The organism is Acidipropionibacterium virtanenii (genome assembly GCF_003325455.1).
GTDB lineage: Bacteria > Actinomycetota > Actinomycetes > Propionibacteriales > Propionibacteriaceae > Acidipropionibacterium > Acidipropionibacterium virtanenii.
The window spans coordinates 2,524,789-2,579,676 of sequence record NZ_CP025198.1 but is presented as its reverse complement, the minus strand read 5'-3'; the positions used below and the strand labels follow the sequence as shown (position 1 = coordinate 2,579,676).

General features: G+C 69.7%; 57 protein-coding genes and 3 tRNA genes (2 of these 60 cut by a window edge). 38 read left to right on the top strand and 22 right to left on the bottom strand.

What is annotated here, in order from left to right:
- A protein-coding gene (iolG, locus tag JS278_RS11990) for an inositol 2-dehydrogenase (protein WP_114045390.1) crosses the window boundary here: on the top strand, positions 1-668 show its 3' portion. 319 nt of this gene lie to the left of the window's left edge; the window shows 668 of its 987 coding nt (coding positions 320-987); its start codon lies off the left edge, out of view; its stop codon occupies positions 666-668.
- 43 nt (positions 669-711) lie between these two features.
- On the opposite strand, the gene JS278_RS11985 is transcribed toward iolG, so the two are convergent.
- Positions 712-784 (bottom strand) — tRNA-Arg (locus JS278_RS11985).
- 146 nt (positions 785-930) lie between these two features.
- On the opposite strand from JS278_RS11985, the gene JS278_RS11980 reads away from it, so the two are divergent.
- Positions 931-2,328, top strand: coding sequence for a UTP--glucose-1-phosphate uridylyltransferase (locus JS278_RS11980; protein ID WP_114045389.1), 1,398 nt, complete (start codon positions 931-933; stop codon positions 2,326-2,328).
- A gap of 8 nt (positions 2,329-2,336) precedes the next feature.
- Complete coding sequence (locus JS278_RS11975; RefSeq protein ID WP_114046304.1) at positions 2,337-2,708, top strand: hypothetical protein; 372 nt, start codon at positions 2,337-2,339, stop codon at positions 2,706-2,708.
- Positions 2,709-2,781: 73 nt separating this feature from the next.
- Here JS278_RS11975 and mscL read toward each other — a convergent pair whose 3' ends face one another.
- From mscL to JS278_RS11955, 4 genes are all read right to left on the bottom strand, one after another.
- Positions 2,782-3,147 carry a large conductance mechanosensitive channel protein MscL gene (gene mscL, locus JS278_RS11970; protein ID WP_114045388.1) on the bottom strand — a complete coding sequence of 122 codons (366 nt, stop codon included), beginning with the start codon at positions 3,145-3,147 and terminating at the stop codon, positions 2,782-2,784.
- 157 nt (positions 3,148-3,304) lie between these two features.
- Positions 3,305-3,901, bottom strand: a complete 597-nt coding sequence (locus JS278_RS11965) for an SAF domain-containing protein (protein ID WP_114045387.1) — start codon at positions 3,899-3,901, stop codon at positions 3,305-3,307.
- A 174-nt stretch (positions 3,902-4,075) separates the two neighbouring features.
- A complete protein-coding gene (locus JS278_RS11960; protein WP_114046303.1) occupies positions 4,076-4,372 on the bottom strand; it encodes an FmdB family zinc ribbon protein in 297 nt (98 codons plus the stop codon).
- A gap of 145 nt (positions 4,373-4,517) precedes the next feature.
- Positions 4,518-5,144, bottom strand: a complete 627-nt coding sequence (locus tag JS278_RS11955) for a 5-formyltetrahydrofolate cyclo-ligase (RefSeq protein ID WP_114045386.1) — start codon at positions 5,142-5,144, stop codon at positions 4,518-4,520.
- 66 nt (positions 5,145-5,210) lie between these two features.
- On the opposite strand from JS278_RS11955, the gene JS278_RS11950 reads away from it, so the two are divergent.
- The 7 genes from JS278_RS11950 to JS278_RS11920 all read left to right on the top strand — a co-directional run bounded on the left by JS278_RS11950 (position 5,211) and on the right by JS278_RS11920 (position 10,424).
- Entirely contained in the window at positions 5,211-6,491 is a 1,281-nt protein-coding gene (locus JS278_RS11950) for a MoeA family protein (protein ID WP_114045385.1), read from the top strand.
- 88 nt (positions 6,492-6,579) lie between these two features.
- Complete coding sequence (locus tag JS278_RS11945) at positions 6,580-7,212, top strand: GNAT family N-acetyltransferase (RefSeq protein ID WP_114046302.1); 633 nt, start codon at positions 6,580-6,582, stop codon at positions 7,210-7,212.
- Positions 7,213-7,341: 129 nt separating this feature from the next.
- The gene (locus JS278_RS11940) at positions 7,342-8,130 is read left to right on the top strand and encodes a hypothetical protein (RefSeq protein WP_147243200.1); all 789 of its coding nucleotides are present in this window, start codon (positions 7,342-7,344) and stop codon (positions 8,128-8,130) included.
- A gap of 49 nt (positions 8,131-8,179) precedes the next feature.
- Positions 8,180-8,252, top strand: a tRNA-Ala gene (locus JS278_RS11935).
- 42 nt (positions 8,253-8,294) lie between these two features.
- Entirely contained in the window at positions 8,295-8,525 is a 231-nt protein-coding gene (locus tag JS278_RS11930) for a DUF433 domain-containing protein (protein ID WP_114045383.1), read from the top strand.
- The gene (locus tag JS278_RS11925; protein WP_114045382.1) at positions 8,522-8,890 is read left to right on the top strand and encodes a DUF5615 family PIN-like protein; all 369 of its coding nucleotides are present in this window, start codon (positions 8,522-8,524) and stop codon (positions 8,888-8,890) included. Before JS278_RS11930 ends, JS278_RS11925 begins: the two co-directional genes overlap by 4 nt.
- 199 nt (positions 8,891-9,089) lie before the next feature.
- Entirely contained in the window at positions 9,090-10,424 is a 1,335-nt protein-coding gene (locus JS278_RS11920; RefSeq protein ID WP_114045381.1) for a DUF222 domain-containing protein, read from the top strand.
- 1 nt (position 10,425) lies between these two features.
- On the opposite strand, the gene JS278_RS11915 is transcribed toward JS278_RS11920, so the two are convergent.
- Positions 10,426-11,604, bottom strand: coding sequence for an aminotransferase class I/II-fold pyridoxal phosphate-dependent enzyme (locus JS278_RS11915; RefSeq protein WP_114045380.1), 1,179 nt, complete (start codon positions 11,602-11,604; stop codon positions 10,426-10,428).
- A 111-nt stretch (positions 11,605-11,715) separates the two neighbouring features.
- Here JS278_RS11915 and JS278_RS11910 point away from each other — a divergent pair, with 111 nt between their 5' ends.
- Complete coding sequence (locus JS278_RS11910; RefSeq protein WP_114045379.1) at positions 11,716-14,280, top strand: hypothetical protein; 2,565 nt, start codon at positions 11,716-11,718, stop codon at positions 14,278-14,280.
- Here the strand turns inward: JS278_RS11910 and JS278_RS11905 are convergent.
- Together JS278_RS11905 and JS278_RS16600 are read right to left on the bottom strand one after the other, a co-directional pair.
- Positions 14,270-15,130: a DMT family transporter gene (locus tag JS278_RS11905; protein WP_114045378.1), complete on the bottom strand. Its 861-nt coding sequence runs from the start codon at positions 15,128-15,130 to the stop codon at positions 14,270-14,272. The genes JS278_RS11910 and JS278_RS11905 overlap by 11 nt on opposite strands.
- On the bottom strand, positions 15,131-15,253 hold the full coding sequence (locus JS278_RS16600) for a hypothetical protein (protein ID WP_281269173.1): 123 nt from the start codon (positions 15,251-15,253) through the stop codon (positions 15,131-15,133).
- Positions 15,254-15,329: 76 nt separating this feature from the next.
- Between JS278_RS16600 and JS278_RS11895 the strand changes: the two genes are divergently transcribed.
- On the top strand, positions 15,330-18,695 hold the full coding sequence (locus tag JS278_RS11895) for a DEAD/DEAH box helicase (protein ID WP_245935104.1): 3,366 nt from the start codon (positions 15,330-15,332) through the stop codon (positions 18,693-18,695).
- Between the two features lie 3 nt (positions 18,696-18,698).
- Here the strand turns inward: JS278_RS11895 and JS278_RS15860 are convergent, their stop codons facing one another.
- Both JS278_RS15860 and JS278_RS11885 read right to left on the bottom strand, forming a co-directional pair.
- Positions 18,699-19,433, bottom strand: a complete 735-nt coding sequence (locus JS278_RS15860; protein ID WP_147243199.1) for a hypothetical protein — start codon at positions 19,431-19,433, stop codon at positions 18,699-18,701.
- A gap of 49 nt (positions 19,434-19,482) precedes the next feature.
- Positions 19,483-20,013 (bottom strand): VOC family protein, encoded by a 531-nt coding sequence (locus tag JS278_RS11885; protein WP_220149965.1) that lies wholly within the window; start codon positions 20,011-20,013, stop codon positions 19,483-19,485.
- Between the two features lie 34 nt (positions 20,014-20,047).
- On the opposite strand from JS278_RS11885, the gene JS278_RS11880 reads away from it, so the two are divergent.
- Positions 20,048-20,881 (top strand): helix-turn-helix transcriptional regulator, encoded by an 834-nt coding sequence (locus JS278_RS11880; RefSeq protein ID WP_220149964.1) that lies wholly within the window; start codon positions 20,048-20,050, stop codon positions 20,879-20,881.
- A gap of 59 nt (positions 20,882-20,940) precedes the next feature.
- On the top strand, positions 20,941-21,972 hold the full coding sequence (locus tag JS278_RS11875; protein WP_114045373.1) for a Gfo/Idh/MocA family oxidoreductase: 1,032 nt from the start codon (positions 20,941-20,943) through the stop codon (positions 21,970-21,972).
- A 25-nt stretch (positions 21,973-21,997) separates the two neighbouring features.
- On the opposite strand, the gene JS278_RS11870 is transcribed toward JS278_RS11875, so the two are convergent.
- Positions 21,998-22,822 (bottom strand): endo alpha-1,4 polygalactosaminidase, encoded by an 825-nt coding sequence (locus JS278_RS11870; RefSeq protein WP_114045372.1) that lies wholly within the window; start codon positions 22,820-22,822, stop codon positions 21,998-22,000.
- A 63-nt stretch (positions 22,823-22,885) separates the two neighbouring features.
- Here JS278_RS11870 and JS278_RS11865 point away from each other — a divergent pair, with 63 nt between their 5' ends.
- Both JS278_RS11865 and JS278_RS11860 read left to right on the top strand, forming a co-directional pair.
- Positions 22,886-23,218, top strand: a complete 333-nt coding sequence (locus tag JS278_RS11865) for an ArsR/SmtB family transcription factor (RefSeq protein WP_114045371.1) — start codon at positions 22,886-22,888, stop codon at positions 23,216-23,218.
- 41 nt (positions 23,219-23,259) lie between these two features.
- Positions 23,260-24,249: an SRPBCC family protein gene (locus JS278_RS11860; RefSeq protein ID WP_114045370.1), complete on the top strand. Its 990-nt coding sequence runs from the start codon at positions 23,260-23,262 to the stop codon at positions 24,247-24,249.
- A gap of 9 nt (positions 24,250-24,258) precedes the next feature.
- Here the strand turns inward: JS278_RS11860 and JS278_RS11855 are convergent, their stop codons facing one another.
- Positions 24,259-25,902, bottom strand: a complete 1,644-nt coding sequence (locus JS278_RS11855; RefSeq protein WP_114045369.1) for an FAD-binding protein — start codon at positions 25,900-25,902, stop codon at positions 24,259-24,261.
- Positions 25,903-26,020: 118 nt separating this feature from the next.
- Between JS278_RS11855 and JS278_RS11850 the strand changes: the two genes are divergently transcribed.
- Complete coding sequence (locus JS278_RS11850; RefSeq protein WP_114045368.1) at positions 26,021-26,590, top strand: TetR/AcrR family transcriptional regulator; 570 nt, start codon at positions 26,021-26,023, stop codon at positions 26,588-26,590.
- On the opposite strand, the gene JS278_RS11845 is transcribed toward JS278_RS11850, so the two are convergent.
- A complete protein-coding gene (locus JS278_RS11845) occupies positions 26,591-27,154 on the bottom strand; it encodes a TetR/AcrR family transcriptional regulator (RefSeq protein WP_114045367.1) in 564 nt (187 codons plus the stop codon).
- 101 nt (positions 27,155-27,255) lie between these two features.
- Between JS278_RS11845 and JS278_RS11840 the strand changes: the two genes are divergently transcribed.
- Positions 27,256-27,690 (top strand): DUF6069 family protein, encoded by a 435-nt coding sequence (locus JS278_RS11840; protein WP_114045366.1) that lies wholly within the window; start codon positions 27,256-27,258, stop codon positions 27,688-27,690.
- Positions 27,691-27,694: 4 nt separating this feature from the next.
- Here JS278_RS11840 and JS278_RS11835 read toward each other — a convergent pair whose 3' ends face one another.
- Positions 27,695-28,519, bottom strand: coding sequence for a DUF1684 domain-containing protein (locus tag JS278_RS11835; RefSeq protein WP_114045365.1), 825 nt, complete (start codon positions 28,517-28,519; stop codon positions 27,695-27,697).
- 142 nt (positions 28,520-28,661) lie between these two features.
- On the opposite strand from JS278_RS11835, the gene JS278_RS11830 reads away from it, so the two are divergent.
- Positions 28,662-29,303 (top strand): HEAT repeat domain-containing protein, encoded by a 642-nt coding sequence (locus JS278_RS11830; protein ID WP_114045364.1) that lies wholly within the window; start codon positions 28,662-28,664, stop codon positions 29,301-29,303.
- Positions 29,290-30,315, top strand: a complete 1,026-nt coding sequence (locus JS278_RS11825) for a MerR family transcriptional regulator (RefSeq protein ID WP_114045363.1) — start codon at positions 29,290-29,292, stop codon at positions 30,313-30,315. The genes JS278_RS11830 and JS278_RS11825 overlap by 14 nt, the downstream gene beginning before the upstream one ends.
- Here JS278_RS11825 and JS278_RS11820 read toward each other — a convergent pair.
- Entirely contained in the window at positions 30,312-30,848 is a 537-nt protein-coding gene (locus JS278_RS11820; protein WP_114045362.1) for a hypothetical protein, read from the bottom strand. The genes JS278_RS11825 and JS278_RS11820 overlap by 4 nt on opposite strands.
- A gap of 85 nt (positions 30,849-30,933) precedes the next feature.
- Here JS278_RS11820 and JS278_RS11815 point away from each other — a divergent pair, with 85 nt between their 5' ends.
- The 5 genes from JS278_RS11815 (at position 30,934) to JS278_RS11795 (ending at position 35,936) form a co-directional block, all read left to right on the top strand.
- Positions 30,934-31,485: a type 1 glutamine amidotransferase domain-containing protein gene (locus JS278_RS11815; RefSeq protein WP_114045361.1), complete on the top strand. Its 552-nt coding sequence runs from the start codon at positions 30,934-30,936 to the stop codon at positions 31,483-31,485.
- A gap of 88 nt (positions 31,486-31,573) precedes the next feature.
- Positions 31,574-32,185: a TetR/AcrR family transcriptional regulator gene (locus tag JS278_RS11810; protein ID WP_245935103.1), complete on the top strand. Its 612-nt coding sequence runs from the start codon at positions 31,574-31,576 to the stop codon at positions 32,183-32,185.
- The gene (gap, locus tag JS278_RS11805) at positions 32,182-33,186 is read left to right on the top strand and encodes a type I glyceraldehyde-3-phosphate dehydrogenase (protein WP_114045359.1); all 1,005 of its coding nucleotides are present in this window, start codon (positions 32,182-32,184) and stop codon (positions 33,184-33,186) included. The genes JS278_RS11810 and gap overlap by 4 nt, the downstream gene beginning before the upstream one ends.
- Before the next feature lie 58 nt (positions 33,187-33,244).
- Positions 33,245-34,897, top strand: coding sequence for an HsdM family class I SAM-dependent methyltransferase (locus JS278_RS11800; RefSeq protein ID WP_114045358.1), 1,653 nt, complete (start codon positions 33,245-33,247; stop codon positions 34,895-34,897).
- Positions 34,887-35,936 carry a hypothetical protein gene (locus JS278_RS11795; RefSeq protein WP_114045357.1) on the top strand — a complete coding sequence of 350 codons (1,050 nt, stop codon included), beginning with the start codon at positions 34,887-34,889 and terminating at the stop codon, positions 35,934-35,936. The genes JS278_RS11800 and JS278_RS11795 overlap by 11 nt, the downstream gene beginning before the upstream one ends.
- On the opposite strand, the gene JS278_RS11790 is transcribed toward JS278_RS11795, so the two are convergent.
- Both JS278_RS11790 and JS278_RS11785 read right to left on the bottom strand, forming a co-directional pair.
- Positions 35,917-36,558, bottom strand: a complete 642-nt coding sequence (locus JS278_RS11790; protein ID WP_114045356.1) for a response regulator transcription factor — start codon at positions 36,556-36,558, stop codon at positions 35,917-35,919. The two genes, JS278_RS11795 and JS278_RS11790, sit on opposite strands and share 20 nt — an antisense overlap.
- Positions 36,546-37,862: a sensor histidine kinase gene (locus JS278_RS11785; protein ID WP_114045355.1), complete on the bottom strand. Its 1,317-nt coding sequence runs from the start codon at positions 37,860-37,862 to the stop codon at positions 36,546-36,548. The genes JS278_RS11790 and JS278_RS11785 overlap by 13 nt, the downstream gene beginning before the upstream one ends.
- Positions 37,863-37,969: 107 nt before the next feature.
- Between JS278_RS11785 and JS278_RS11780 the strand changes: the two genes are divergently transcribed.
- The 3 genes from JS278_RS11780 to JS278_RS11770 are packed head-to-tail and all read left to right on the top strand — an operon-like array spanning position 37,970 to position 40,916.
- Positions 37,970-38,944 carry an alpha/beta hydrolase gene (locus tag JS278_RS11780; protein ID WP_114045354.1) on the top strand — a complete coding sequence of 325 codons (975 nt, stop codon included), beginning with the start codon at positions 37,970-37,972 and terminating at the stop codon, positions 38,942-38,944.
- Positions 38,941-40,242, top strand: coding sequence for an alcohol acetyltransferase (locus JS278_RS11775; RefSeq protein ID WP_114045353.1), 1,302 nt, complete (start codon positions 38,941-38,943; stop codon positions 40,240-40,242). The genes JS278_RS11780 and JS278_RS11775 overlap by 4 nt, the downstream gene beginning before the upstream one ends.
- A complete protein-coding gene (locus JS278_RS11770) occupies positions 40,239-40,916 on the top strand; it encodes a DUF6320 domain-containing protein (RefSeq protein ID WP_245935102.1) in 678 nt (225 codons plus the stop codon). Before JS278_RS11775 ends, JS278_RS11770 begins: the two co-directional genes overlap by 4 nt.
- A 39-nt stretch (positions 40,917-40,955) precedes the next feature.
- Here JS278_RS11770 and JS278_RS11765 read toward each other — a convergent pair whose 3' ends face one another.
- Positions 40,956-41,165 carry a CsbD family protein gene (locus JS278_RS11765; RefSeq protein WP_114045351.1) on the bottom strand — a complete coding sequence of 70 codons (210 nt, stop codon included), beginning with the start codon at positions 41,163-41,165 and terminating at the stop codon, positions 40,956-40,958.
- A gap of 113 nt (positions 41,166-41,278) precedes the next feature.
- Positions 41,279-42,961 (bottom strand): ABC-ATPase domain-containing protein, encoded by a 1,683-nt coding sequence (locus JS278_RS11760; RefSeq protein WP_114045350.1) that lies wholly within the window; start codon positions 42,959-42,961, stop codon positions 41,279-41,281.
- Positions 42,962-43,033: 72 nt separating this feature from the next.
- Between JS278_RS11760 and JS278_RS11755 the strand changes: the two genes are divergently transcribed.
- Genes JS278_RS11755 through JS278_RS11745 form a run of 3 tightly spaced genes read left to right on the top strand, consistent with a single transcriptional unit; the run spans position 43,034 to position 46,678 of the window.
- On the top strand, positions 43,034-43,786 hold the full coding sequence (locus tag JS278_RS11755) for a LamB/YcsF family protein (protein WP_114045349.1): 753 nt from the start codon (positions 43,034-43,036) through the stop codon (positions 43,784-43,786).
- Complete coding sequence (locus JS278_RS11750; protein WP_245935101.1) at positions 43,783-45,336, top strand: 5-oxoprolinase subunit B/C family protein; 1,554 nt, start codon at positions 43,783-43,785, stop codon at positions 45,334-45,336. Before JS278_RS11755 ends, JS278_RS11750 begins: the two co-directional genes overlap by 4 nt.
- A 46-nt stretch (positions 45,337-45,382) precedes the next feature.
- Positions 45,383-46,678 carry a serine/threonine-protein kinase gene (locus tag JS278_RS11745; RefSeq protein WP_147243198.1) on the top strand — a complete coding sequence of 432 codons (1,296 nt, stop codon included), beginning with the start codon at positions 45,383-45,385 and terminating at the stop codon, positions 46,676-46,678.
- Positions 46,679-46,680: 2 nt separating this feature from the next.
- On the opposite strand, the gene JS278_RS11740 is transcribed toward JS278_RS11745, so the two are convergent.
- Together JS278_RS11740 and JS278_RS11735 are read right to left on the bottom strand one after the other, a co-directional pair.
- Positions 46,681-48,159 (bottom strand): uracil-xanthine permease family protein, encoded by a 1,479-nt coding sequence (locus JS278_RS11740; RefSeq protein ID WP_114045347.1) that lies wholly within the window; start codon positions 48,157-48,159, stop codon positions 46,681-46,683.
- Between the two features lie 37 nt (positions 48,160-48,196).
- Positions 48,197-49,726: a dolichyl-phosphate-mannose--protein mannosyltransferase gene (locus JS278_RS11735; RefSeq protein ID WP_114045346.1), complete on the bottom strand. Its 1,530-nt coding sequence runs from the start codon at positions 49,724-49,726 to the stop codon at positions 48,197-48,199.
- 92 nt (positions 49,727-49,818) lie between these two features.
- On the opposite strand from JS278_RS11735, the gene rsmI reads away from it, so the two are divergent.
- Genes rsmI through JS278_RS11710 form a run of 5 tightly spaced genes read left to right on the top strand, consistent with a single transcriptional unit; the run spans position 49,819 to position 53,908 of the window.
- Entirely contained in the window at positions 49,819-50,679 is an 861-nt protein-coding gene (gene rsmI, locus JS278_RS11730) for a 16S rRNA (cytidine(1402)-2'-O)-methyltransferase (RefSeq protein ID WP_114045345.1), read from the top strand.
- The gene (locus tag JS278_RS11725; protein WP_114045344.1) at positions 50,676-51,569 is read left to right on the top strand and encodes a TatD family hydrolase; all 894 of its coding nucleotides are present in this window, start codon (positions 50,676-50,678) and stop codon (positions 51,567-51,569) included. Before rsmI ends, JS278_RS11725 begins: the two co-directional genes overlap by 4 nt.
- Positions 51,566-52,429, top strand: a complete 864-nt coding sequence (rsmA, locus tag JS278_RS11720; RefSeq protein ID WP_114046300.1) for a 16S rRNA (adenine(1518)-N(6)/adenine(1519)-N(6))-dimethyltransferase RsmA — start codon at positions 51,566-51,568, stop codon at positions 52,427-52,429. The genes JS278_RS11725 and rsmA overlap by 4 nt, the downstream gene beginning before the upstream one ends.
- Entirely contained in the window at positions 52,426-53,382 is a 957-nt protein-coding gene (locus tag JS278_RS11715) for a 4-(cytidine 5'-diphospho)-2-C-methyl-D-erythritol kinase (protein ID WP_425451440.1), read from the top strand. The genes rsmA and JS278_RS11715 overlap by 4 nt, the downstream gene beginning before the upstream one ends.
- A gap of 4 nt (positions 53,383-53,386) precedes the next feature.
- Positions 53,387-53,908: a MarR family winged helix-turn-helix transcriptional regulator gene (locus JS278_RS11710; RefSeq protein WP_114045343.1), complete on the top strand. Its 522-nt coding sequence runs from the start codon at positions 53,387-53,389 to the stop codon at positions 53,906-53,908.
- Here the strand turns inward: JS278_RS11710 and JS278_RS11705 are convergent.
- Entirely contained in the window at positions 53,874-54,494 is a 621-nt protein-coding gene (locus tag JS278_RS11705; protein WP_114045342.1) for a TetR/AcrR family transcriptional regulator, read from the bottom strand. The genes JS278_RS11710 and JS278_RS11705 overlap by 35 nt on opposite strands.
- Positions 54,495-54,661: 167 nt before the next feature.
- Between JS278_RS11705 and JS278_RS11700 the strand changes: the two genes are divergently transcribed.
- Positions 54,662-54,740: transfer RNA gene (locus JS278_RS11700), tRNA-Gln, on the top strand.
- A 74-nt stretch (positions 54,741-54,814) separates the two neighbouring features.
- On the top strand, positions 54,815-54,888 hold the 5' end (the start) of the coding sequence (gene glmU / locus JS278_RS11695; protein ID WP_114045341.1) for a bifunctional UDP-N-acetylglucosamine diphosphorylase/glucosamine-1-phosphate N-acetyltransferase GlmU. Its footprint extends 1,429 nt past the window's final position; the window shows 74 of its 1,503 coding nt (coding positions 1-74); the start codon lies at positions 54,815-54,817; its stop codon lies off the right edge, out of view.

Sequence of the window (54,888 nt, the reverse complement as noted above, 5' to 3'; positions counted from 1 at the left end):
ACGAGCTCGGCGAGGCCGCCGACAACGTCATGATGGGCTTCAACCGGCGATTCGATCCGAGCTTCGCCGAGATCCACCAGCGGATCGACGACGGCGAGATCGGCCAGCTCCAGCAGCTCATCGTCGTCTCCCGCGACCCGGCGGCCCCGCCGGCCGAGTACGTCGCCGGATCCGGCGGCATCTTCAAGGACATGACGATCCACGACTTCGACACCGTCCGGTTCTTCCTGGGCGATATCGCCGAGGTGACGGCCGTGGGTACCAACGTCGACGAGGCGATCGCGGCGCAGGGCGACTTCGACCAGGTGCTGGTGACCCTGAAGTCGACCGAGGGGAGACTGGCCACGATCGTGAACTCGCGCAGCTGCGCCTTCGGCTACGACCAGCGCCTGGAGGCCTTCGGGGCCGACGGCATGCTGAGCGCCGACAATCTCACCCAGACCGCCGTCCGCAAGGCCACCAGCAGCCAGACCGAGGCGAAGTCCGCGGTGATGGACTTCTTCCTCGAGCGCTACGAGGACGCCTACCGGATCGAGCTGGGGCGCTTCATCGACACCGCCGACGCGGGCACCCCGGCCTCTCCCTCGGTGCGCGACGGCTACGCCGCGCTACTGCTGGCCCAGGCGACCGCCGACAGCGCCAGAACAGGTGCTGCCGTGAAGCTCTGAGATGGGATTGCGCATGCCGCCTTGCCGGGCGGGAATTCGGTTGCGGCCCCGAGAGGATTCGAACCTCCGACACATGGTTTAGGAAACCACTGCTCTATCCCCTGAGCTACGGGGCCATGCCGACAGACATCATCGGCCCGTCCAGACTAGTGTCCCGGCGCCGCGGGCGGCAATTCCAAGGAGCCGGCCACTCCTCCCGTCGTCTCCATCTCATAGGATCGGGGGCGAATCGCGAGCCATCACGATCGGAAGGGTCGATGGGATGAGTGAAGCCGGGTTGAGAGCCGCACAGCAGAAGATGAGGGACGCCGGGGTGGAGGCCACGGCGATCGACGTCTTCACCTCCTACTACCACCAGCTCGAGGAAGGCGGTACCGGACTGATCCGAGAAGACACCATCAGCCCGCTCACCGATCCTCCGATGCTCTCGGAGGTCGACGTCGACGATGAGGCGGCCTCGGCGGCTCTGGATCGCACGGTCATCATCAAGCTCAACGGTGGCCTGGGCACCTCGATGGGCCTGGACAAGGCGAAGTCGCTGCTCGAGGTCCGCGACGGTCGCACCTTCCTCGATCTCGTCGTCGGTCAGGTGCGTGCCGCCCGGAAGCGTCACGGCGCCCGGCTGCCGCTGCTGTTCATGGACTCCTTCAGCACTCGCGACGACACCCTCGCCGCCCTGTCGGCGTACCCGGATCTGGCTGTCGACGGGCTGCCGCTGGACTTCCTGCAGAATCAGGAGCCCAAGCTGCGCGCCGACGATCTCACTCCGGTCGAGTGGCCCGAGGATCCGGCCCTGGAGTGGTGCCCGCCGGGCCACGGCGATCTCTACACGGCCCTGCTGGGCTCGGGACTGCTCGACCAGCTCCTTGAGCAGGGATTCCGCTACGCCTCGGTCTCCAACGGCGACAATCTCGGCGCCGTCCCGGACGCCCGTCTGGCCGGCTGGTTCGCGGCCTCCGGAGCCCCCTACGCCGCCGAGCTGTGCCGGCGCACCGTCAACGACAAGAAGGGCGGGCATCTGGCCGTCCGCAAGGCCGACGGGCAGCTGATCCTGCGCGACACCGCCCAGACCGCGCCGGAGGAGATGGACTACTTCACCGACGAGTTCCGCCACCCCTTCTTCCACACCAACAACCTGTGGTTCGATCTGGCCGCGGTGAAGAAGGCCCTCGACGAGCGGCACGGCGTGATGGGGCTGCAACTCATCCGCAATGAGAAGACGGTCGATCCCCGCGACGCCGACTCGACGCCGGTGATCCAGATCGAGTCCGCGATGGGCGGGGCCATCGAGGTCTTCGAGGGTGCGACCTGCATCTGCGTCGACCGCTCCCGCTTCCTGCCTGTCAAGACCACCAATGAGCTGCTTCTGCTGCGCTCCGACGTCTACAGCCTTGACGCCGACTCCCATCTCGTCAAGGGCACCGACCGGACCTGCGAGATCGATCTCGACAAGCACTTCTACAAGAAGATCGCCGACTTCACCCGCAGGATTCCGCAGGCCCCCTCGCTGCGTGAGGCCGACCGCCTGGCCGTTGCGGGCGACTGGACCTTCGGCTCCGGAGTCGTCGTCGACGGCTCGGCCGAGCTGTCGGCCGACAGCCCCGCCACCGTCCCCGACGGCGCGCGGCTGTCCGGCGAGATCACCGACGGGTCGCTGTGACCGACGGGGTGGCGCCGGCGGCCCGTTGCTGGGCCGCCGTCGCCGTCGTGCTCACCGGGCAGCGGCTGGAACCCGCACCCGATGTCGACTGGGACGCCGGTCGGCTGGTCGCATGGCTGGCCGAGCAGGAATGGGACGCCGCGGCGCTTCAGGATCGGCGTCGACGATGCCAGGCCGCCGACCGGCCCTGGCCGGAGGCGCTGCCGACAGATCTGATCGACGGCCTGGAGTTCGCCAGGTACGCGGCCGTGCTCGCCCAGGTGCGCACGGCCACCGGCCTGGACGGATTGGCCGAACGGGTGCATCACGGACCTGCGGTCATCGGCCCCGACGAGACCCGGCTGCTGCGGGAGGTCCCTCCGCACAGCGTCCAGCGCTGACGCCGGCATGAGATGACGCCCCGGTCGATTCGGACCGGGGCGTCGTGCGGGTGAAACCGGGGTGCGCCGAGGTTCAGCTGTTCTTCTGCTGGGCGAGCAGATCGCGGATCTCGGTGAGCAGCTCCTCGCTGGTCGCCGGAGCCTCCTCCACTTCCTTCTTGACGAGCCTCGACTTGGCGAACTCATAGGGCTTGACAACACCGAAGTAGACGACGGCAGCCAGGATGAGGAAGGACACGACGGAGGTGAGGAAGGCACCGACGTGGATGCCGCCCGGGACGAAGGTCGAGAAGTTCGGGGTGCCCCCGAGCTTTCCGAGGAGGTCCATGACGATGGCCGTGAATGTCGTGACGACGGTGGCGAATGCGCCGCCGATGATGAAAGCGACGGCCAGCTCAACGAGGTTTCCGCGCATGATGAAGTCCTTGAAACCCTTCATCTGTTCCCCTTTCAGATCAGCTGTACCGCCATCCGGACGGCACCAAGACGGCTGAAAGTCTAGAGGGATCCATCGGAACAGACGTCCTCGAAATGCCATATTTCGCGTTCAGAGATGACGTCGGTTGACGCTGTATACGCTGACAACGGTCGATACGTCATTCCATAACGACTCCCACTCCCTGTCCCGAACTCTGGGTCGCGATTCGCGCCGCGCTCTGAGGATCGGTGGAGACCACGATGACGGGCTCCGTACCTGCGGCGAGAGACCCCTGGGAGGAGGTGTGCGAGATGGCCCGGATCACCGCCGAGCGCGCCAGCACCACGGCCTGCGAACCGTCGGAGACCGTTACTATCGTGACCACCATCCCCACCCGCAGCATCGGAAGCAGTGACGGATCGGACAGCCGCACCCCGGTCAGCGCCCGCCCCGGACCGGCTCTTGGCGCGCTGAGGAGATCGGCCTCGGTGAGAATGCTCCCTCGGGACCGATCGGCGACCAGGGTCTGGCCGGCGGCCTTGTCGACGGAGATGAGCGCCTGATCGGGTACCAGAGCTGCGGGGACCCGGACGACTGCGATCTCAGCGGATCCGATCTGGGATCCGCCCGACAGTGCCTTCCGGGCGACGATGACCGGTCTGGTTCCCTGCGGGTCGGTGTCCGGGGATGCGAGGAGAATGACGGCCGCCGCCGCCAGCAGCGCCGCGAGGAGTCGGCGGTGCCGAGTGAGCAGGATGTGCAGGCGCCGGTTCATGGGCCGACGCCGGACATGTCGTCCCGGGCGCGAGTCGGTGCTGAGTACTCGAGTGCGGAGCCGACCGGGCTGCGGCGCGGTCCTATCGGGCCTGCTGGGTCTGAAGATTCGTCTCACACCCCAGTTCTAGGGGCGCGAACTCGGAATCAGAGGTTTTCCACAGGTGAATTCGGATCAGTTCGCGGCGGCCGCGGCTGTGGAAGACTCGGAGCTGGTCGTCGAGTCCGAGCCGGTGGCGGCGTGCTCGGTGGAGCTGTGATCGGCGGCGGGGGCGGCTGCGGCCGTCGCACCGTGGGTGTGGTTGTCGGTGGAGTAGAACCCAGAACCCTTGAACACCACGCCGACCGCGTTGAACACCTTGCGCAGCGTGCCGGAGCAGGTGGGGCAGGTCGTGAGGGCGGCGTCACTGAAACGCTGGAAGACCTCGAGATCACGGCCGCAGTCGGTGCAACGGTACTGGTATGTGGGCATGCTCTCCTCGATCCGGTCCGATCCCACGATCGGGCGACGTCAAACATGATATGCGACGCGCGCGAGGAGCGGAAAACCGGGCACGGTATGACCACCCCGGGAACGCGCACATCTGAACGGCTGTGCAACGCAGCGCGGCGCGCTGCTATTCCACGGAGCCCTTCGGTCCCAACGGCACCAGGCCGCAGGGCGTCAGTGCGGCATCAACCGCGACGTCCCAGGGATCGCGAGGAAGTGCGGCGACCACCTCGCAGGTGTCGACCATCGCCCAGACGGGCGCATCGGGGCGCCGATGCAGCAGGGCCCGGTCGTACCAGCCTCCGCCGATCCCCACCCGGTAACCGGCCCGGTCTGCCCACAGGGCCGAGCAGATGATGACGTCGGCCGAGGCCAGCTCCGAGGCCGCCATGGCGACCCCGGAGGGTTCGGGGATGCCCCACAGTCCCTCGCGCAGCCGGTCATGGCGGTAGCGTCCCCAGCTCACCTCGTGGACGCCGTGGCCCCGACCGTCGGTGAGCACGGGAGCCAGGACCGCGACGCCGCGTCGTTCCAGCTCGGCGGCCAGCCCCAGCGTGTCCGGCTCCTGACCCCGGGAGAGGTACAGGGAGACCACCGCGGCTCCGGACGAGGTGACGGCGTCGACGCCGTGGCTCCGCCATCCTCGGCGCCGGGCGAGCTGCTCGGCCCTGCTCAGGGCCTGCCGTCGGGCCAGGCCCAGTCGCCGCCAGGCCGTCTTGTCGTCGGGGTCGGCGGGCGGATCGGGATCGTGCACAGGCCAAGGCTAGGCGGGCCGACGCGTCATCGGCCATCCTGCCTCCGGAACCCGTAGTCTGTCGCCATGGCGTTGTTCCGCAGGAAGAAGATCGAGCCGCCGACTGCCGAGGAGGAGGCGCCGTTACGGCTGCCCGGAGCGCCGGCCGACGATGTGAACGGCCGCCGTGGCCTGGAGGTCCACCGGGACTTCCTGGTGTCGGCGGTCAGACCATTGACGCCGTTCGGGCTGAGCATCGGTGACGCGCTGGGACTCGAGCTGTGCGAGGACGTTCCGGCCCCCACCGATGTACCCCATCTCACCACGGCCGCGATCGACGGATTCGCCTTCGACTCGGCGACCACCACCCGGGCGGGCAACCCGTATCCGGTCCACCTGCAGATCGACCGGCGTCCTCCGCGGCCCGTGCTGCAGGGCACGGCCGTGTCGGTGCGTGCCGGTGCGGAGCTGCCCGACGGTACCGACTGCGTCGTCGGCCCCGAGGTGCTCGACGAGGACGGGAAGGTGACCGTGACGGAACCGGTGCCGGCCTGGTCGGGATGCCGGCTCGCGGGATCGGACTTCGCCGGCGGGGAGGTGATCGCCCCTCAGGGCAGCCACCTCAATCCCGGGCGGATCGCGCTGCTGGCGGCCGCCGGAGTCGACAAGGTGTTCGCCCGGCCACGCCCGCGGGTGGTGGTGCTGGGCACCGGTGGGGGAGAGCACCCCGACGGCGAGGACGTCCCTCAGCTGGACGCCACTGCCCAGATCGTCGCCGCCGCGGCACGCAACACCGGGAGTCATGTGTGGCTCGTCGACGCCCGGGACAGCGAGCCGGACGAGTTGCGCGAGACCGTCACCGACCAGCTGATCCGCGCCGACCTGCTGCTGTCGACCAGCGACCGGATGGTCGCCACCGAGCCGGACCCCGTGGGCAGTCTGCTGCCCGAGCTCGGAGCGACCGATTTCTGCCAGGTGGCCATGACTCCCGGCTCCTACCAGGGTTTCGGGCTGATCGGGCCCGAGCTGGTTCCGGTGATGGTGCTTCCGCCCGGCCCCGGCGCGGCACTGGCCGCGTTCCACGCCTTCGCCAGGCCGGTGCTCAACAAGCTGGCCGGCGGCGCGCCGCGTTCCTGGGAGATCGCCGCCGAGGCCGGCTCCCTGGTGGCCGAGGCCTCGGACCTGGCCAGTTTCGTGCCGGTACGCCTCGAGGAGCGCAACGGAAGGGTCATCGCCTCCCGGGCGGGGCACGGTGATCCGGCGAGGCTGGCGGATCTTGCGATGTCGGATGCGCTTGCGGTCATCCCGACCGGGTCGAGGATCGACGTCGGTGATGATGTGACCTGCTGGTCACTGGGACGGAGTTGACCACGCCATGATTGCCGCCGGTCCGCAGCGCGGTTTCGAGATGCCCTGGGGGACCTCGCTTCCGGACCATCACCACTGGCCGGTCGTGCTGCGCGCCGGAGCGGTGGTGCTGCGGCCGATGCGCAAGGACGACTCGTCCGACTGGTTCAGCCTCAGGGAGGCCGACTCCGAGTGGTTGCGTCCCTGGGAGGCCACCAGGCCGCCCGTCTCTCTGGAGAGGCCGCCCGGCTTCGCGGCCATGGTGGTGCGCAATCGGCGCCTGGCCCGGATGCCCACGATCCTCCCGTGGCTGGTCGCCTGGGATGAGGGATGGCCCGAGAATCCGTCGCCGCGACCGGAACGACTGCCCCTGATAGGCCAACTGACGGTCTCGTGCATCACCTTCGGCTCAGCGATGAGCTGCTCGATGGGGTACTGGGTGGGCTCGAGGTATGCGGGTCGCGGGGTGATACCGACCGCCGTGGCGATCGCGGCTGACTACTGCTTCCAGGTGCTGCGCCTGCATCGGATCGAGATCTGCATCCGGCCGGAGAATCAGAAGAGCCTGCGGGTGGTGAGCAAACTGGGCCTGGCGGAGGAGGGGATGCGCCCGAGATTCCTTCACATAGACGGGCACTGGCGCGACCACCGGGTGTTCCGGCTTCTGAGCGACGACCGGCCCGCAGGGGTGCTCCGCGGCTACCTCGAAGATCGCGTGCTGCCAGGCTCTCCACTGGCCTGACTTCTCCGACCGGCGGATAGCGCCTTGTCCGAGCCTGTTTAGCTATGGGAATGACATGAATGTCATTCGATTCGCCGACACTCCGGCCCGATGCGGGACGCCGACGCCCTCCTCCCCTACGGTGGGGGCGTGGAAGCAGTCATCTTCGGTGTGCTAGTAGTGGCGTGGATCGCCTACCTCGTGCCGTGGTTCGTCATGCGACGCCACGACCACTCGGAGGACACCGAGGAGGTGGCGGAGTTCCCGGACTCGATGTCGATCGTGCGGGACGGGGGGCTGACGATCAGCTCTCAGATCCCCGAGGCCGAGCCGGACCTCGAGGTGGCGACTCCGTACACCCGCGCCCATGCCCGTCATGAGGTGCAGGCGGCGTGGGCCGATGCGGCGCTTCGCCGGCGCCGGACCATGGCCGTACTGCTGGGGCTGACGACGGTCTCGGCGGTGCTGGGCGTCACCTCGATCCTGTCGTGGTGGTTCGCCGCCGGATTCGGCGTGCTGGTCGTGGCCTTCCTGGTGGTGTCGAGATTCTCCGTGGTCGCCATGAGCAGGCGCCTCGATCGTCGGATGGAGCTCATCGATCGGGGGTGGGACGAGCGGACGGTGGCGATCAACCTCAACGATGCGTTTCCCGGATCCGACGATGCGCCCAAAAGTGAGGACGAGCCCACCCCGCCGACGGAGTACTCCGTCGAGCTGAACCGGCCGGTGTCGAAGTCCGACGGGTCGCTGTGGGAGGCGGTGCCGGTGACCGCCCCCACATACGTCTCCAAGCCGGTGGCCGCACGCACCGTGCGCACCATCGACCTCTCGGCCCCCGGGCCGGTGATCGGCCAGACGAATGATCCGGTGACTGCCGAGCATCCTCAGGGGGAGCGGGAGGAGTCGGCCACGGTCCTGGGTCGGGCCGAGTCGGCCTGAGCCGGAATTGTCCGTTCGGCGTCTGCGGTGGTAGCGTTACCGCGTCCTTGGGGCATTGGCGCAGTTGGTAGCGCGTCTCGTTCGCAATGAGAAGGTCAGGGGTTCGAATCCCCTATGCTCCACCCAGAAGGATCGTGCAGCGCTTACTCCGCAACGGAGGCAGGATGTTCGAGAGAATCACCGCTGATCCGGCCGTCATGGGTGGCCAGCCAACCGTCCGGGGCCTGCGATTTCCCGTCAAGACGATCGTCCGAATGGTCGCACAGGGGATGTCGAACGGCGAGATCCTTGCCGAGCATCCGGATCTTGAAGCCGCCGATATCCGAGCCGCGCTGGAGTATGCCGCTGCAGCGCTTGATGCGGAGACCTACCTTCCGCTGGCCCACACGGCATGAAGCTGCTGCTCGATCAGAACCTTTCGCCGACCATCTGCGTCCACCTGACTGAGGCGGGCATCGAGTCGGTTCACGTCCGCCAGATCGGGCTCCGGGATGCTCCCGACGAGGCGATCCTCGACCACGCGCGCCGGGAGGGCCTCGTCGTCGTGTCCCAGGACTCCGACTTCACGAACCTCCTCGCATACCAGGCAGCCAGCAAGCCATCGTTGATCCTGTTGCGGATTCCGGATGCGGTGACCGCCGCCGAGGTTGCCGCGGTGCTCATCGGTAACCTGAGCGCCATGGCTACGCTGTTGGAGGACGGAGCGATCGCTTCCTTGACCCAGGATCGGATCCGCGTGCGTCGCTTGCCGCTTCGCTGATTCCATCGGTCGCAAGCCTGCCCGCGCCCGGCGCTCGGTGCGAGAGCCTCGTAATGGTTCCAATCGATTCCGGCAGCTAGGGTGATCCGGTGGGCCGGATTGATGGGGAAAGCGACTTGTTGAAAAATGGTGTCCACATTCTGGGATCCTGCGGGTTGTGTCGGCAGAAACTGTCAGATCCTACTGGTTGGCTTGATCCATGGAGGCGATGACGCGGTTCAGGACGGCCGGCGACCGGCTGGTTGAGGCCGATGTCGCTGTGCGTCGCGCCGAGTCCGACCGGCTGGTCGCGGTGGCCGGGATGATCGACACCTACCCCGCACCTGAGCCTCTGGTGAACGGCCCCGCTGCCGAGCGGACTGTTTCTGCCGGGGCCGACGGCGCTGGATCGGTTGGGGAGTTCGTGGCCCTGGAGGTCGGTGCGCTGCTGGGCCTGAGCGAGCCGGCGGCCTGGAGCTTGGTCCATGACGTCGCCAACCTGCGAAGCCGCCACCCCTACCTGTGGGCGGCGCTGGCCGACCTGCGAGTCGAGGCCTGGCAGGCCCGCAAGGTGGCCCAGGCCTGCGACGAGCTGTCGGCCGAGGCGGCCCGGTGGGTCGACGAGAAACTCGCCGACGCCTGGGGCGTGGCTCCCTGGCCGAGGATCCGACGCCGCCTGCAGGGATTGATCATGCGCGCCGACGCCGACCTGGCGCGGCGGAAGGCCGAGATCGCCCGGCGTGACCGGTTCCTGTCGATCCGCCACCTGGGGGACGGCACCTCGGCCATCGGCGGACTCATCGACACCGGCGCCGCCCTGCAGCTGCAGGCCGCCATCACCCGGATCACGAGTCGGATGAGGAAGGCCGGGGCCGAGGAACCGCTGCCGGTCCTGGCGGCCCGGGCCCTGGAGGAACTCGTCACGCCCACCACCACCGATGAATCCACCGGCGACAGCACCGCGGCCCTGCCCCTGGCCGACGTCGTCGTCCACATCGCCGCCGAAGCCCTCGACACAGCGGCCAGCGACGGCGCGCATGTGGCCAGGGTCCTCGCCCGGGGCGGAGACGTCGGCCCGGTGCTGGTCGACCAGCTGGCCCACCTGCTGGGCCACCACCGCATCCGCGTACTGCCCGTACTCGACCTCAACGGTGACCCGTCGGTGGACGCCTACGAGATCCCAGACCGGCTCCGGCGTCAGCTGATGATCCGGGAGGACTGTTCGGTCTTCCCCTACTCCACTGCCAGATCCCGCACCGCCGACCTGGACCACACCATCGCCTACCGCAGATCCACTCCGGGGTCCCCGGCCCCGCCCGGCCAGACCCGCATCTCCAACCTCGGCCCGCTGGCCCGGCGGGAGCACCGCGCCAAGACCGCGGGCATCTGGAAACTCGACCAGCCGGCACCCGGCGTCTACGAGTGGACCAGCCGCACCGGCAGACGCTGGCGCGTGGTCCGGGGACGCACCACCAGGCTGCCCGGCAGACCCGACGGGGCTCGAATCGGTGACCGGCCGCGCCGGAATCCCAGGATCGACGTCATCTTCGGCTGATTCATGAGGCCAGCCCGGCCACGAATCTCCCCAGCCTTTCCAGCCCTTCCTCCAGCTGCGCCTGCGAGGCCGCGTAGGAGAGGCGGATGTGGGTGTCGGCGGTCGTGGCACCGAAGTCGCGGCCGGGCGTGAGCGCGACGTGGGCCCGCTCCAGCGCCTGCTCGCAGAACTGCCAGGCATTCAGGCCGGTGCCGCTGATGTCGACATAGACGTAGAAGGCGCCATCGGGCTGCACGGGTACCGGCAGTCCGATGCGTGCCAGCCCGTCGCACACCAGGCGACGTCGCCGCCCCAGCTCTGCGCGGCGTTCCTCGCAGACCGCCAGCGACTCGGGGGTGAAACACGCCAGGGCCGCCTGCTGAGCCGGGTTGGAGGCCGACAGGAAGAAGTTCATCGCCAGCCGCTCCACCGCCGCCACCAGCACATCGGGAATCACCATCCATCCCAGCCGCCAACCCGTCATCCCGAAGTACTTGGAGAAGCTCGAGACCACGATCGCGTCCCGATCGGTCTCCAACACCGTCCGCGCCGCACGCCCGTCGACGCCGCTGTCGGCCAGCTCCAGATAGATCTCGTCGACGATCCGCCAGGCATCGCGGGCACGGGCCAGCTCGCAGATGGCGCTCAACTGGTCGAAGGGAATGGATGTTCCGGTGGGATTCGACGGGGTGGCCACCATGACCGCCGTCGTGCGATCGCTCCAGGCCCGCTCGACGCTCGCGGCGTCGAGCTGATAGCGCGTGGCCGCGCTGGTGGGGACCGCCACGACCTTGCCACCGAAGGCGGTCACCAGCTCCCGGTTGCAGGGGTAGGAGGGGTCGGCCAGGATCACCTCGTCGCCGTTATCGACGGTGGCGGCGGTGGCCATCACGAGAGCGCAGGAGGCCCCCGAGGTGATCGCGATCCGGGCCGGATCGACGTCGATCCCGTGGCGATCGCGGTAGAAGCCCGAGATCGCCGATCTCAGCGCGGGCAGTCCGAGGGCCGATGTGTAAGGCAGCGGACGCCCGTCCATGGCGACGCGCATCGCCTCGCGGACCGCCGGCGGTGCGCCGAAATCCGGCTCCCCGATGGACAGCGCGACGACGTGCTGCCCGGCCGCCTCCATGGCGTCGGCCCGCTGCCCGAATGCCAGGGCGTGGAAGGGCTGCATATCGCGGACGTGGCCGGAGAGTTTCATGGAGTGGTCCTCGGATCGGGGTATGACGGGACAAGCATGACACTCCACGCTGCGAGGTCTCGCCATCGTTCCTGACCCGCAACCCTGGCCAGAAGGCGCTAGCGTCTGTCCATGAGCTCAGAGGGCGACGATCTGCCGATCTACCGTGCGCTGGAGTCCCCCGGGGACGTCCCAGGATTCCTGGAGAGGTCCCTCACCCATCTCCGCGGCCACGCGGATGACGAGGAGCTGACCTTCGAGGCGGTCGACTTCGAGAAGGTCGAGGGGATCTGGCTGTGCGGCCTCAGCGTCTACGACCCCGACATGGACGCCGCCGGCAAGCCGTGGGGAGTCGCCATGCTCGCCTGGGAGACCGAGGCCCGCGAGGCGATGTCCCGCCTCTGGGGACGGCCGATGATCCACTCCCCACGGCTCGTCGGCGATGCCCGGGAGCCCGAGGGGATCCTCGACCACGTCCTGATCAACCTGGGCTACGACCACGCCGAGATGTGGGACCGCCACGACGTCTTCCTGGCCCTGCTGACGAAATGGGACGGCGAGCCCGGCGTCGGTTCACTCCAACAGCTCGTGATGGTGGTGCCGCGGCGCCTCGTGATGGAGGGGAACTCGGCCCTCATCGACGACACCACCGACGATCTCCTCATGCACGGCGAACATCCGACCGAGCTGCACCGACGCGCCTGGTTGATGAGCACGGTCTTCGGCGATGGTGAGGCGAGACTGCACGAGGCTCCCCTCGACGGCACCCGGTGCAGCCTCCAGGCCCACGACGGCACCACCACCGTGTGGATCTTCGCCGATGACGGGCGGGTGCTGCTGCTCATCAACGACCCCGCCTGCACCTTCAACCGTCTCGTCGCACGGGCGGCCGGAGACGATCCCGACGCCGCCGACACGCGTCGTGACGAGAAGCTCATCCTGCTCGAGAGGCTGCTCGACGGGGTGCCGGACGACCTGCTCGGCGCCGTAGCCTCCCCGGCCGTCACGGTGCGCGGGGAGATCGCAGGGCACGACCTGGAGTTCGGACTGCTCGACGACCGACCTGTGCCGATCATCACGGGGGCCTTCTGGTTCGACGGCACGAGCTGGAACGTGCCGCGCGGGCTCACCGTGGCCGGGCGACGCAACGGACTCGGCACCGACGACTTCGGTTTCGCGGCCGCCGTGCGCCGGCCCTACCGTCTCGGCGGCAGCTTCACCCCCGACGCGTTCGGTTCCTCCGACGACGTCGAACGCCGGGCCCTCCTCGACGAGTTCTTCGCCGCATGCCCGTTCCCCGAACAGCCCCGTCCCGAGGGTCCGGTGCGGCTCGGAGACGGAATCCTGATCGATGCCGACCCTGCCGCGGTGACCGAGGACGTGGAGCGTGTGACACGGGCCTGGTGGTACCGGGATCCCGACGGACAGGCCCTCGACGACGAGACCTTCACCATCGGGGGTCGCCGGCTCCGGCACGACGGGTCCGGGGTCATGCACGAGCCCCTGCTGCTCGCCGATCCCTGGACCGACGACGTCTTCCAGTCCTGGGTCGACGACCTGGTCGACGCCATGACGGACCGGTGGGGCCCGCCCCTGGGACTGTCGGCCTTCGAGCGGACGTCCGGGCAGGAGCGCCACACCCCGCTCACCCGCCTGATGCGCGGCATGGGCCTCGAACAGGGGCCCCTCTGGTGGGTCAACGGCCACGCCGTGCTCCTGCTGGCCGGCACGATGCCCGATCCGTCGCACATCCTGCGTCCGCAGGCCATCCTGGAGATCGGCCGGGCCGACACGCTGATCGAACTGCTCGGCAGGACCAGCATCTGGGAGACGAGGATGCGCCTCCGTGCGATCGCCGAGTGCGGATCGGTGACGTGGGACGGTCCGGCGCTGCCCGGCTCCGACATCGTCCCTGACGCTCGGCGAGCCGTCCTGCGGACCGATGGGTTCACCTGGGAGGGGTACTTCACCCACGACGGGCGCGGCATGCTCATCACCTACCGCGCCGACGGCACGACTGCACCGGATCCGGATCTGGACGATCTGTTCGACGGGGTTCCCGAGGACCTCATGACACTGCTCGACGGCCCTGATCCGACCGGTGACGCCCCAATCGCCGTCTTCTGCCACGACGGTCTGGACTGGCGGGCGTCGCGCGGAATGCTGCGCGCGGCCTACCGGCGCAGTGACGACGACGGCCAGGACGGCCTTCTCGCCGGGCTCTACGCCCAGGACACCGGGGCCCCTCGGCTGGCGAGGTTGCTGCGCGAGGGCTCTGCGTCGCCCCAGGATCATGGCGCGGCCCTGGAGGAGTCTCTCATCGGCTCCCTCAACGATCTGCTCGACGTCATCGTCGGGGGTCCCGATCGGCGATTCCTGCTCGACGCGGCGCTCAGCAACCCTGATCCGCGCAGTCGCCGCGAGATCGCGTTGTGGCTGCTCGAGAGTCCCGGCGATGCGGCGGGTCAGTTGTCATCCGGAACGCCGATCAACGTCCTGCTGGCCAATCCGACCCTCGACGGCGCGGATGCGGTGATCCTTGAACGCATGTGTGAACTCGGCGCCGAGACCGGGCCCGGCCTGCTGGGGGAGCGCGGCCTGGATCCCACGGAGCAGCTGCGCGCCAGGGCCACGGGGCGCCAGGATCTGGATCGGCTGGTCGAGATCCTGGCGGACCCGCAGACGGTCACAGGCTGATCAGGGCGATGCCGGCCAGCACGATGGCGGCTCCTACCAGACGACGGGCCAGGTGCCCCTCGCCGAAGAGCCTCCACGCCAGCACGGATCCGATCACGATGGAGGATTCCCGCAGCGGTGCGACGATGGCCACCGGGGCGGTCCTCATGACGTGGAGTACGAGGATGTAGGCCAGCGGCGAGAAGACCGCGACGATGAGGACCGGTCTCCAGTTCGTCCTCAATGACCCGGTGATCGCCGTGCGCCGACGCAGTGCGCGCGGAGTGAGGACCAGGCTCTGGATGAGGTAGGTGCCGGTGAAGTAGGTGGTCGCCGCCAGATCCAGATGCCTGACCGACCAGGAGTCCCACAGGGTGTAGCACGCGATCGCCGCACCGGTCGCCGCGCCCCACATCACACCCCTGAGCGGATGGCTCTGCCCGCCGGAGAAGGGATTCCCGGCCACCACGCAGATCCCGGCGACCACCACGACCGCGCCCGCCAGCTCGACCGCGTGTGGCTGCTCTCCGAGCAGCGCGATGGCCACGATCATCGACAGCACCGGGCCGGTGCCCCGGGCGACCGGGTAGACCACCCCCATGTCGAACCTGTCGTAGCCGCCCTGAAGGGTCAGCGAGTAGACGATGTGCAGCCCGGCCGAGACCAGCGCGGCGGCGGCGAGCCCCCGGTCGAGCGGCTGCGAGCCGTCCAGCACCGGGGCGAGCCCCACCGGCAGGCACAGCAACGTCGCCGCACAGGTGTAGGCCCACACGAACAGCACCGGGTCGCCGCGCTGAAACTTGGCCGCGGTGTTCCATATCGCGTGGGCCACCGCCGCCACCAGGACGAGGGCGATCGATGCTGCTCCCATCTACTCGTCCAGGCCGACGAAGCGGCGGAACCACTCACCGCCGGTGACGGTGATCGGGCGCAGTGTGAGCGGACCCGCCTCGATGCGAAGACCGAAGGGCGGGAATGCGGTCTCGAGGTTCACGACACCCCAGTCTGCCCGATCGGAGGATGAGAGGCTGAAACATGGACTGTCAGCGGCCTCGCCTAGGCTGTGCCGGGTGAGACGGCCAGATTCCTTCCTCGGCCTGGCGACCCCCAGCACGTGGTCGCTGGGGCAGCAGTACGCCCGCGGGGGTCGCGCCCACGTCGTCGATTTCGACTCGAGGACGGGCCAGGTCCTCGGGCGCTGCCGAGGGTCACGGGGACGCAACTACACGATCCGCGTCTCCTACGACCTGGATCTCGACGACCAGCTCTGCGCCATCGACGGCACCTGCACCTGCCCGGTCGGATTCAACTGCAAGCACTGCGTGGCCGTGGTGCTCGCCGACCTTCGGGACCAGGGCCTCGACCCCGGCATCGGCGCGTCCCCCTCCCTGGTGCCCCGGGACCTGCCGGCCGCCCCGCCGAAGCCGCCCGCCTGGAGCCGGACCCTCGACCGCATCTTCAGCCCGTCGATGGCGCCGGGCTCCGGATCGGCCGTCCGGCCGCTCGGCCTGCTGGTCAGCTTCACCCCCGACCGCACCGTCGAGCAGTTCCGCGCGGCGCTGCTGGGCAGCAGGGTCCCCGTGCGCGGCTTCAACCAGGGCGGCTTCGTCTTCGGCAGCCCCGCCGGATCGGTGACGGTCCGGCCGGTCCGCCCGGGCAAGACGAAGAAATGGGTGAAGAGCGGGATCTCGTGGTGGACGGTCCAGGGCGGCGACGCCACCGTGTCACCGGTTCAGAGCGCGGCCGTCGACGCGCTGCACAAGCTCTACAGCGGTGCCGCCTATCTGGGTGGCCAGGATCCGCTGCCTCTGGAGGGCATCGACAGCCAGGCCCTGTGGGCGGTGCTGGAACGCATCAGGGACGTCGGAGTACCCCTGATCGAGGACGACGGACGGTTCAGCCCGGTCCATCTCGAGGAGACCCCGGCCCTCGCCGACATCCAGATCTCCCGCGACGGCGCGGGAGATCTCACGCTGAGCGCCGACCTGCGTCATCCCCAGATGCCGGCCGACAGCCCGACGGCCAAGCTCGGCGACCCTCCCCACGGCATCGCCTGGCGCGACAGCACGGGACTGCACCTGGCCGGCCTCGACCATGCCGCCGACCGGTCCTGGGCCCAGCTCGCCGCCGAGCCCCGGGCCCTGCGAATCCCCGCCGAGGGATACGACCATTTCATCACCGACGTCTTCCCCCGTATCGCGCAGTTGGACTGGGCGTCTCCCGACGGCTCCTTCACACCTCCGGATCCGCCCGCCCCCGGCCTCCACCTGGAACTCGGCGTCTCCGGGGCCACGGCTACCGACCCCACCCCGCACGCCCATCTGCGCTGGTCCTGGCACTACCGCGACGACCGGGGCCGGGGCCGCGGGCCGCTCGCCCTGCGCGCCGGCCGGTTCGACCCGGGTCGTGACGTCGACCGGGAGGAGGAGATCCTCGCCCCGGTCCTCGACGCGCTGTCGGGGCTGCCGGCCGTCCTGAGTGATGCCGACGGACCCGAGCTGCGCCCCGAGTCCCGGCTGGACGGCATGGACGTCATCACCCTGGTCGACGAGGTGAGACCGGGGCTCGAGGAACTCGGCGTCGTCATCGAGGCCGAGGATCTGCCGCAGTTCCGCCAGGTCGCCGACCCTCAGGTCCATGTCGGGCTGGGCGCCGATGCCGGCAACGACTGGCTGGATCTGGAGATCACCGTCGAGGTCGACGGCCACCGGCTGCCGATCTCCTCCCTCATCAGGGGACTCACCCTCAACGATGAGGCGATCTTCCTGGAGGACGGCACCTACTTCACACTCGACAACCCCGAGCTCGACCAGCTGCGGCAGCTGCTCGCCGAGGCCGCGGAACTGGGCGACCAGCGCCGCAAAGGCGTCCAGGTGCCCGCGGTGCGGATCTCCTGGTGGGAGGAACTCCTCTCGCTGGGGATCGTGCAGACCTCCCAGGACCAGTGGTTCGACGCCGTGCGTCGCGCCATCGCCGAACCGCCGGAGCCCGCCGAGGTGCCCGACGGTCTCACCGCCGACCTGAGGCCCTACCAGCTGGCCGGATTCCGATGGATGGCCGGGCTGAGACGCTCCGGTCTGGGCGGTGTGCTGGCCGACGACATGGGCCTGGGCAAGACGGTGCAGGCCCTGGCGATGATCCTCGACGAACGGGAGCACTCAGAGCAGGAGGCCGTCCGCCCGCCCTGGCTCGTCGTGGCGCCCACCTCGGTGGTGTCCAACTGGGCCGAGGAGGCCGGGAAATTCACCCCGGGCCTGCGGGTCGCCATGATCGAAGCCACGCAACGGCGCCGTGGCACACCGCTGTCCGAGATCGCAGCCGGGGCCGACGTCGTCGTCACCTCCTACGCGCTGCTGCGCCTGGAGTCCGACGATTACGCGGCCCAGCCCTGGGCCGGGATGCTGCTCGACGAGGCCCAGAACGCCAAGAACCGCGCATCCAAGGTCTTCGCCTGCATCAAGACCATCGGCGCACCGGTCGTCTACGCCGTCACAGGCACCCCGATGGAGAACAACCTCGACGAGCTGTGGGCCGTCTTCGCCCTCGCCGCTCCCGGTCTGCTGGGCGGCCACAAGCAGTTCCAGACAGCCTTCCGACGTCCGATCGAACGCGACGAGGACGACGCCGGCCAGAGGATGAACACGATGCGCCGGCGCATCGCCCCCTTCCTGCTGCGCCGCAGCAAGGACCAGATCGCCCTCGACCTTCCCGCCAAGCAGGAGCAGGTGCTCCACGTCGACCTGGCACCGGCCCACCGGCGGGCCTACGAGCGTCAGCTCCAGCACGAGCGTCAGCGCGTCCTCCAGCTCACCGAGGACATCGATCACAACCAGATCGAGGTGCTCTCGGCGCTGACCCGGCTTCGCCAGCTGGCCATCGACCCGTCGCTGGTCGACCAGGGGGAGGAGGCCAAGGCCCCCTCGTCCAAGCTCGACGCACTCGTGCCCCTGCTCGCCCAGGCCGCTGAAGAGGGCCACCGGGTGCTCGTCTTCAGCCAGTTCACCCGCTATCTCCGGCGGATCGCAGAGCGTCTCGACCACGAGCACATCGCCTACTCCTACCTCGACGGCACCACCGGGCACCGCAGAGCCGTCATCGACGGTTTCACCAAGGGAGACGATCCGGTCTTCCTCATCAGCCTCAAGGCCGGCGGCGTGGGCATCAATCTCACCCAGGCCGACTACGCCATTCTCGCCGACCCGTGGTGGAACCCGGCCGCGGAGAACCAGGCCGTCGACCGCGCACACCGGATCGGCCAGACGCGGCCCGTTCACGTCTACCGGATGGTGGCGCGCGACACCATCGAGGAGAAGGTGCTGGCCCTCCAGGACGCCAAGCGCGAACTCATCTCCGGGGTCCTCGATGCCGGGGAGGGCGCCGCAGCCACCGGCGGTTCGCGACTGAGCGCCGAGGACGTGCGGATGCTGCTGAGCTGATCCTCAGCGCTGAGCGGGCGGAGCGGGTGGGGTGGGGCCGAGCGGCCGTCTCGGCGTCGTGCGCCCGCCGCGCCTCATGGCCCAGCCGTACCAGGTCACCGGGGCGCCGACGATCAGGGCGGCGAGGGGAACCATGAAGTTCGAGACGCCCCGGCCCTCCTCGAGGACGGCGATCATGAAGAAGCTGAGGATCAGTGGGGGGATGCCGATCGCCCCGTTCATCTCGTCGCTGGCGAAGAAGGCCGCGGCGAGCATCACGAGACCCACGAGAAGGATTCCGATGCCGGCCTGGGACGCCCCGAAGGGGATGGACTCCAGGACGTCGACGGCGTAACCGCCAGTGGTGAGGGATCCGTCCTTGATGTCGGGATCCCATTCGTTGACGAGCGCCGAGTAGAAGACCGGGACCATCACCAGGACGGCTCCGGCGATCCCGGCCAGCGTGGCCGCAGCAGCGCCCAGGCCGCGCGCCGCGCCGCCGGAGCGGGCCAGGAGGGCCGCGACGGAGGCCAGGCCGGCGCAGGCGAGGCCGATCATCATGGCCCAGAAGACGATGAAGGTGTAGAAGGCCCGGTTGCCGTCCTCGTCGACTTTTCTGGCAACCGCGTCGAGGTCGTCGGCCAGCGCAATGTCGCTGTTGGCCGCCAGCAGGGCGGCTCCGAGCAGTCCCGCGATGAGAAGGACCGTCCCGGCGGGGAGGATGCCGGGCTGTCCGGGATGGTCGGCTGTGTCATCCATGCCGGGGCACTTTACGTGCAGCGGGTTCACCGCCCGGTTCCGGAGGCCTTCACCCCCGCGTCTGCTGGCTCGCCGCCCATTCGGCGACCCGTCGCCCGCTCTCGGCCTCCGAGAGGTCCTCCACACGCGTCATGATCGACCAGCGGACCCCGAATGGATCGCGGATCGATGCGAAACGGTCACCGGAGACGAAGGTGCTCAACGGCTCGCGGACCGTCGCCCCGGCCCGTTCGGCACGCGCGACGACGGCGTCCACGTCTGGGCAGTAGAACCCCATCGAGTAGCACGCCTGGTCGCCCTCGGGCGGCGGCACGGTGCCGAAGTCGGGGCTCGCCTCGCCCAGCTGGAGGTGGCCGTGCCCCAGATCGAGATCGGCGTGGACGACGACCCCGCCCATCTCGGTGACGTCGACCACCCGGGCGCCAAGGACCGTCCGGTAGAAGTCGAGGGCCCCGGCCGCGTCGCGGACAACCAGGAAGGGCGTCAGACTCGTGCAGCCGTGAGGGACGCCGTCGGTGGTGTACCTGCCGGTGACCCCGGCATGGGATGCAGTGTGTTCGGTCATCTGTTGTTCAGTCATGCGATCGACGGTACGGGCGGGAGGCACGGGAAGCTTGAACATTCGCGACAACCCCCCGGATCGGCGCGGCGTGCTCTACCCGGCGCGGCTGCCCACCTTCGACCGGTTCCCGGCGCCCCGACAGGTCGACCTCCTGGTCCGATGGATCTGGATTCCGCGCTGGGATCTGGAACCGGGCGTCACCTCGCGTCAGAGACTCCTGCCCTTCCCGGCCTCCAACCTCGTCGTGCAGACCGATGGGGTGACCCTGTCGGGCCCCGCCACCGGTGCCTCCCACCGCGACCTGACCGGACGGGGTTGGGCCGTCGGCGCGCTGCTGAGACCGGCGGCCGTCCCGTCGCTCGGTCTGGAACCGGCCGCCATCCGTGACGACGAGGTGCCCTTCAGCGCTCCCGGTCTTCATGCCGCGGTGGTCGATGCGATGGCGTCCCCGGACCCGCGGACCGGCGACGAGGAGGCGGTGCGCGCGGTCGCCGGCTGGGTGGCGACGCATCTGGGTGAACCCGACGAGGCGGGTCTGGTGGCCGACGAGATGGAACGGCTCATCGCCACCGACCGGAGGATCATCAGGGTCGAGCAGGTCGCCGATCGGCTGGGATACTCGATGCGAGCGGTGCAACGCCTGGCGCAGCGATACTTCGGGCTGCCGCCCCTGGCCGTGATCCGCCGCTACCGCCTCCAGGAGGCCGCGCAACGCCTGCGCACCGAACCCGGCCTGACGATCGCCCAGGTCGCGGCCGATCTCGGGTACGCCGATCAGGCCCACCTCAGCACCGACTTTCGGCGGGTTCTCGGCATCACGGCCCGCGACTACCGGGCCGGCGCCGACAGCTCCGGAACCGACCGACGCCCACCTACCGGGCTGTAATGTTCTGACATATCAATCGGCGGCGGTCATGGCCGCCATCAGACGTCGAAGGAGACCTCATGCGGATCGGACTCGTCGGATACGGAACCGGTGGACACCTCTTCCACCTGCCCTACATCCAGGCCGCCACCGAGTGGGAGATCGTCGGCGTCGTCACCCGCAGCCCCCGGCGACGCGAGACGCTGGCCGTCGAGGCGCCCGGGGTGCCCGCCTTCGACACGATGGACGCACTCATCGACGCCGGCGTCGACGCGGTCACCATCACCACCCCGCCGCAGACCCGACGCGAACTGGTGCTGCACGCCCTGGAGCGCGGCGTCCACGTCGTCGCCGACAAGCCCTTCGCCCCCGACCTGGCCGGGGCAAGGGAGCTCGTCGAGGCCGCCCGTGCGACAGGCAAGGTGCTCTGCGTCTTCCAGAACCGCCGCTTCGACACCGACCTGGTCACCGTGCGGAAGGTGCTCGGGTCCGGCATCCTCGGAGGTCTCCGCCGCTCCCGTCTGGTCTTCGATCTCGACGAGCCCGGCGGCCTGGAGGTCGGCCCCCAGCACGGACTGCTGCGCGATCTCGGCGCCCACCTGGTGGACCAGGCCGTCCAGCTCTTCGGGCCGGTCGCCCGGGTCGACGCCCATCTGGACCAGGTCGACCTGCCCGAGGGGCGCGTCGACGTCGGCTTCGCGCTGGGTCTGCACCACGTCTCCGGGGTGTTCAGCGACGTCTCCGCCTCCAAGCTGTCGCGTCGCGTGGCCAAGGAGTTCACCGTCTACGGCTCCGATGGCTACTACGAGTCGCACATGAGCGACCGCCAGACCGAGCAGCTCAGCGCCGGGATGCGCCCGGCCACCGCCCCGGCAGGTGCCTGGGGGGTCGAGGAGGAGGAGCGATGGGGCGTCCTTGTGACCGCTGACGGGTCCCGGAAGGTGCCGTCAGGGGCCGGCGACTACGCCGAGTTCTACCGCCGCTTCCACGCCGCGATCACAGGAACGGGTGAGGCACCGACCACCGCGGAGCAGGTGCTCCACACCATCGCGGTGCTGGACGCGGCCCGGCTCGGCGACGCACAGGGGCGTTCCGTGGTTCCGGAGGCCTGATCGACGGGCGGGTTGCGCAGACGGCTCAGTCGCACCAGCGCGAGACGTATCCCGGTTCGCCGCGGCGCACGACGTCGCGGTCGCGCAGCAGGACCGAGATCTCGCGTCCTCGCAGTCCGCAGGCCCGGGCGAACGCCTTGGCGCCGTTGTCGGTGTACTCGATCTCGATGACCCGGCGCCCGTACAGGCCGGTGTAGTGGTCGCACTCCCGGTAGACCTGGCACTCCTCGGCGATGGCGAAGTCCAGCCCGGCGGAGTCACGTCCGGCCCGGCCGATCTCGGGCGCGTTCTTCTGCGCCACCGCCAGCCCGCGGGCGTGCGCGCGGCGAGCCAGATCGGCGATCAGGGCCACGTTGTCGGCCGCTACCAGGCGGCCGCCGGAGCGCAGGTAGGAGTCCAGGTTGTCCGGCTCCACGGCGTCGAACCCCGATCGTTCGCACCTGGCGAGGTCGGCGTCGAGCAGCGCTGCCAGCTTGCGGCGTCCGGAATCGGTCGAGGTGTCCAGAAGCGCCTCGTCCGGCCAGTCGGGATCGGTGACGGGCCTGCCGCCACGGGAGAGGACGAGGTCGGGATGGCGCCTCAGCCAGGTGGTCAGCGTGCCCGGCTGGGTCTGGAAGGCGTTGACGTAACAGATGTTGTAGAGACCGGGAACCGGTCGGGCCGAGGAGTCGCGCACCGTGATCCGCGCCGTGGGGTGGGGAGGGTAGGGGCCGCCCAGCTGGTAGTCCACCCGTCCGGCCGCCGGGGGAGGGGTCGTGCGCGACGGTGGATTCCGGTCGGTCGCCGGGGAGCAGCCGAGGAGGACGGCCAGGACCAGCAGGACCGGGGTTCTGCGCCGCAGCGGTGGCATGGGTCCGAACCTATCCTCGCCGAGGACCTGAAGGTGACCCGAGCCCGAGTAATATACAACCAAATGGTTACACAAGTTGGGCTCAGCGAGGCCGAGAAGGACCGCCTGTTCCACGCCCTGGCGGCGTCGACCAGGCGCGATATCCTGCGCCGGACGATGACACGGGAGGTCAGCGTCTCGGAACTCGCCCGCTCCTATCAGATGTCCTTCGCGGCGGTCCAGAAACATGTGACCGTGCTGGAGGAGGCCGAGCTCATCGTCAAGCGTGCGCAGGGGCGCACCCGCCTGGTCAGAGCCGATCCCGAGCGGATCGCCCTGGCGAGAGCACTCCTGGCGCAGTACGAAGATCTGTGGAAAGGGCGCATCGAGCGACTCGACGCCCTCCTGGATGGCTGATCAAGCGACTCCACTCCACCCGACTCCACAAGGAGCCAGACATGCCAGTCACCGACATCATCACCGACGAGAAGAACCTCACCCTCACCGTCATCGCCGATTTCGCCCATCCCGTCTCGAGGGTCTGGCGGGCCTACGCCGATCCCCGCCAGTTGGAACGGTTCTGGGGTCCGCCCACCTATCCGGCCACCTTCACCGAGTGGGATCACAGAGTGGGTGGCCGGGCGCTCTACCACATGAACGGCCCCGCCGGGGAGAAGTCGTACGCCCGGTGGGACTTCGTCGAGATCGAACCGGAGCGCAGCTTCACCGTCGACGACCTGTTCACCGACGAGCACGGCGACCCGGCCCCCGGGATGCCGGTGATGCGGATGAGGTTCGCCTTCGAAGCCACCGATCAGGGCACCCGGATGACCACGACCTCGGACTTCGCCTCCCTGGAGGCGCTCCAGACCGTTCTCGAGATGGGCGTCGTCGAGGGCACCCGCCTGGCCATGGGGCAGATCGACGCCGTTCTGGCCGGGTTGCGCGAGTGGTTCGCCGGAAAGGGCACCCGCATGGAGGTGCTCACCGACACCCTGGTGCGCGTCACCCGGGCGATCGCCGCCCCCAGGTCGGTGATCTGGCGGGCCCAGACCGATCCCGTGCTCATCCGGCAGTGGATGCTCGGCCCCGACGGATGGTCGATGACCATCTGCGAGGTGACGACCGAGGTGGGCCGGTCCAGCCATTTCGGCTGGGCTCCCGATCCCGGCGTCGAGGGCGAACCGTTCGGCTTCGACGACCAGCTGCTGTTCCTCGATGAGCCCTTCCGGATCGTCACCGCAGGGAGGATGACGGGTGTCGAGGGCCCCACCGTGACCAACGACCTCACCCTGACCGAGGAGGACGGCGTCACCCTCCTCACGACCGTCATGGAGTTCCCCGACGCCGCCACCCGGGACATGATCCTCGGCACCGGGATGGTCGACGGCATGGAGATGTCCTACGCCAGGCTGGAGAACCTGCTGCTCACCCGCCCCGTCGTCTGATGCGCACGCCTACTGCTGGGAGGCCGCCATGTGGCGTGCTCCTCGCAGCCCGAACACCGAGGCCGGGGCGATCGTCGACCCCGGCCCCGGGTAGGTGTGACCCATCACCGAGGCCGTCGTGTTCCCGGCCGCGTAGAGGCCCTCGATGACCGACCCGTCGTCGCGCAGCACGCGGGAGTCGGCGTCGGTCACCAGGCCGCCCTTGGTGCCCAGATCCCCGGGCACCAACTTGTAGGCGGTGAAGGGCCCCTTCGTCAGCGGGCCGAGGCAGGGGTTCGGATGCACCGTCGGGTCGCCGTAGTAGCGGTCGTAGGCCGAGCCGCCCTTGCCGAAGTCCTGGTCGCGCCCGGTCCGGGCGAAGCCGTTGAACCGTTCCACGGTTCCTCGCAGATTCGCTGCCGGTACGCCGATCGCCTCGGCCAGCCGATCCAGGGTGTCCGCTCGTGCGAGCAGCCCCTGCTCCGCCATGGCCTTCATGAGGCCGGGCTGGATGGAGAAGGTGCGGAAGTAACGGCGGTTGTAGCGGGCGTCGTTGATCATCCAGTAGTCGCCACCGCGGTCATGGTCGTTCATGTGATGACCCAGATCGATGTAGGACTCGGCCTCGTTGGCGAACCGCCGGCCCTGCCCGTCGACGATCATCATGTAGGGCAGCGCCCGTTCACCCACCAGGAAACCCATCGCCGGGCCCTCCTTGTACGGGGCCAGGGAGGCGCCCCACCACGCGTCGTCCATGTAGTCGAGAGCCGCTCCCTGATCCTGGGCGATCTCGATCGGCCCGCCCAGGTTGCCGGGACTGCCGGAGGTGTAGCCGGTGACGTCCTGGTAGCGACGCCGCCACTCCTGGTTGGACTCGAAGCCGCCGGCGCCGAGCATGACGCCCCGTCGTGCTCGCAGCACTGCCTGCGAGGCCCCGGAGCCGATCCTGACGCCGATCACCCGGTCGCCCTCGGTGGCCAGACCGGTGGCCGGGCAGTTGAGCCGCAGCGGAACCCGGGCGTCGACCAGGACGGCGTGGGCGAAGTGGGCGGCCAGCGCCCCGCCCAGTCCTACGAGCTTCTTGCCCCTGACCAGGCCGCCGAGGGTCCGGAACACGAACTGGGCGCCTCGGGCGAAGCCGCCCGGCGTCGACCAGGCCCGGCCCAGCAGCCAGATGTCGTTGGTGCGCACCGGGAGGGGGACGACGCCGCGCTGGGTTGCGGCCCACTCGCCGAGCCTCCTGACGTCGAAGTTCATCCCCTCGATCGCCCGGCCGATCTTGCCCCCGGGAAGCTCGGGATAGTAGTCGGGGTAGTCGGTGTCGCGCATGAAGCGCATGCCGTGCTTCTCGGCAGTGAGGACGAAGTCGTCGACGCCGTCGATGAAGGCCTCGATGCGTGCTCGCGAGGATGCCGGGCCGGGATCGCCGATCGTGGTCAGCATGTACTCGAGCGCCTCCTCGCGGGAGTCCGCGGCGCCCTCGCGCCTCATCAGAGGATTGTTCGGCAGCCACAGGCCGCCCCCCGACATCGAGGTGTTGCCGCCCCATCGGTCGGTGCTCTCGATCATGACGACGCTCAGGCCCTCGTCGACAGCTCCCAGTGCCGTGGAGAACGCGGCGGCCCCGGAGCCGACAACCACCACGTCGTAGGTCTCATCATGGGAGTCCGACATCGTACTCACCCCTTCTTGCCGGGCACTGGGGGCGCAGGAGAGGATGCGCACCGGTACCGGACGACATTGTCCGGTTCAGTATAGTTGCCCGTCTCATCCGATGAGACGGAGGAGTCCGATGAAGCCGAACCGCGGTCCGGCGGCGGCCGGCAGCAACCGGCGGGCGCTGCTGGCCTCCGCCCGCCGTCTTTTCGCCGAACGGGGCATCGGTGTACCGCTCTCGGCGATCGCCAGGGACGCCGGGGTGGGGCAGGGGGTCCTGTACCGTCATTTCCCGACCCGCTCGGTACTGGCCATGGCGGTCTTCGACGAGAACCTGGACCATCTGGAGCAGGTGGCGGCCGGGGCGTCCGGTGATCGCGGATTCGCCACCGTGTGGGGCGAGGCGCTGGAGATGGTGCTCACCGATATCGCCTTCATCGAGATGGCGGTCGAGTCGCGTCGCGCGACCCGGGCGGTGGGGGCCGACACGCGCCTGGGGCGCATGATCGAACCCTTGCTGGTGCGTGCCCGGGCCGGGGGACTGGTCGATCCCTCGATCACGACGGTCGATCTGCTGCGAGCGCTGCGGGCCAGCTACGGGGTGGTGGTCACGGCCATGGACAGCCGGACGGCCAGGAGCGACGTCGCGGCCCTCATGACGGGCCTGGGTCTCCCCGGGCCCGGGAGGGGTGCAGACACCGGTTAGTCATCGGCGGGCGCCGACTCCGATGAGCCAGGCGCGCAGGATCGACGCCGCATCGGCCGGTCGGCCGCGCATGCCGTTGCCGGCCAGCCGGTCGTAGAGCAGCCCGTTCATCACAGCGATGAAGTCGTTGGCCCGGTCCTCCGGTTCGGGCACTCCGAGCGAGGCGAGCATCCTGGCCGCCTCATCGAGGAGCTTCTCGCGAGCCGGGGACGCCGTGGTGAGCAGCTCGTGGAGCTCGGCGTCCTGGCTGCAGCTGATCGACAGGGCCATCCTCGCCCGGGTGTCGACGCCTCGGGTGACCGTGCCCTCGAGGGCGGCGGCCAGCTGCGCCACGGCGTCGTTGATCGTGGTCGGCAGCTGCCTGGCGGGTGGGCGCAGCTCGGCGATCTCCGCGACCCTGGTGATGACCATCCGGACCAGTTCCCGCCGGTTGCGCGCGTAGTTGGAGGTGGTGCCCTCCGGCAGGCCGAGCCGCCGGTCGATCCCGCGATGGGTCAGCGCGCGGCCGCCCCCTTCCGACACGAGTTCCATCGCGGCGTCGGCGATGGCCGTGCGTCGATCCATGACGAACCCTCTCTTGGGAACTATAGATGTAGTGGTAGCATACTACGAACGTAGTGAACGTCGTCAGTGTCACGACCCGACCAGTACGAAGGATGAGTGAGATGACCGGTTCACGAAAGACCAATCCGTCCGAATCACGACTGTGGATCAACGATCTGGTGATCGTCGCCGCCGCCGTCGTCTGCGCCATGATCACCTGGCTGCTGACGGCACGGCTCGGCGGGATCGGGCTCGCGGTCACCCTGAGACACGGCACCGTGCAGACGGTGTCGGGGGGCGATGTGGCCCTGATGGCCGCCGTCGCGGCGATCATCGGCCTGCTCGTCCTGCGCGGGCTCGAGTGGGTCTCGGCGCTGGGGCTGAGGATCTGGACCATCGGGGCCGTCGTGCTCGCGGCAGTCTCCCTGCTGGGGACTCTCGGCGCAGGCTCCGCGGCGGCGACGGGGGCCCTGATGGCCCTTCACGGAGTCGTCGCGGCGGTCGTCATCGTCGGCGGTCACCGGGCGCACCGCGCACGGACCCGCCGACCCCGATGACAGTTCAGTCGACCCTGCTCAGCGGCAGTTTCTCCCCGGCCTCCACGGCGATCGGCAGCCGGTTCTCGGCCGGGGGGAGGGGGCAGGTCGCGTAGTTGGTGTAGGCGCAGGGCAGGTTCGAGGCCCTGTTGAAGTCGATGACGGTGTTGCCCTCGGCGTCCGGGGCGGGCACGCTCAGGGTGCGCGACGCCCCGTAGGTCGTCACGCCGCTGGTGGCGTCGCGCATCAGGACCATGAGCGATCCGTCCCGCCCGCCTTTGAAGGCCGTCAACCGGTACTCGGTGCCGCCGACGGAGAAGGTGAGCACGCCCGGTGCGGTGTAGTGGTGCTCCAGTCCGTCGATCACCGCCCCGACCGTCTCGTCGCGGGCCTGGTCGAAGGCCTCGAACCGGGCCGGAACCACCCAGGCCGGATCGGCCGGGTAGGCGGGCGTGCCGGGGAAGTGCGCCAGATAGGCCCCGTCGTCGCGGCGGGGTCGCAGCATCACCTGGGAGCCCCGCCAGGCCACCTCGGCGGCGCCGTGGGCCCGCCCGTCGGTGTAGCCCAGCAGCACGCCGCCGTCGGCGATCCGCTCCCCCAGGCCCACGGTGCCGGTGAGGGTGCGCCCACCGTCGGTGAGGGTCTGGCCGTCGGGCAGCGCGACCTGAGGCTGCCCGTCGACAAGCTGCCAGGAGCCGGGGACGCCGGGGACACTCAGCGGATCGTCGTCGAGGAAGTAGAGACCGGTCGCGGCGAGAATGCCGAGGGGATCGGTGCGCGCGGCCTCGTGGGCGTCGTGCCAGCTCTTCCATTCAGCGGCGAACTGGGTGTCCTGGGCGGTCTGGGACATGTCGGTCTCCTCCTCGGCGACGATTTCCCCTCAACGGTAGCCGCCGGATCCCGGGCCCCGCAGATCTCGCTGAGAGCCGATCGCGACCGCTTGACCCTGACACGGTGTCAGGCTGTTCAGTGATGGTCAGAAGGAGAGTGAGATGATCAAGACACGGACCACTGACCAGCTCATCCGGGCACTGGAATCCACCTCGCCGTCGCAACGGCTGCAGGTGGCGATGGCCGCGGGTGCCGACCCGCGCCCCGGCGATGTGCCCGCACTGATCGGGCGCAGCGGCGTCGAACCCGACTTCTTCGTCCGCGACATGCTCGTGTGGGCCATGCTGAGCCATCCCGCCGACGTCACCGTCCCGGCTCTGATCCGGGAGCTGGGATCGGCGAATCCGCAGGCCAGGGCGCAGGCCCTGCACGCCCTGTCGAAGGTCGGGGATCCTCGCGGCTGGCCGGAGATCACCGACGAGTTCATCGGATCTCCTGACGTCGACATCGCGAAGGCGGCGTGGCGGGCCGCTGTGGCGCTGGTTCCCGAGGGACATCAGGAGGCCCTGGCACGGCGTCTGGCCACCCAGCTGGGCCGGGGGGACCGCGGTATGAGACTGAGCCTCGGCCTGGCCCTGCTCGGGCTGGGCGAGCCCGCCCGTCCCGTCCTCGACGAGACGATCCGCAGCGGCGGCCGGCGCTCCCGAGTCCACGCGCAGGCCGTCCTCACCCTGCTGGAGCGCCCCGAGACCGCTTTCGATGACGCCGTCGAGGAGGCGAGGCGGATCCATGCTGATCGGTGAGGTGTCGCGACGCTCCGGAGTGAGCGTGAGAATGCTGCGGCACTACGACCGCATCGGCCTGGTGAGACCCTCGGCGCGCACCGGCACCGGCTACCGCGAGTACGCCCCGGCCGATCTGCGCCGACTCTTCGCCGCCGAGGCGCTGCGCACCCTGGGTCTCTCCCTGGCCCAGGTGGGACGGGCCCTGGACGATCCCGGCTTCGACGCCGCCGCGATGGTCGCCGAACTCATCGCCGGGACCGAGACCCGGATCGCCGCCGAGCACTCCCTGCTGGTGCGGCTGCGCGAGATCGAGGCCAGCGAGCCGCGCAGCGGTCAGGACATCCTCGAGGTCGTCGGCCTGCTGTCGGCGCTGCGCTCGGGCAGCGCCGACCGGCGTCAGGCGGCGGCCCTGTCGCACGGCTCCGGGCCACGGCAGCCCGACGGGCCGCAGCTGGCCGGCCAGCTGGTCGACAGCTACCTGGACGAGCCCGATCCTGGTGTCGCCGGAGCCCTGAGATGGGCCGTGGCCCGTGCTGGGAGGCCCGGACTCGAGGCGCTGGCAGCCAGATCACGCGACATCGACCGGGGTGTGCGGCTGCGGGTCGTGCTGGCCCTCGACGAGATCGAGGACCCCGCATCGGAGCGTCTGCTGGCCGGATTCCTCAGGGATCCCGACCTGCGGGTCGCGGGACACGCCGCGATCTTCCTTGCCCGGCGACGGTCCGGAGCCGCAGAACCCCCGGTGCTCCTCGCCCGGCTCGTGACGATGGTGGTCGCCGGGGTGGACGACGTCGAGGCCGCCGAGGCCCTCTCGGCTCTCGCCGGGACCTCGACGGGAATCCGGGCCGAGGCCGTCAACGCCCTCGCCGCCCGCCTCGAGGCTCACGGAGCCGACTCCTCGCAGGCGCGCAGCCGCATCGCCCAGGCGCTGGGGGAGGTCGGCGGCCCCGATGCCCACGACGTGCTGGACGGCCTGACGCGGGACCCCGATCCGGCGGTGAGGTCGGTGGCGGCGTACCTGTTGGGCTAGATCCGCGAGGCCGGGTCGTCGGGGTCGACGGCGATGCCCCAGCGGTGCCGCCAGGGATTGTGATCCTCATAGGCGTCCATCGCCACCCAGGCGCAGGACTGGGCGAGCTGATGCTCCAACTCGTCGCGCTCCAGCTGGGGGATGTGCGAGTCGCCGTCCATGTAGTCGCACAGCATCTCGGAGGCCTTCTCGTAATCGCCGGCGGAGCGCATGAGACGGCGCCTGGCCTCCTTGTACGTGTGGCGGACCGAGGTCCAGGCAAGAGCCCGCTCGAAGTCATCGGGGCGGGCCATGAGCGCCTCGACCGAGGTGTCGAATGCGGCGGCGACGGCGGCGGCCTCGCTGATCAGCGGCTCCTGGTCCCCGGACAGCAGCTGTGCTGCGCGCTCCTCGGTGAGCGGCGCTCCGCGACGGGAGGCCTCGCCGGCCAGATCGGCGGCCTCCCATCGGCGGACCCTGCAGGCGGACCGGATGTTGGCGGCGAGCTGACGAACCCGATAATCCTGAGAGCCCTGTTGATCTGTGGCGTCCATGCGTCAACTCTTGCACCAGGGGGCGGAATACACGAACCGGTAGTGCCGTTCCCGCAGGAGAACCGTCCACGAGGAGGAATTGCTGATGCCCGCACTGACCGGCAGGAACATTCTGATCATCTCGACGAATTACGGCACCGAGTCCGACGAGATCGGTAAGCCGCTGGAGTATCTCAAGGAGCAGGGCGCCGACGTCACAGTCGCCGCACCCCAGAAGTCCCCGATCCAGACTCTCAAGGGGGACAGGGAGCCCGGACCCACCGTGGATCCCGACCTCAGCCTGGCCGACGCCCAGGCTGAGGGCTACGACGCCGTCGTCATCCCCGGCGGCACGATCAACGCCGACGGCCTGCGGGTCGACGCGGACGCCCAGCGGATCGTCGCCGGGGTGGCCGCGGCCGGCAAGGTGGTGGCGGCGATCTGCCACGGCCCCTGGCTGCTCATCAACAGCGGCGTCGCCCGGGGCAAGACGCTCACCTCCTACCCGACGCTGCAGGCCGACCTCACCAATGCCGGCGCCACCTGGGTCGACGAGGAGGCCAAGGTCTGCCCGGCCAACGGCTTCCGGCTCATCACCTCGCGCACTCCGAACGATCTCCCGGCCTTCAACCGCGAGATCCTCGCCGCGCTGAGCTGACTGCTCGCCACACCGGCCGCCCCGGACAGGCGGGGCGGCCGGTTTCTCGGTCTTGTATCTGTACCTAGAGGTAGGTACAGTGATTCTCGTGGGATCGAGAGAACAACTGGTCGACGCGATGAGCGACCTTCTGTGGGAGCGCGGATACGCCGCGACCAGCCCCCGTGCCGTGCGCGAGCGCTGCGGCATCGGACAGGGAAGCATGTACTACCACTTCCCCTCCAAGCGAGACCTCGGCGCGGCAGCCGTCGAACACAACTGCCGGGCGCTGCTGCCGGGCACCATCGCCATCCTGGAGGGCCCGGGATCGCCGTTGGAACGCCTCATCGCCTACCTGAGCCGCGACGACCACCAGCCCCTCAAGGGCTGCAAGGTCGGCCGACTCACCCAGGACCCCGAGGTGGTCGCCGACCCGGCGCTGCTGGCGCCGGTCAAGGTGGCCTTCGCGGCCACGCACGGCATGCTCGCCGGAGTCATCTCCGAGGCGATCACCGCCGGCGAACTGCCCTCGGGGCTGAACGCCGACCATCTCGCCGACATGATGTCGACGACCATCCAGGGCGGCTACGTCCTGGCCATCGCCGCCGGCGACCGGGCCCCCTTCGACAATGCCCGTGCCGGGGCGGTCGACCTGCTCCGGGCCCTCGCTCCGACCTCACCATCACAAGACCCGACTGTTCCGGAAGGACACCTGACATGACCGTACGTATCGGAATCAATGGATTCGGCCGCATCGGACGCACCTACCTGCGCGCCGCCCTGGCCAATGACGCCGACGTCGAGGTGGTGGCCGTCAACGACCTCACCGACGCCGCCACGCTGGCAGACCTGCTCGAATGGGACTCGATCTCGGGCCATCTCGACGGAGTCTCGGTCGACGGGACCACCATCCACATCGGCGATCGCTCCATCGCGGTGACGTCGGAGCCCGACCCCGCAGCCATCGGCTGGGGCGAGGTGGGGGCCGACGTCGTCATCGAGTCGACCGGCCGCTTCACCGACGGGCAGAAGGCCCGCGCCCATCTGAAGGGCGGCGCGAAGAAGGTCATCGTCTCGGCCCCGGCCAAGGGCGACGTGCCCACCTTCGTGCTCGGCGTCAACGACGACGCGCTCGATCCGAGCGCCTCCGACGTCTTCTCCAACGGGTCCTGCACCACCAACTCGCTGGCCCCGCTGGCCAAGGTGCTCAACGACTCCTTCGGCATCGAGTCCGGCCTGATGACCACCGTGCACGCCTACACCGGCGACCAGCGCCTCCACGACGCCCCGCACAAGGACCTGCGCCGCGCCCGCGCCGCAGCGCTGTCCACCATCCCCACCACCTCCGGTGCCGCCAAGGCGATCGGCACGGTGATTCCGGAGCTGGACGGACGGCTCACCGGATTCGCGCTGCGGGTACCGGTGCCGGTCGGATCCATCACCGACCTCACCGCGGTGCTGGACCGGACGGTGAGCGTCGACGACGTCAACGCCGCCTTCCAGGAGGCCGCGGCCTCCGACCGGCTGGGGAAGTACCTCCAGTACTCGACCGCCCCGATCGTCTCGGCCGACATCGTCGGCAACCCGCACTCCTCGATCTACGACGCCCCGCTGACCCAGGTCGCCGGACGCCAGGTCAAGGTGCTCGGCTGGTACGACAACGAGTGGGGCTTCTCGAACCGCCTCGTCGAGTTCTCCGAGAGGATCGGCGCCGGAATCTGATCCCGCGTGAGTGCGGCGGCCCGGGTGAAGTGTCAGGCCCGGATGCGATGATGTCGCCATGACTGTCGGAGCCCGATCAGAGGCGCAGGACAAGGAGAGGAAGGCTCGTGGAGCCTACTTCACGCCTGCTCCTGTTGCAGAGTTCATCACCGAGTGGGCAGTGCGGAGCAGTGGCGACCTTGTGATCGATCCCTCGTGCGGGGACGCGGCGTTCCTCGTCCCCGCCGTCATGAGGCTCCGGGCGCTGGGGGCTCTCGATCCGGTTGTCCATGGTGTGGAGATCCATGGCGCCTCGGCCGCGGATGCCGGGATCCGCGTGACGCAGGCCGACGGACGAGCGCAGATCCGGGTGGCGGACTTCTTCGATCTGGATGACGGGCGGCGGTATGACGCCGTCGTGGGAAATCCTCCGTACGTCCGCTATCAGGGATTCACCGGGCCTGCCAGGAGCAGGGCTCGCCGCGCGGCTCTGCGCGCGGGGGTGTCACTTTCTTCGCTCGCCTCCAGCTGGGCGGCGTTCGTGGTTCACGCCGCCTCCGTCCTGAAGCCCGGTGGCCGGCTCGGAATGGTGCTTCCCGCTGAGCTGCTGAGCGTGAACTACGCTGCTCCGGTTCGGCGTTTTCTCTTCGAACATTTCGGCTCGGTTGAGCTTGTACTGTTCGAACGGCAGGTCTTCGATGACGCCGAGACCGATACCGTTCTGCTTCTTGCTGATCAGTGCGGGCGATCCACGACATCGGCAGCAATTCGGCGCGTTCATCGATCCTCGGACCTGGTCGACCTTCCAGAGCCCGTGACGAGGACGCCGGTCAGTCCCGAGGCGAAGTGGACCGATCTTCTCGTATCGCCGGATGTGATGGGAATACTGGCCCGACTCAAGAAGTCCGGAGCCTTTGCCGGGCTGGGCTACTGGGGAAGAATTCGCCTTGGAGCGGTGACCGGCAACAACAAGTACTTCGCCCTGTCCGCGGCCCGTGCGGCAGAACTCGGCCTGGCCACTGACGACCTGATGGCCATCAGCCCACCCGGAAGCGGGCATCTCCGGGGCCTGGAGTTCACTTGTGAGCAATTCGCCGGACTCCGGGAATCGGGTCGTTCGGTCTTGCTGTTTAGGCCACAGGATCCGTTGGATCGTGCCGCCCGGAAATATGTAAGCGCGGGTTGTGAGGCGGGAATCAATGAGGCGTACAAATGCCGAGTGAGGACGCCGTGGTATCGGGTCCCTGTCCTGGAAACTCCAGATCTATTCCTGACATGTATGAATGCGGACACTCCGCGCCTTACGACGAATGAGGCAGGCGTTCGCCATCTCAATTCAGTTCACGGCGTCTATCTGTTCCCTGATATTCAGGAGTCCGGCCGGACATACCTGCCGATAGCCAGTCTGAACTCTGTGACGCTCCTGGATGCCGAACTCTCCGGTCGTTCTTACGGTGGAGGAATCCTCAAGATCGAGCCCCGCGAGGCTGTCCGCTGGCTCGTACCGAGTGAGACGCTCGTATCAGACGCCGCCCACGGTCTGGACTCTGTCCGTGAGGAGGTCGTGGAAGCCTTGGGGAATGGCCGGTTGCTGGACGCTGTCGCACTGGTCGACAGCGTGCTTCTAGGAGCCGGTGACGCGATGACCCCGGTCGATCTGAGGATGATCCGATCGGCGGCCGCTGACATGGCTCAACGTCGCATCACAAGGAGGAGTGGAGATGGCAGGTAGGGCGCCTTCGGTGAAGGCCGCGGGGTGGAAGCTGCTTGACCGTGTCGTGGCACGTGCGGCACCGGACGGGGTGTTCAGCAATCCGTGGTGCACAGATTCTGGCGGTACGGTCGCCTACAGGCCGGATTTCGCGACGCTCTCCCGGCTGTTAGGAGTACCGCTCCACCTCCGGGCCGCGACCCAGACCGGTGTTCCGGCTCTGGCACTCGATGTGTGGTTGGCGTATGAGATGAGGCGTTCGGGATTTGACCGCGACGCCGTCTGGCCGCGCGCAACCCCGCCACGGGTACTGCCTGTCCCGCTCGCCCGATTGATCGACTCGCTCCAAGGAGACGAACGCAGGCAGATGTGTGAGCGACTCGGTGGAACGAATCCACCGAAGAACGTGGCACCATCCCAGGCTGTGGTGCTGGGGAAGAACTACACGAAGCAGGTGGACGTCGTCATGTCCAACTGGCAGACCGGTCCGGAACTGATGATCAGTACCAAGCGGATGGACTCCAGCTTCGGGAAGAACGCTCCCAATCGGATCGAGGAGGCGTACGGCGACGCGAAGAATCTGCGATCACGGCATCCCCTTGCGGCTCTGGGCTTCTTCTTCGGGATCCGGAGCACGGTCTTCGAGGATGCTCCAGCGGTGGGGGCGTGGTTGGTCGATCTGATGCGGAAGCTGGGCGAGGAGGATGACGCCTACCATTCAGTCTGTCTGCTGCCGATGGAGTACGACGACGATCGTATTGAGGACGAAGCCGGGCAGGAGGCCACTCGGGCTGCTGGGGAAGCGGGCCTTGAACCGTTGGACCAGAGTTCGGGACGAGCCACGGCTACGGCCGATGAGGTCGGCGATCTCGACGCTGTCATTGCGCAGTTCCCGGGCGTCCGGATTCGTGAGGAGCTGGTCCCTCCCGATCTTCGGGTCGCTGTCTTCCTCCAGGGCGTTGTCGAACGAGTGCTGAGGGTATCGCCGGTGACACTTCATGCGGAGGCGCGCCGGAGACGCAGCGAACCGCGGAATCTGATCAGCCCTTCTGCAGAGTGAGCACCGCCATCACCCGGCGGTGCACATTCGCGTCGGCGGCCAGCCCCAGCTTGGCGAAGATCCGCTGGATGTGCTTCTCCACCGCCCCGTCGGTGATCACCAGATGCTCGGCGATCGTGGCATTGGTGAGGCCCTGCCCGATGAGCTCCAGAACTTCGCGCTCCCGGGCCGTCAGCTCGTCCAGCGGCGTGCGCCGCTGGGCGGAGATCACCTGGGAGACGACCTCCGGGTCCATCACCAGCCCACCGGAGGCGACCCTGTCCACGGCGTCGTTGAAGGCGTCGATGTCCGAGACCCGGTCCTTGAGCAGGTATCCGGTGGCCTCCGATCCCGAGGACATCAGCTCCTCGGCGTAGGACACCACCACGTACTGGCTGAGCAGCAGCACCGGGGCGCCGGGCCACTCGGCCCGGATCCGCTTGACCGCACGAAGGCCCTCGTCGGTGTGGTGAGGGGGCATCCGGATGTCAGCGATCGTGAGATCGGGGCGGGCCCGCAGGGCCTCGGCGACGAGTTCGGGCTCGGATCCTGCGGATCCGACCACCTCGTGGCCGGCGTCCTCCAGGATCAGCCGCAGACCCTCCCTGATGAGCGCCGAGTCGTCGGCGATCACGATGCGCATGGGATCACCGCCTCCACACTGGTGCCCTCCCCGACGGGGGAGCCGATGCTCAGGGAGCCCTCGAGCGAGGCCACCCTCTCTCTCAATCCTTGCAGACCGTGGCCCGCGAGATTCTGGGCGCCGCCGATCCCGTTGTCCGAGATCCGCACGGCGGCGTTGTGGCCGTCAACGGTCACTCTGATCGCGATGGACGTCGCCCGAGAGTGCTTGTTGGCATTGGCCAAGGCCTCGGAGGCCACATAGTAGATGCCCGTCTCCACGTGCAGCGGGAGCCTGCCGGGCGGGCAGTCGACCGACGTCGGGATCGTCGAGTTGCCGGCTATCTCGGCGAGCGCCGCCCCCAGCCCCCGATCGACCAGCAGCGGAGGGGCGATGCCCCGTGAGAGTTGGCGCAGCTCGGCCAGGGTGGCATTGGTCTGGCCGCGGATCTCGGCGATCAGGGACGCCGCCCGCTCGGGTTCCCGGCCCATCATCCGCTCGGCGCGGGCCAGATCCATCGATGAGCGGATGAGTCGTTGCTGCGGCCCGTCGTGGAGGTCGCGCTCCAGGCGGCGCAGGCCCTCGGACTCGGCCGTCCGGCCCGCCGACCGCGACGCCCTGGTGCGCTCCAGCTCCTGCTGGGCGTCCCAGCGCGAGCACAGCATGCCGTGGCTGATCACCCGGTGCAGGCCGGTCAGCCCGCGCAGCACCGGGGAGAGGGTGAGCAGGAAGACGAGGCCGATGAGGAACTCGCTGACGAGGTCGAACACCAGAGCGGCCTGGCCGCTGAACCCCAGCAGTTCGCCCAGGCCGCTGTAGTCGTCGTCCGGCAGCACCAGGCGCAGCACGATCTCGGTGATCGGCCCGGCGATCGTCGCCAGAGCCCCCACGAACCACACGACGGAGATGACGAAGGTGATGAGCTTCAGGAAGAAGTCGACGAAGACCCAGGCCATGTTGAGCCACGACTGAGGATCGCGCAGCGGGGTGAGCATCCGGGAGAACCAGCCCGCACCGGGGTAGGGAGTCTTGTGCTGCGGCGTGGGGGCGTCGATCCTCAGCATTCCTCGCAGCATCGTGCGCTCCAGGTGGGCGAAGCTGCGGGCGAACAGGGTTGTGAGGACGAGGATCGGCAGGCCGATCCAGACGATCGAGGTGCCGACGCCGGCGAAGAAGAACGGGATGACCAGGACGAAGGCCACCACCGCCAGGATGAATCCGCAGAACTCGTAGCCGAGTCGTCGTCCCACTCCCGATGCCCATCGCGCCGCACGCGCCGGTTCGGGCGCGGCCGGATGGCGTCGTGCCACAGGTGTACTTGCCATGGTCCCCAACCTAGAAGCCCTGCCGGTCGCGCGACATCAGGTTGCCCGGCGTCTGGTTGTCGGGCTGTCCCCACCTCGGATCGGCCCCTGCTCCCTAGGCTGGTGCCATGGGAACCGATCATGCGCCCCACCGGCCCGTCAGCCGGCTGGCGCGCGCCGTGATGAGCCTCTTCGCCGCTCCGCGGGTCAACATGCGCGAGGACTACGAGAAGGTCCGCCGGCTCCAGCGTCAGATGGCGGCGCTGCCGGCGATGCGCTACCACGACCTGGACCGGGAGGTGCGCTCGGCCGACGGCGGCCACTCCATCCCGGTGCGCGTCTTCGAACCGTCGACAGTGCGCCGCGACGAGGTGTTGCTGTTCTTCCACGGCGGGGGGTGGGTCACCGGAGACATCGACTCCTACACCCCGGCCTGCCTCACCATGGCCGAGCTCACCGGGGCCGTCGTCGCGTCGGTCGACTACCGGCTCGCTCCCGAGTTCCCCTTCCCGGCCGGCCTGGAGGATTGCCACCGGATCGCCCGGCTGCTCCTCGAGGAGCCCGGTCTGGCCGGTGTCACCGATCCCTCGCGGATCGTCATGGTCGGAGACTCCGCCGGCGCCAACCTGGCCGCCGTCACCTGCCTCATGCTGCGCGAGGAGCACTCGGCGATGCCGAGCCGCCAGATCCTGCTCTATCCGGTCACCCACTGGGACCACGACCCTCGCACCTCTCCCTTCGCATCGGTGCGCGAGCACGGCGCCGACTACCGGCTCACCAACACGGAGGTTCAGGACTACCTGGAGCTCTACGCCCCCGAACCGGCCGAGCGCAGAAGCCCCCGGGTCTCCCCGCTGATGGCCACCGATCTGTCCGGCCAGCCCCACACCCTGGTGATCAGTGCCGAACTGGATCTGCTGCGCGACGAGGGGGAGGCCTACGGGCGCCGCCTCCAGGAGGCCGGCAACCGGGTCCGGATCCTCCGGGAGCCCGGTGCGCTGCACGGATTCATCACGCTGCCGCGATTCGCCCGGCCGCTGCGCGAGGCCTATGACGCGATCAACGCCTTCCTCGACGAGGATCCCGGCCAGGGACGGCCATGACGCGGCGCGCCTGGGTGGCGCTGGACAACGCCTCCAACATCTTCCTCGCCGCTCGCAGCGAGATCGATCCCAAGGTGTTCCGGATCAGCGCCGAGATGGACGACGACGTCGATCCAGAGCTGCTGCAGCGGGCTCTCGATGAGACCTACGACGACTATCCGCTCTACCACGCCGTGCTGCGTCGCGGCATCTTCTGGTACTACCTCCAGGACTCCGACCTGCGCCCCGCCGTCGGACCCGATGCGCAGTATCCCTGCGCACCGATCTACCAGGCCGACCGGCGGAACCTGCTGTTCCGGGTGATGCACCATCGGCGGCGAATCATCCTGGAGACCTTCCATGCCCTGTCCGACGGCACCGGCGCGCTGTGGTTCATCACCGACCTGCTGGACGCCTACTGCCGGTTGTGCCACCCCGGCGATCCCGTTCCACCGGTGAAGAACGCCCACCCGGTCCAGGGGCTGAGCACCGACAGCTTCGCCCACTACTTCCGGGGCCGTGGCCCCGTCGGTCCGGCGCCGGGAGGCCGGACCCCCCGGCATCCGCTCGGCAGGCACGTCCAGCGCGTCCGGGGCACCCGCACCCCCGACGACCGCACCCGGCTCGTCGAACTCACCATGCCTGCCGCAGACGTCCTGGCGCTGGCCCGCGCCGAGGGGGTCGGGCTCACGGTCCACCTGACCGCCCTGTTCCTGGAATCGGTTCGCCGCGCCACCCCGGCGACACGGCGGGCTCCGGTGATGACGGCGTCGATCCCGGTGAACCTGAGGCAGTACTTTCCCTCGGCCTCGGCCAGGAACTTCTTCGCCGCCATCCGGGTCGAGCACGATTACCGCGCCGCCGACAACTCGGTGGCGGCGGTCGCCCGCGATCTGGAGTCCCAGTTCCGCCCGAGGGTCACCCCTGAGGCCCTCCACCACAAACTGCACAAGCTCATCCGGTTCGAACGGATGCCGCTTCTGAGAATCGTGCCGAGCACCCTCAAGAACGACATCCTCAAGGGCATCAACCAGGGGAACAACCGGGCCCTGACGGTCGCGGTGTCCAACCTCGGCCGGGTGGCGCTTCCGCAGCCCGCCGAGTCCCATGTCGGCCGGATGCTCTTCCACACCGCGGCGGTACGGCCGCAGTTCTGCGCCGTCTCCCATGCCGGGCAGCTCACCGTGAGCTTCACCTCCCCCTTCGTCCAGGTGGGGCACGTCCGGGAGTTCGCACGGCTGCTCACCGCTGCGGGCATCGATGTGACGGTGGCGATGGAGAGGGTCACCGAGGCCGAGATCAGCGGGGCACCGTCATGACGCGGCCCGGCATGAGGAGCTGCCCGAAATGCGAGGTCGGCATCGAGGGGGAGTGGGCCCGGTGCCCCCTCTGCGGTGCCATCACCGAGGGGGCCTCGGCCGACAGCCCGCTCCCGACGGTCTCCCTGAGATTCTCCCGGCGCCGCCTGCTGCGAGTGCTCTTCCTCACCTCGCTGGTGGTGATCCTGGCCTCCTTCGGCCTCCAGCTGATCTTCCGGCGAGGGGCCGACGTCGGCGTGCTGCGATCCATCTGGCTGGGGGTCGCCGCGATGTGGCTCGTGGTGGTGATGGCGGTGCGCAAGCGCCGCAATATCGCGAAGGGGACCGTCTACCTGGTGGTGCTGGCGGGCCTGGTGTGCGCGTACTGGGACTATCTCACCGGATGGCACCGTTGGTCGCTGACCTACGTCGTGCCGATCGTCTGCGGCTTCGCGATCATCGCCCTGCTCATCGCGGTGCGAATGATGCGCATGGAGGTGGGCGACTACACCGTCTACACCGGCCTGACGGTGCTTCTGGGGCTGGTGCCGATCCTCTTCCTGGTCTTCGGATGGGTGACGAACCCGATCGCCTCGGCCATCTGCATCGGGGTGAGCGGCCTCGCTCTGATCGTGCAGATCCTCACCCAGCGCCGTGAGATGGGCCACGAGCTGGTCAAGCGCCTGCGGCTGTGATGCCCCGGCCGGGGGGCCGGGGCATCACCGGTGCCGCGGTCAGTCGTTCTTCTTCTCGTTGACGGAGCCCTTGACGCGGTCGGCGACCGCCCCGAGGGTGGACTTCGCGTTCTCGGCGGCGTCGCGCAGCTTGCCCTCGGTCTCCTGCACCTTGCCCTCGGCCTCGAGATCCCTGTCGCCGCTCACCTTCCCGGCGGCCTGCTTGGCCTTCCCGGAGATCTTGTCGATGGGGCTCTGGTCGTCGCTCATACGATCCTCCTGTGTCGATACTGTGGTTCTGCTGGTGTTCTTCACACTTGCACGGTCCGCAGCCGCGGGCAAGGACATCCGGGAATGTCCGGCCGAATCGCCCACGGGCGGGGTCAGCGGCGCAGCCTCAGCCCCCGGTAGCGGTCCAGGGCCGCCCGGATCTCGAAGATCCTCGGCCGGGCCAGGAATCCCGGATGCCCGCGGAACCCGGACAGGCGGTCCAGCCCCTCCGCCTCGATCATGGCGTCGATCCGGGCCACGGCGTCATCGATGCCGAGGTGGCCGTCCAGCAGCTCGGAGATCCGGTCGAGGGCACGCGCGACAGCCGAGGTCTGGGCCGGGTCGACGAGCTGAGACAGTGCCGACAGGTCGATCGTCTCGTGGTCCACCTGGATGACCCCCAGCCCGCGCGCCCTGACCGGGCGGCGCCGGCCGACCGGTGGCAGGCAGCCGTCGACGGGGATGCGCTCGGCGGCCGGCCCGAAGACCGAGGTGGCGGTCTCCGCAGGGGACTCGATGCCGGCGATCCCGCGGGCGCGGGCGGTGACGTCGCGGGGCCGGTAGCGCTCCATCGCGATGACGTGGTCGGCGACGTCGAAGAAGGCCCCCGAGCCGCCGGCCACCAGCACGGTGGAGACGCCGCGCTCGCGTCTCAGCGGGCGCACCCGGTCCACGAAGGGCGTGATGGGCTCACGGTCGGCCGGGATCAGCCGGCGCATCCGCTCGTCGCGGATCATGAAGTTCGTGGCCGAGGTGTCCTCGTCGATGAGCAGCGCCGAGGCTCCGGCGTCCACGGCCTCGGCCAGCCCCGCCGCCTGCGAGGTGGAACCCGACGCGTTGGTGGTGGAGAACCGCTCGGTGCGGGTGCCCGAGGGCAGCTGCGAGATGAACGCCGAGATGTCGGTGCCGGTCACCGACCGGCCGTCCTCGGCGCGCACCGCCACGGCGTCGCGCCGGGTGACGACCCATTCGCGGCCGTCCCCGCCGACATGGGGGTAGACGCCGCGCTCCAGGGCCCGCAGCAGGGTCGACTTGCCGTGGTAGCCGCCGCCCACGATCACCGTCACCCCCTCCGGGACGCCCATCCCGGCCAGCCTGCGGCCGCCCGGCAGGCTCACCTCGACCCGCAACGACTCGGGCGCGGTGAACGGCACGGCGCCGGACCCTGGCAGATCGGACAGGGGCAGATCGGAGTCCCCCGAACGGCGCGGCAGCACCGACCCGTCGCCGACGAAGGCCACCAGACCCAGCTCGGGCAGCCGCGATCTCAGCCACGCCTGGTCCCGGAACAGACGGACATGGGAGCGCAGCGCCCCGGCGTCCAGACTGCGGTGCAGCAGGGCCCGCCCGGCGGCGTCGGGCAGCTCCTGCGACAGGATCCGGAAGGCCTGCCGGCCCTTGACGCGGCGCCCCGCGGCGGGCAGCTGCACCTCCAGGCGGGCCTCCACGCGGTCGGGCAGGATCGCCACGTGGGTGCGTTCCAGCACCTCCTGGCCCACCCGTCCGGCGGAGATCTCCCGGTGGTCGTGCAGGGTCTCTATCAGTCGTCGGGTGAGGAAGTCGGCCGTGGCGATGCGACCGGCCCGGTCGTCGACCAGATCGTCGGGAAGGCCGGCCGTCTCCGCGTCGACCATCACCCGCACCAGCGACGGCGGGGCGTAGGGATCGGCCTGGACGTGATCGACGCCGATCCGCCAGCCCGGCAGCGCGAACTCCCCCGACAGTCTCTTGTAGCCGCCGTACCCGCGCCCGTCGATCGCGCGCAGCAGGCCTTCCAGATCGTTGACGTCTCGCACGGGAGACCATCCTCGTCGCGAAGGCGCCGACTCACAATCGACACGTAGAATTCCGCAGCAGGAGGAGTACCGATGATTGATCTGAACTCGGACTCGGGAGAGTCATTCTCCAGCTGGCGCATGGGCGACGACGAGGCGATGATGCGGATCGTCACCAGCGCCAACATCGCGTGCGGGTTCCACGCCGGCGATCCCGGCGTGATGCGTTCGACGATCACCGCCGCCGCGGCCCACGACGTGGCCGTCGGCGCCCACGTCTCCTACCGCGACCTCCACCACTTCGGGCGGGTCTTCGTCGACGTGGCGCCGGCCGAACTCACCGACGAGGTGGTCTACCAGATCGGCGCCCTGCAGGCCATGGCACGGGTGGTCGGCACCCCGGTGACCTACGTCAAGCCGCACGGCGCCCTCTACAACACCATCGTCCACCACACCGCACAGGCCACCGCGGTCGCCGATGCGATCAAGGAGGTCGACGAGTCGCTGGCGGTGCTGTGCCTGCCCGGCTCAGAGATCGCCCGGATCGCCGGGCGGAAAGGCCTGCGCGTGGTCCACGAGGCCTTCGCCGACCGCGCCTACAACCCCGACGGCACCCTGGTCTCCCGTCGCGAGCCCGGGGCGGTGCTCCACGATCCCGCGGAGATCGGCCGGCGGGTGGTGCGGATGGCCGCCGATCACCAGGTCGTCGCCGCCGACGGCAGCGTGCTGGATCTGGACGCCGACAGCGTGTGCGTCCACGGCGACACCCCCGGTGCGGTGGGCATCGCGGCGGCGGTGCGCAGCGCGCTGACCGATGCCGGGATCGAGGTGACACGGTTCGCATGAGTGATCTGGACATCCGGCCTGTCGGGGCTCGCGCCCTCCTGGTGGATCTGGGAGACCTGCAGCGGGTCCTGGCCCTTCACGACGAGTTGACGGCGCGCCCGGGACCGGGGCAGCTGGAGGTCCTGGCGGCCGCCACCACGGTGCTGGTGCGGGCCGACACCCCGGCCTCGGCACGCGCTCTGGCCGGCCATGTCCGTGGGCTGGATCTGGACCGGGCCGTCGACCGGGACGACGCCCTGGTCACCCTCGAGGTCTGCTACGACGGTGAGGATCTGGACGCCGTCGCCGAGCAGCTGGGGATGAGCCGCGACGGCGTCATCGAGGCCCACACCGGTCAGCTCTGGACGGCGGCCTTCGGCGGTTTCGCTCCCGGATTCACCTACTGCGTCGGCGAGAATCACCGGCTGGACGTGCCCCGCAGACCGTCTCCCCGCACCGCGGTACCGGCCGGCGCCGTCGGGCTGGCCGGGCAGTTCTCGGCCGCCTATCCGCGCACCACCCCGGGCGGATGGCAGCTGATCGGGCGCACCGCGGCCCCGCTGTGGGATGTCTCCCGGGCCTCACCGGCCCTCGTCGTCCCGGGGAATCGGGTGCGGTACCAGGCGGTGCGCGAGGCGGCGACTGTCGTGGACCCTGCCCCGGTCACGGCCGCCACCGCAGGTCCCGGGCCGGCGGGACTGGCCGTGGTGGCGACGGGGATGCAGAGTCTCGTCACCGACCTGGGCCGGCCCGGGTACGCCGACATGGGCGCCGCCGAGTCGGGGGCGATGGATCGCGGATCGGCCAGGCTGGCCAATGCCGTCGTCGGCAACCCGCCCGCCGCGGCAGTCATCGAGAGCCTCGCCGGGGGCCTGGTGGTGCGCGCCGTCGGGGCACGGACGGTCGCGGTCACCGGTGCCCGCAGCCCGCTGCGAGTGGATCCTGCCGGTTCCCGGCGCCGGCCCTGGAATCCGGATCACAACGCCCCGGTCCTGCTGGATGACGGCGACATCCTGACAGTGGGTGCGCCCACTCGTGGGCTGCGCAACTACCTGGCCGTCAAGGGCGGGCTCGAGGTGCCGCGAGTGCTGGGATCGGCGGCCACCGACGTCATGTCGGGTCTGGGCCCGAGCCCGCTGCGCGCCGATGACCTGCTGGCCGTCGGGAGGCCGGTGTGGAACGGATTCGGCCGTCAGGAGATGGACGCGACGCCGATCCCCGAGGGACACGTCGTGGCCCGGCTGCGCCCGGGCCCGCGCGACGACTGGTTCGACGCCGATGCGCTGGCCTCGTTGACGTCCCAGCGATGGGTGGTCAGCGGTGAGTCCAACCGGATCGGGCTGCGCCTGGAGGGGGAGCCGTTGCGACGCCGGCACCAGGGGGAGCTGGCCAGCGAGCCGACCGTGGCCGGGGCGGTCCAGGTGCCGACCGGGGGCCTGCCGGTGATCTTCATGCGCGACCATCCGGTGACCGGGGGATATCCGGTGATCGCGGTCGTGGAGCCGTCGGATCTGGACGTGCTGGCGCAGCTGCCCCCGGGCGCGATACTCGGGTTCGACGTCCACATATAGCCCGGAGTTGGGAGTGTGGGCCCGTCAACTGGCAGACTTGGACCCGATGGGTGAGATCTTCAGCGGGCGATACGAGCTGGTGGATCCGCTCGGACGGGGCGGGTCAGGAGATGTCTGGCGCGTCTGGGATCACCGGGATTCCAGGTACCTCGCCGGGAAGGTCCTTCAGCAGTCGGACTCTGCCTCGCTGCTGAGGTTCGTCCGGGAGACCGGCTGGCGTTTCGACCATCCGCACATCGTCGCCCCCCTGGGATGGGTCGGCGAGGACGACCGCATCATGTTCTCCATGCCGTTGGTCCACGGCGGCGCCGTCTCCGCCCTGCTCACCGAACGCGGCCCGTTGCCTCCCGGCTATGTCGCCGGGATCGCCGACCAGATGCTCGATGCCCTGGAGATCATCCATGAGGCCGGCCTGGTGCACCGCGACATCAAGCCGGCCAATATCCTCATGGAGCCGAACCCGTCCGGCCTGCCCGACGCCCGCCTGGCCGATTTCGGCATCGCGGCGAAGGTCGGCGAACCCCGGATGACGCGGGTGGCCGAGGTCGTCGGCACCCCGGGCTTCATGTCCCCCGAGGCGCGGATGGGAGCCGATCCCGAACCCGCCCAGGACATCTACTCGCTCGGGGTGGTGATGGCCCAACTGCTCACCGCGGGTCGGCCGGTCGGGGAGGAACCCCCGGTGCTGGCCGCCGAGCAGCGCGTCACACCCCTGGGCCGGTTCATCGTCGCCTGCCTGTCCGACGTCACCGGGCGCTTCCCGGGCGCCGCGGAGGCTCGCCAGGAGCTGGCGCGGGTGCGCAGCGGCCTCGGCCTGGCCCGGATCGCCATCCCCGACCGCACCCCGGCACTGCCTCCCGGTTGGGGACCCGACGGGCCGGACAGCTCCACGAAGCCGCTGCCGGGGGTCAGGCCCGCCAACCGCGGGCCCCGGATCACCGCGTCCCCCTCCCCGCTGAGCGGGCCCTCGATCCCCTCGCAGCGGATGCCGGCGGCGCCCAACCGGGTGCCGGCCGGGCAGGCCAGCGCCCCGCAGGGCGTCCCCTACGGCGGGGCCCGGCCGCGCAACGGCGGCTACGGCGGCCCGCCCGGAGGCGGAACGCCCCCGAACCAGGGGCCTCGTCCTCAGACCTGGAGTCCGGCTCCGGGCAGCGGGCCCCGGCCCTCCGGTCCAGTGCCGCGGAGCCCCGGGCCGCAGAGCCCGGTGCCGCAGAGCCCGGCCTCGGTGAACATGCCGCGGGCGAGGGCCTCCTCGGGAACCACCGCCAAGGACATCGTCCTCGGCGCGGGAATCACGGCCGGGGTGGCGCTCATCGTGATCGTCATCCTGCTGCTGCTCTGAGGCTAGGCGTCGCGTTCGGATCTGACGTTGTGGGCCCGCGTGCTGTCCTTGTACATGCCCGGTGTGTCCAGGATGATGTTCGTCCCGCCGGCGGCGTCCGACAGCGCCTTGGGGGCCAGCCAGCGGGCCAGGTGGTAGACGCCGACCGTGACGATGGTGCCCAGGGCGATGCCGCCCAGGGTGAACTCGTCGGTGAACCTCAGGGAGACGTCGCCGACCCCGATGATGATCCCGGCGGCAACCGGCACCAGGTTCACCGGATTGCCGAAGTCGACCCGGTTCTCATGCCAGATCTTGGCTCCCAGCAGGCCGATCATGCCGTACAGCACCACGCAGATGCCGCCGAGCACGCCGCCGGGAGTGGCGGAGATGACGGCCCCGAACTTGGGGGAGAAGCCGAACAGGATCGCCACGACGGCGGCGATCACATACGCGGCCGTCGAGTAGACGCGGGTGGCGGCCATCACGCCGATGTTCTCGGAGTAGGTGGTGGTGGGGCCCGCTCCCAGCAGGGTGGCCAGCATGGAGGTGGCGCCGTCGGCGGCGACGGCCCGGCCCACCTGGTGATCCAGGTTCTTGCCGGTCATCTCGGAGACGGCCTTCACATGGCCGGTGTTCTCGGCGATCAGCGCGATCACCACGGGCAGTGCCAGCAGGATGAAGGCCAGGTGGAAGGAGGGCAGGTGGAAGCCCACCACATTGCTGGCCGCGAAGTTGGCCGAACCGTTGGAACCCATGGTGAACTTCCAGTTCGCCAGGTCGGTGACCGGCGGCAGCCCGAACCAGTCCGCGCTGCGCACCCCGCTCCAGTCGACGCGGTTGGCGGTGGTGGTCACCCCGTCGACGGTGCGGGTCAGCGGGCCCAGCACAAGGTCCTCCAGCCAGCTGAGCAGATATCCGAAGACCAGGGACAGGAAGATCGCGATGCGGGAGAGGAACCCGCGCGGGCCCACCGACAGCACGACCACCACGATCATGGTGATCAGCGCGGTCCACTGGTCGACCGGCCAGTAGGTGTTGGCGACCACGGGGGCCAGGTTGAAGCCGATGAGCATGACGACGGCGCCGGTGACCGTGGGCGGCAGTACCCGGTGGATCACCCGGGCTCCCGCCATGTGGATGATGACGCCGCAGATGAACAGTGTGAGACCCACGACGAAGAGGGCCCCCGAGACGTCACTCGGCCTGCCGCCCGAGGCGTAGATGGCGGTCGCCACGCCGGGGAAAGCCGCCGAGGACCCCAGATAGCTCGGTACCTCGTGCTTGGTGACGAAGATGAAGATGAGGGTCGCCACGCCCGACATCATCACCGCGAGCTGCGGGTTGAGGCCCATCAGCACCGGGAAGACGAAGGTCGCCCCGAACATCGCCACCACGTGCTGCGCGCCCAGCCCGGCGGTCCGTCCCCACCCGAGGCGCTCATCGGGGGCGACCACCTCGCCCGGTTCGAGTCGGCCTCCGTTATGGAGTTTCCAGATCATGCCTGTCCCCTTTCCGGACCGAAAGCGTACAGACGAACTAGATCCAGCTCCTAAACCACATCCGGGCCAGCCAGGCCTTCCGGGTCATGAGCTGATCGGTGAGGATCGGGTAGATGAAGGTGAAGTCGATCGCCACCAGGGCGACCGCCACCCCGACGATCGCGGCACCGATCCGGCGTCTGGCCGAGTCCTCGGCCGGCCCCAGAATCCGGCCGAGCCAGATGGCCAGGATCGTCACGGTGAACGGGATGATGCAGATCGCGTAGAAGAAGAACAGCGGCCGGTCGTCGTAGCGGAACCAGGGCAGCCAGGTGGAGGCCATCGCCACGATCGGCAGGGTGAACCGCCAGTCCCGACCGGCGAGCCACCACACGACGCCGGCGGCCAGGGCGATCGCCGCCATCCACCACAGCACCGGGGTCCCGGTGGCCGAGATCACTCTCAGGCAGGTGTCGTTGACGGCCTGGCAGCCGTCCGTGCCGGGCCTGATGTCGTTGACGGCGTCGATGCCGATCGGGCGCTGGTTGATGAGCCACCCCGACGGGTTGGCCGAGTAGACGTGCGTCTGGCTCTTCATGTAGTCGCCGGTGTGGAAGGCGTAGATCTGCTTGTGGTAGTCCCACAGGGCGGCCAGCGGGCGACCGATCACCTTCGCCAGGGCGGGATCGGGGGACGGCCCGGCCCAGCCTGAGCCGAACTTCATCCGCGGGTAGGCCTGGAGCCAGCGGGCCCAGCTGACCAGGTAGACCCCCGAGGCGAGAACGATGAGCTGGATGAAGGCCGGCACGCCGTCGCGCAGCAGCGACCACCAGGACCTCCGCCCGGCCCCGGCCAGGCGTCTGGCCGACCAGTCCCAGCAGACCGACACGATGCCCATCGCGGCCAGCACGAACATGGAGTTCCACTTCACCGCGGTGGCGCAGCCGAACATGAGCCCGGCGGCCAGGCGCCAGGGGCGCACCAGCAGCAGCGGCCCGTAGGCGCCGCCCAGGTTGAGCCTCCCGGCGTCGCGCAGATGATCGGCCAGCCGGTGTCTGAACCAGTCCCGGTCGGCGGCCACGGCGGCCACCCCGGCGACCAGGAAGAAGGCCTGGAAGATGTCCAGCAGGCCGGTGCGGCTCATCACGAAGGACAACCCGTCCAGGCTGATGAGCACCCCGGCGATGGCGCCGACCAGGGTCGAGCGCGACAGCCTGCGGGCCAGCCTGATGACCATCAGCACCATCAGGGAGCCGAAGACCACCGAGGCGAAACGCCAGCCGAAAGGGGTCATCCCGAAGATCTGCTCGCCGGCGGCGATCAGCCACTTGCCGAGCGGAGGATGGACCACGAACTCGGCGTCGGGGGTCCAGATGGTGGTGATGCCGTTGACGATGTCGGCGTTGGCGGTCTTCGCGTCGGGCCAGGACCCCTCGTAGCCCTGCTTGAGCAGGGTCCAGGCGTCCTTGGGGTAGTACGTCTCGTCGAAGACCAGCCGGTTCGGGGTGCCCACGTCGTGGAGCCGCAGGACGAGCGCGAGGAAGGTGATGACGAGCGTGACCACCCAGCTGGAGAACCTGTCACTCATCCGTCCGTCATCAAGCCGGTCGACGGTACTGGCAGGGGGACGGGTCGTGGCACTCACCCGGCCCATCGTAGAGGGCGTGGGAGGATGGCCCGGTGAGCGAGGAGACGACAGCCGGGCGGGTGGTGCTGGCGGGTACGCCGATCGGCGACCGGCGCACCGCATCGCAGGCACTTCTGGACATCCTGGGGACCGCCGACGTCATCGCGGCCGAGGACACCCGCAGATTCCACGATCTGCTGCGCCGCCTGGAGGTGACGACGTCGGCGAAGGTGGTGAGCTTCTTCGAGGGCAATGAGTCCCGGCGCCTGCCCCAGCTGCTCGACGAGCTGAGAGCCGGCCATGACGTCGTGGTGGTGACCGACGCCGGGATGCCCTCGGTCTCGGATCCGGGGTTCCGGCTCGTGCGCGCCGCCGTCGAGGAGGGGATCGCGGTCACCTCGGTGCCCGGACCCACCGCCGTCACCACCGCCCTGGCGGTCTCGGGACTGCCGACCGACCGGTTCTGCTTCGAAGGGTTCCTGCCCCGCAAGGCCGGCGAGCGCCGCCACGCGCTGGCAGAACTGGCCGCCGAGCCGCGCACCATGGTGGTCTACGAGGCCCCGCACCGACTGGCCGACCTGCTGAGCGCCGCCGCCGATGAACTCGGCGCCGACCGTCAGGCCGCCGTCTGCCGCGAACTCACCAAGACCCATGAGGAGGTGCGCCGCGGCACTCTCGCCGAGTTGGCCGGCTGGGCGCGCGAGAACGCCCGCGGCGAGATCACCGTCGTCATCGACGGGGCCCGCGGACCGCGGCTGAGCCTGGCGCAGGCCGCCGAGGAGGTCGGCCGGCGGGTCGAGGCGGGGGAGAAGATGTCGGCCGTGGTGGGCGAGGTGGCGCGCAGCGGCGGGGTGGATCGTCGCAGCCTCTACGACGCCGTGCTGGCCGCTCAGCACCAGATGGAGGGACGATGAGCGCCGCCCTCGCCGAGCGGCTCGGGGCTCTGGGTCTGCCCCTGCTGCCCGAACCCCTTGCCGCCCCGATCGCCGATTCCCACACCCACCTGGACACGGTCGCCGAGATGGCGGGGCTGACCCCCGAGGAGTCCCTGGAGGCCGCCACCAGGGTCGGAGTCGCCAGGATCGTGCAGGTGGGCTGCGACGTCGCCGGCTCCCGTTTCGCCGAGGAGCTGGCGCGCCGCCACGACGGCGTCGTCGCCGCGGTGGCGATCCATCCCAATGACGCGGCGCGGCTGGCGGCCGACTCGCCCGCCGCCCTGACGGAGGCGATCGCCGAGATCGACAGGCTGGCAGGTGCCGGGCCGCACGTGCGGGCCGTCGGGGAGACCGGCATCGACCTCTACCGCACCCGCGACGACCAGGGCCGACGCGTCCAGCGCGAAGCCTTCGCCGCCCATATCGCGATCGCGAAGGCCCACGGCCTCACCCTGGCCATCCACGACCGCGACGGGCACGACGACGTCCTCGACGTCCTCGACGCCGAGGGCTGGCCCGACCGCGTCATCATGCACTGCTTCTCCGGCGGAGCCGAGCTGGCCCGCCGCTGCCTGGATCACGGCGCCTGGCTGTCCTTCGCCGGCGTGGTGACCTTCAACTCCGCCGGACCCCAGCGCGAGGCCCTCGCGCTGGCCCCGCACGAAAGGATCCTGGTGGAGACCGACGCGCCCTTCCTCACCCCGGCGCCGCGGCGCGGCAAGCTCAACGGCCCCTACCTGGTGGCCCACACCGCCCGCTTCGTCGCCGACCGGCTGGGCCTCGACGAGATGACCTGCTGCCGGATGCTGGACGTCAACGCCTCGGCCGCCTACGGCGGCGGGTGGTCGGCCGGGGGCGAGGGGCGATGAGCGGACTGCTGGGCCCCCGGGAGATCCGTGAGCTGGCGGAGCGGATCGGGCTGCGGCCCACCAAGACCCGCGGTCAGAACTTCGTCCACGATGCCAACACGGTGCGCCGGATCGTCACCGCCGCCGGGGTGGGGGCCGACGACCGGGTGGTGGAGGTGGGGCCGGGACTCGGATCGCTGACCCTGGGGCTGCTGGAGACCGGCGCGCAGGTGATGGCGATCGAACTCGACGAGGTGCTGGCCGCCCAGCTTCCGCTCACCGTCGCCGCACGGATGCCGGAGGCCGCCGGGAGACTGACACTGGTCACCGGCGACGCTCTCAAGGTTCCGGCGCTGCCCGAGGCGCCCACCGCACTGGTCGCCAACCTGCCCTACAACGTCTCGGTGCCGGTGCTGCTGCATCTGCTGGAGATCTCGCCGGAGTGGAGCAGGGGCCTGGTGATGGTGCAGCTGGAGGTCGCCGACCGGCTGGTGGTCCCACCCGGCTCGAAGGTCTACGGCGTCCCCAGCGCCAAACTGGCCTGGTACGCCGAGGCCTCCCGGACGGGCACCGTGCCGGCCTCGGTCTTCTGGCCGGTGCCCAACGTCGAGTCCGGCCTGGTGCGCATCACCCGGCGCGAGCCGCCGGAGACCTCGGCCACCCGCGAGGAGGTCTTCGCGGTGATCGACGCCGCATTCGCCAACCGTCGCAAGATGCTGCGCTCGGCATGCGCGGGTCTGTGCGGCGGATCGTCGAGGGCCTCCGAGCTGATCGCCGCCGCCGGCATCGATCCGACCCTGCGCGGGGAGGCACTGGGAATCGAGGAATTCTCCCGGATCGCCGAACGGATCGTCGGACCCCGCCGTGCGGATACGGTGTGACCATGGCCAGCACACCACGCACGACGCCCAGAACCCCGCCGGTGACGGTGAGGGCCTCGGCCAAGGTGAATCTGGCGCTGGGGGTGGGCCCGCGGTCCGAGGACGGCTTCCATCCGCTGGCCACCGTCTTCGAGGCCGTCGGGATCCACGACGTCATCACCGCGGGGCCGCGCGACGACGGCGCGATCACCGTGACTGTGGAGGGCGCGCAGGCCGATCTGGTGCCGACCGATGAGACGAACCTCGCCTGCCGGGCCGCCGAGCTGATGCGCAGCAGATGGGCCGGTCCCCACCTAGGGGCCGACATCCACATCGTGAAGTCCATCCCGGTGGCCGGCGGCATGGCCGGTGGCTCCGCCGACGCCGCCGGGGCGCTGCTCGCGTGCTCAGTGCTGTGGGACATCGACACCGGCCCCGGAGACCTGCACGATCTGGCCGCCGAACTGGGCTCCGACGTCCCCTTCGCCCTGATCGGCGGGGTGGCGCTGGGCCGCGGACGCGGGGACCGGCTGGTGCCGGTGATCTTCCGCGGCACCCACCACTGGGTCTTCGCGACCGCGGAGGAGGGGCTGTCGACGCCGGGCGTCTACCGGCGGTTCGACGAGCTCGGAGGAGGCGCGGGAGACCTCGTCCCCACGGCCCTCATCGCGGCGCTCACCAGGGGGGACATCGACGCCGTCGCCGGAGGCCTGGGCAACGACCTGCAGGACGCCGCCCTGGACCTGCGCCCCGAGCTCGCCGGGGTGCTGGAAGCGGGGATCGAGGCCGGGGCGATGGCCGGCCTGATCTCGGGATCGGGGCCGACGGTGGCCTTCCTGGTCGGCGGGGAGGCCATCGGACGCTCAGTGGCCAAGAGCCTGCGCGGCCTGCCACGGGTGAGTGCGGTGAAGCTGGCCAGGGGTCCCGCCCAGGGGGCCCAGCTGATGGCCGGCACGCTCGAGGCGGGGGGCTGAGGCGATGGATTCGGTCGATCGCATCATCGCGGCGTGGACCAGGGAGCGCCCGGACCTTCCGGTCGGGCTGATGGAGGTCTGGTCGCGGGTCACCCGGCTGTCCCGGCTGCTGGACAGGGAGCGCTCCCGGTCCTTCGCCCACCACGACCTGGAGACCTGGGAGTTCGACGTGCTGGCGGCCCTGCGGCGCAGCGGCGAGCCCTACCGGATGAGCCCCGGCCAGCTGCTGGCCGAGCTCGAGGTGGCGTCGGGCACCATGACCAACCGGATCTCCAGACTGTCGGAGCGCGGCCTGGTGCGACGCCGGCGTCACCCCTCCGACGGGCGCAGCGCCCTGGTGGAGCTCACCGATGAGGGCCGCGACCGGGTGGACGGGGCGCTGTCGGATCTGCTGGCCTCAGAGGGTCGGCTCCTGGACGACCTGGATCGCGGCGACGTCGAACGGCTGGGCGGCGGGCTGCGGGCGGTGCTGGGCCATCAGGAGAATCGCGTCAGTCCCCGCGGAGGCGGGCCGTCGCACGGGTGAGGTGCGGGGAGGGCGAGAGGCGGGCCAGGCCGTTGAAGGCCAGATCGACCAGGTGGGCCGCCATCACCTCCTTGGACGGCTGCCGGTCGTCGAGCCAGGACTGGCCGGCCATGCCGACCATCCCGGTGAGCGCCTGGGCGTAGATCCCGGCGAAGCTCGGCTCGTACCCGTGCCGGCTGAAGTCCTCGGTGAGCAGGCCCTCGACCCAGCCCGCGACGTCGGACAGGATCGACGCGTAGGAGCCGGTGGAGGTGCCCACCGAGGAGTCCCGGGAGATGATCCGGAAACCGTCGGGGTGGGTGTCGATGTAGTCGAGCAGGGCGAAGACGCCGGACTCCAGGATGCTGCGGGGGCTCTGATGGGGGCGGGTGAGCGCCTTGAGGAGGTTGCTCTGCAGAAGCTGGACCTCGCGGTCGACCACCACCGCGTAGAGGCCGTCCTTGGAGCCGAAGTGCTCGTAGATCACCGGCTTCGAGACCCGGGCCGTGGAGGCGATCTCCTCGACCGAGGTGCCGTCGACGCCGTTGGCGGCGAACAGGCCGCGGGCCACCCTGATGAGCTGGTCGCGGCGCTGGGCGCTGGTCATCCGCACCCTCGTGTGCCGGCGGACGACGGCCTCACGGGCGTCCCCGGGAGCGGGATCTGTCATGGACCTGAAGATACCCGGAGCGCTCCCGATGGCCGGGGCGAGGGTGGGTGCCGTATCGTGGGGGCCGCTTGTTGGAACTGCGATCGGCCGCGTCGGTGCTGCAGTCCCCGGTTGGTCTGTCGGCAGGGCCCGCCTGACTTTGAATCAGGATCAGCGACGCAGGTTCGACTCCTGCCCGGGGAGCGGGTGGCCATCCCGCCCGAGGTGCGACAGACTGGGGACAGGCGGACTGTGCGACAGGACAGGGGAGTGAGACGTTGACCACGACGAGCGACCAGCCCGAGATCAGTGGGGTGTCAGCAGTCATCGTGCTGGCGGCCGGCGGGGGCAC

Excerpts from the sequence above, each read along its gene's own strand:
- JS278_RS11800 (WP_114045358.1), top strand. The coding sequence starts at position 33,245 with ATGACTGTCGGAGCCCGATCAGAGGCGCAGGACAAGGAGAGGAAGGCT.
- JS278_RS11865 (WP_114045371.1), top strand. The coding sequence starts at position 22,886 with ATGGTTACACAAGTTGGGCTCAGCGAGGCCGAGAAGGACCGCCTGTTC.
- JS278_RS11825 (WP_114045363.1), top strand. The coding sequence starts at position 29,290 with ATGCTGATCGGTGAGGTGTCGCGACGCTCCGGAGTGAGCGTGAGAATG.
- JS278_RS11905 (WP_114045378.1), bottom strand. The coding sequence starts at position 15,130 with ATGGGAGCAGCATCGATCGCCCTCGTCCTGGTGGCGGCGGTGGCCCAC.
- JS278_RS15860 (WP_147243199.1), bottom strand. The coding sequence starts at position 19,433 with ATGGATGACACAGCCGACCATCCCGGACAGCCCGGCATCCTCCCCGCC.
- rsmA (WP_114046300.1), top strand. The coding sequence starts at position 51,566 with ATGAGCGGACTGCTGGGCCCCCGGGAGATCCGTGAGCTGGCGGAGCGG.
- JS278_RS11845 (WP_114045367.1), bottom strand. The coding sequence starts at position 27,154 with ATGGATCGACGCACGGCCATCGCCGACGCCGCGATGGAACTCGTGTCG.
- JS278_RS11780 (WP_114045354.1), top strand. The coding sequence starts at position 37,970 with ATGGGAACCGATCATGCGCCCCACCGGCCCGTCAGCCGGCTGGCGCGC.
- JS278_RS11885 (WP_220149965.1), bottom strand. The coding sequence starts at position 20,013 with ATGACTGAACAACAGATGACCGAACACACTGCATCCCATGCCGGGGTC.
- JS278_RS11920 (WP_114045381.1), top strand. The coding sequence starts at position 9,090 with ATGGAGGCGATGACGCGGTTCAGGACGGCCGGCGACCGGCTGGTTGAG.
- JS278_RS11930 (WP_114045383.1), top strand. The coding sequence starts at position 8,295 with ATGTTCGAGAGAATCACCGCTGATCCGGCCGTCATGGGTGGCCAGCCA.
- JS278_RS11735 (WP_114045346.1), bottom strand. The coding sequence starts at position 49,726 with ATGAGTGACAGGTTCTCCAGCTGGGTGGTCACGCTCGTCATCACCTTC.
- JS278_RS11785 (WP_114045355.1), bottom strand. The coding sequence starts at position 37,862 with ATGGCAAGTACACCTGTGGCACGACGCCATCCGGCCGCGCCCGAACCG.
- JS278_RS11840 (WP_114045366.1), top strand. The coding sequence starts at position 27,256 with ATGACCGGTTCACGAAAGACCAATCCGTCCGAATCACGACTGTGGATC.
- JS278_RS11740 (WP_114045347.1), bottom strand. The coding sequence starts at position 48,159 with ATGATCTGGAAACTCCATAACGGAGGCCGACTCGAACCGGGCGAGGTG.
- JS278_RS11925 (WP_114045382.1), top strand. The coding sequence starts at position 8,522 with ATGAAGCTGCTGCTCGATCAGAACCTTTCGCCGACCATCTGCGTCCAC.
- JS278_RS11870 (WP_114045372.1), bottom strand. The coding sequence starts at position 22,822 with ATGCCACCGCTGCGGCGCAGAACCCCGGTCCTGCTGGTCCTGGCCGTC.
- JS278_RS11750 (WP_245935101.1), top strand. The coding sequence starts at position 43,783 with ATGAGTGATCTGGACATCCGGCCTGTCGGGGCTCGCGCCCTCCTGGTG.
- mscL (WP_114045388.1), bottom strand. The coding sequence starts at position 3,147 with ATGAAGGGTTTCAAGGACTTCATCATGCGCGGAAACCTCGTTGAGCTG.
- JS278_RS11820 (WP_114045362.1), bottom strand. The coding sequence starts at position 30,848 with ATGGACGCCACAGATCAACAGGGCTCTCAGGATTATCGGGTTCGTCAG.
- JS278_RS11745 (WP_147243198.1), top strand. The coding sequence starts at position 45,383 with ATGGGTGAGATCTTCAGCGGGCGATACGAGCTGGTGGATCCGCTCGGA.
- JS278_RS11765 (WP_114045351.1), bottom strand. The coding sequence starts at position 41,165 with ATGAGCGACGACCAGAGCCCCATCGACAAGATCTCCGGGAAGGCCAAG.
- JS278_RS11875 (WP_114045373.1), top strand. The coding sequence starts at position 20,941 with ATGCGGATCGGACTCGTCGGATACGGAACCGGTGGACACCTCTTCCAC.
- JS278_RS11980 (WP_114045389.1), top strand. The coding sequence starts at position 931 with ATGAGTGAAGCCGGGTTGAGAGCCGCACAGCAGAAGATGAGGGACGCC.
- JS278_RS11835 (WP_114045365.1), bottom strand. The coding sequence starts at position 28,519 with ATGTCCCAGACCGCCCAGGACACCCAGTTCGCCGCTGAATGGAAGAGC.
- JS278_RS11775 (WP_114045353.1), top strand. The coding sequence starts at position 38,941 with ATGACGCGGCGCGCCTGGGTGGCGCTGGACAACGCCTCCAACATCTTC.
- JS278_RS11815 (WP_114045361.1), top strand. The coding sequence starts at position 30,934 with ATGCCCGCACTGACCGGCAGGAACATTCTGATCATCTCGACGAATTAC.
- JS278_RS11705 (WP_114045342.1), bottom strand. The coding sequence starts at position 54,494 with ATGACCAGCGCCCAGCGCCGCGACCAGCTCATCAGGGTGGCCCGCGGC.
- JS278_RS11725 (WP_114045344.1), top strand. The coding sequence starts at position 50,676 with ATGAGCGCCGCCCTCGCCGAGCGGCTCGGGGCTCTGGGTCTGCCCCTG.
- JS278_RS11965 (WP_114045387.1), bottom strand. The coding sequence starts at position 3,901 with ATGAACCGGCGCCTGCACATCCTGCTCACTCGGCACCGCCGACTCCTC.
- JS278_RS11910 (WP_114045379.1), top strand. The coding sequence starts at position 11,716 with ATGAGCTCAGAGGGCGACGATCTGCCGATCTACCGTGCGCTGGAGTCC.
- JS278_RS11850 (WP_114045368.1), top strand. The coding sequence starts at position 26,021 with ATGAAGCCGAACCGCGGTCCGGCGGCGGCCGGCAGCAACCGGCGGGCG.
- JS278_RS11915 (WP_114045380.1), bottom strand. The coding sequence starts at position 11,604 with ATGAAACTCTCCGGCCACGTCCGCGATATGCAGCCCTTCCACGCCCTG.
- JS278_RS11755 (WP_114045349.1), top strand. The coding sequence starts at position 43,034 with ATGATTGATCTGAACTCGGACTCGGGAGAGTCATTCTCCAGCTGGCGC.
- gap (WP_114045359.1), top strand. The coding sequence starts at position 32,182 with ATGACCGTACGTATCGGAATCAATGGATTCGGCCGCATCGGACGCACC.
- JS278_RS11860 (WP_114045370.1), top strand. The coding sequence starts at position 23,260 with ATGCCAGTCACCGACATCATCACCGACGAGAAGAACCTCACCCTCACC.
- JS278_RS11830 (WP_114045364.1), top strand. The coding sequence starts at position 28,662 with ATGATCAAGACACGGACCACTGACCAGCTCATCCGGGCACTGGAATCC.
- JS278_RS11960 (WP_114046303.1), bottom strand. The coding sequence starts at position 4,372 with ATGCCCACATACCAGTACCGTTGCACCGACTGCGGCCGTGATCTCGAG.
- JS278_RS11770 (WP_245935102.1), top strand. The coding sequence starts at position 40,239 with ATGACGCGGCCCGGCATGAGGAGCTGCCCGAAATGCGAGGTCGGCATC.
- JS278_RS11950 (WP_114045385.1), top strand. The coding sequence starts at position 5,211 with ATGGCGTTGTTCCGCAGGAAGAAGATCGAGCCGCCGACTGCCGAGGAG.
- JS278_RS11790 (WP_114045356.1), bottom strand. The coding sequence starts at position 36,558 with ATGCGCATCGTGATCGCCGACGACTCGGCGCTCATCAGGGAGGGTCTG.
- JS278_RS11710 (WP_114045343.1), top strand. The coding sequence starts at position 53,387 with ATGGATTCGGTCGATCGCATCATCGCGGCGTGGACCAGGGAGCGCCCG.
- JS278_RS11795 (WP_114045357.1), top strand. The coding sequence starts at position 34,887 with ATGGCAGGTAGGGCGCCTTCGGTGAAGGCCGCGGGGTGGAAGCTGCTT.
- JS278_RS11855 (WP_114045369.1), bottom strand. The coding sequence starts at position 25,902 with ATGTCGGACTCCCATGATGAGACCTACGACGTGGTGGTTGTCGGCTCC.